At 38.7% G+C, this 57,671-nt stretch carries 31 protein-coding genes (1 of these 31 cut by a window edge); 16 read left to right on the forward strand and 15 right to left on the reverse strand.

Annotation, left to right across the window (positions count from 1 at the left end):
• Positions 1 to 697: 697 nt before the first annotated feature.
• From H5182_RS06725 to H5182_RS06735, 3 genes are all read right to left on the reverse strand, one after another.
• Positions 698 to 3,844: a DEAD/DEAH box helicase gene (locus tag H5182_RS06725; protein WP_182759756.1), complete on the reverse strand. Its 3,147-nt coding sequence runs from the start codon at positions 3,842 to 3,844 to the stop codon at positions 698 to 700.
• A gap of 412 nt (positions 3,845 to 4,256) precedes the next feature.
• Positions 4,257 to 5,219 (reverse strand): transcriptional regulator, encoded by a 963-nt coding sequence (locus H5182_RS06730; protein ID WP_182731207.1) that lies wholly within the window; start codon positions 5,217 to 5,219, stop codon positions 4,257 to 4,259.
• A 15-nt stretch (positions 5,220 to 5,234) separates the two neighbouring features.
• The gene (locus H5182_RS06735; RefSeq protein ID WP_145239012.1) at positions 5,235 to 6,473 is read right to left on the reverse strand and encodes an AAA family ATPase; all 1,239 of its coding nucleotides are present in this window, start codon (positions 6,471 to 6,473) and stop codon (positions 5,235 to 5,237) included.
• Between the two features lie 771 nt (positions 6,474 to 7,244).
• Between H5182_RS06735 and H5182_RS06740 the strand changes: the two genes are divergently transcribed.
• Positions 7,245 to 8,459, forward strand: coding sequence for a replication protein A (locus tag H5182_RS06740; protein WP_145239015.1), 1,215 nt, complete (start codon positions 7,245 to 7,247; stop codon positions 8,457 to 8,459).
• Positions 8,460 to 8,516: 57 nt separating this feature from the next.
• Here the strand turns inward: H5182_RS06740 and H5182_RS06745 are convergent, their stop codons facing one another.
• On the reverse strand, positions 8,517 to 9,392 hold the full coding sequence (locus tag H5182_RS06745; RefSeq protein WP_145239018.1) for a DNA replication terminus site-binding protein: 876 nt from the start codon (positions 9,390 to 9,392) through the stop codon (positions 8,517 to 8,519).
• A 1,279-nt stretch (positions 9,393 to 10,671) separates the two neighbouring features.
• Between H5182_RS06745 and H5182_RS06750 the strand changes: the two genes are divergently transcribed.
• A complete protein-coding gene (locus H5182_RS06750; protein ID WP_145239021.1) occupies positions 10,672 to 12,021 on the forward strand; it encodes a class II 3-deoxy-7-phosphoheptulonate synthase in 1,350 nt (449 codons plus the stop codon).
• A gap of 94 nt (positions 12,022 to 12,115) precedes the next feature.
• On the opposite strand, the gene H5182_RS06755 is transcribed toward H5182_RS06750, so the two are convergent.
• Complete coding sequence (locus H5182_RS06755; protein WP_149980299.1) at positions 12,116 to 12,925, reverse strand: pyruvate, water dikinase regulatory protein; 810 nt, start codon at positions 12,923 to 12,925, stop codon at positions 12,116 to 12,118.
• A 154-nt stretch (positions 12,926 to 13,079) separates the two neighbouring features.
• Between H5182_RS06755 and ppsA the strand changes: the two genes are divergently transcribed.
• Positions 13,080 to 15,455: a phosphoenolpyruvate synthase gene (gene ppsA / locus H5182_RS06760; protein ID WP_182759757.1), complete on the forward strand. Its 2,376-nt coding sequence runs from the start codon at positions 13,080 to 13,082 to the stop codon at positions 15,453 to 15,455.
• Positions 15,456 to 15,532: 77 nt separating this feature from the next.
• On the opposite strand, the gene H5182_RS06765 is transcribed toward ppsA, so the two are convergent.
• Positions 15,533 to 15,742 carry a PGPGW domain-containing protein gene (locus H5182_RS06765; protein ID WP_145239030.1) on the reverse strand — a complete coding sequence of 70 codons (210 nt, stop codon included), beginning with the start codon at positions 15,740 to 15,742 and terminating at the stop codon, positions 15,533 to 15,535.
• A gap of 149 nt (positions 15,743 to 15,891) precedes the next feature.
• Here H5182_RS06765 and H5182_RS06770 point away from each other — a divergent pair, with 149 nt between their 5' ends.
• Positions 15,892 to 18,948 (forward strand): FAD-binding and (Fe-S)-binding domain-containing protein, encoded by a 3,057-nt coding sequence (locus H5182_RS06770; RefSeq protein ID WP_182759758.1) that lies wholly within the window; start codon positions 15,892 to 15,894, stop codon positions 18,946 to 18,948.
• 55 nt (positions 18,949 to 19,003) lie between these two features.
• Here H5182_RS06770 and H5182_RS06775 read toward each other — a convergent pair whose 3' ends face one another.
• The gene (locus tag H5182_RS06775) at positions 19,004 to 20,194 is read right to left on the reverse strand and encodes a sodium:proton antiporter (RefSeq protein WP_182759759.1); all 1,191 of its coding nucleotides are present in this window, start codon (positions 20,192 to 20,194) and stop codon (positions 19,004 to 19,006) included.
• Entirely contained in the window at positions 20,195 to 21,406 is a 1,212-nt protein-coding gene (locus tag H5182_RS06780; protein WP_149980295.1) for a tyrosine-type recombinase/integrase, read from the reverse strand.
• 142 nt (positions 21,407 to 21,548) lie between these two features.
• Between H5182_RS06780 and H5182_RS06785 the strand changes: the two genes are divergently transcribed.
• Complete coding sequence (locus H5182_RS06785) at positions 21,549 to 22,112, forward strand: YSC84-related protein (RefSeq protein WP_145239042.1); 564 nt, start codon at positions 21,549 to 21,551, stop codon at positions 22,110 to 22,112.
• A gap of 483 nt (positions 22,113 to 22,595) precedes the next feature.
• Positions 22,596 to 23,537, forward strand: a complete 942-nt coding sequence (locus tag H5182_RS06790) for a DUF4238 domain-containing protein (protein WP_182759760.1) — start codon at positions 22,596 to 22,598, stop codon at positions 23,535 to 23,537.
• Between the two features lie 133 nt (positions 23,538 to 23,670).
• Here H5182_RS06790 and H5182_RS06795 read toward each other — a convergent pair whose 3' ends face one another.
• Together H5182_RS06795 and H5182_RS06800 are read right to left on the reverse strand one after the other, a co-directional pair.
• A complete protein-coding gene (locus H5182_RS06795; RefSeq protein ID WP_182759761.1) occupies positions 23,671 to 24,717 on the reverse strand; it encodes a patatin-like phospholipase family protein in 1,047 nt (348 codons plus the stop codon).
• A 73-nt stretch (positions 24,718 to 24,790) separates the two neighbouring features.
• A complete protein-coding gene (locus H5182_RS06800) occupies positions 24,791 to 26,197 on the reverse strand; it encodes a sodium:alanine symporter family protein (RefSeq protein ID WP_149980287.1) in 1,407 nt (468 codons plus the stop codon).
• Between the two features lie 296 nt (positions 26,198 to 26,493).
• Between H5182_RS06800 and H5182_RS06805 the strand changes: the two genes are divergently transcribed.
• Both H5182_RS06805 and H5182_RS06810 read left to right on the forward strand, forming a co-directional pair.
• On the forward strand, positions 26,494 to 27,141 hold the full coding sequence (locus H5182_RS06805; RefSeq protein ID WP_259398251.1) for an AraC family transcriptional regulator: 648 nt from the start codon (positions 26,494 to 26,496) through the stop codon (positions 27,139 to 27,141).
• 50 nt (positions 27,142 to 27,191) lie between these two features.
• Positions 27,192 to 28,058: a DMT family transporter gene (locus H5182_RS06810; RefSeq protein ID WP_182757804.1), complete on the forward strand. Its 867-nt coding sequence runs from the start codon at positions 27,192 to 27,194 to the stop codon at positions 28,056 to 28,058.
• Between the two features lie 83 nt (positions 28,059 to 28,141).
• Here the strand turns inward: H5182_RS06810 and H5182_RS06815 are convergent, their stop codons facing one another.
• From H5182_RS06815 to H5182_RS06825, 3 genes are all read right to left on the reverse strand, one after another.
• The gene (locus H5182_RS06815) at positions 28,142 to 29,122 is read right to left on the reverse strand and encodes a patatin family protein (protein WP_145239058.1); all 981 of its coding nucleotides are present in this window, start codon (positions 29,120 to 29,122) and stop codon (positions 28,142 to 28,144) included.
• A 239-nt stretch (positions 29,123 to 29,361) separates the two neighbouring features.
• A complete protein-coding gene (locus H5182_RS06820; RefSeq protein ID WP_182759763.1) occupies positions 29,362 to 30,357 on the reverse strand; it encodes an LLM class flavin-dependent oxidoreductase in 996 nt (331 codons plus the stop codon).
• A 257-nt stretch (positions 30,358 to 30,614) separates the two neighbouring features.
• A complete protein-coding gene (locus H5182_RS06825) occupies positions 30,615 to 31,373 on the reverse strand; it encodes a rhamnogalacturonan acetylesterase (protein ID WP_182759764.1) in 759 nt (252 codons plus the stop codon).
• A gap of 422 nt (positions 31,374 to 31,795) precedes the next feature.
• On the opposite strand from H5182_RS06825, the gene H5182_RS06830 reads away from it, so the two are divergent.
• The 6 genes from H5182_RS06830 (at position 31,796) to H5182_RS06855 (ending at position 44,563) form a co-directional block, all read left to right on the forward strand.
• Complete coding sequence (locus H5182_RS06830) at positions 31,796 to 34,510, forward strand: TonB-dependent receptor (RefSeq protein WP_182759765.1); 2,715 nt, start codon at positions 31,796 to 31,798, stop codon at positions 34,508 to 34,510.
• A 533-nt stretch (positions 34,511 to 35,043) separates the two neighbouring features.
• A complete protein-coding gene (locus H5182_RS06835; protein ID WP_182759766.1) occupies positions 35,044 to 38,067 on the forward strand; it encodes a TonB-dependent receptor in 3,024 nt (1,007 codons plus the stop codon).
• Between the two features lie 241 nt (positions 38,068 to 38,308).
• The gene (locus tag H5182_RS06840) at positions 38,309 to 39,778 is read left to right on the forward strand and encodes a glycoside hydrolase family 28 protein (RefSeq protein ID WP_182735170.1); all 1,470 of its coding nucleotides are present in this window, start codon (positions 38,309 to 38,311) and stop codon (positions 39,776 to 39,778) included.
• A 22-nt stretch (positions 39,779 to 39,800) separates the two neighbouring features.
• Positions 39,801 to 40,424 carry a bifunctional 4-hydroxy-2-oxoglutarate aldolase/2-dehydro-3-deoxy-phosphogluconate aldolase gene (gene eda, locus H5182_RS06845; RefSeq protein WP_182759767.1) on the forward strand — a complete coding sequence of 208 codons (624 nt, stop codon included), beginning with the start codon at positions 39,801 to 39,803 and terminating at the stop codon, positions 40,422 to 40,424.
• Between the two features lie 91 nt (positions 40,425 to 40,515).
• Positions 40,516 to 41,964, forward strand: coding sequence for a glucuronate isomerase (gene uxaC, locus H5182_RS06850; RefSeq protein ID WP_182759768.1), 1,449 nt, complete (start codon positions 40,516 to 40,518; stop codon positions 41,962 to 41,964).
• Positions 41,965 to 42,013: 49 nt separating this feature from the next.
• Positions 42,014 to 44,563: a glycoside hydrolase family 88 protein gene (locus H5182_RS06855; RefSeq protein WP_182759769.1), complete on the forward strand. Its 2,550-nt coding sequence runs from the start codon at positions 42,014 to 42,016 to the stop codon at positions 44,561 to 44,563.
• An 833-nt stretch (positions 44,564 to 45,396) separates the two neighbouring features.
• On the opposite strand, the gene H5182_RS06860 is transcribed toward H5182_RS06855, so the two are convergent.
• Positions 45,397 to 46,824 carry a polysaccharide lyase family 1 protein gene (locus tag H5182_RS06860; protein ID WP_182759770.1) on the reverse strand — a complete coding sequence of 476 codons (1,428 nt, stop codon included), beginning with the start codon at positions 46,822 to 46,824 and terminating at the stop codon, positions 45,397 to 45,399.
• Between the two features lie 200 nt (positions 46,825 to 47,024).
• Here H5182_RS06860 and H5182_RS06865 point away from each other — a divergent pair, with 200 nt between their 5' ends.
• Together H5182_RS06865 and H5182_RS06870 are read left to right on the forward strand one after the other, a co-directional pair.
• Entirely contained in the window at positions 47,025 to 49,994 is a 2,970-nt protein-coding gene (locus H5182_RS06865; RefSeq protein WP_182735175.1) for a TonB-dependent receptor, read from the forward strand.
• An 80-nt stretch (positions 49,995 to 50,074) separates the two neighbouring features.
• Complete coding sequence (locus H5182_RS06870) at positions 50,075 to 56,245, forward strand: pectinesterase family protein (RefSeq protein ID WP_182759771.1); 6,171 nt, start codon at positions 50,075 to 50,077, stop codon at positions 56,243 to 56,245.
• Positions 56,246 to 56,853: 608 nt separating this feature from the next.
• Here the strand turns inward: H5182_RS06870 and H5182_RS06875 are convergent.
• On the reverse strand, positions 56,854 to 57,671 hold the 3' portion of the coding sequence (locus H5182_RS06875) for a LacI family DNA-binding transcriptional regulator (RefSeq protein WP_145239108.1). Its footprint extends 202 nt past the window's final position; only the last 818 of its 1,020 coding nucleotides appear in the window; the start codon falls outside the window, past its right edge; its stop codon occupies positions 56,854 to 56,856.

Below are 57,671 nucleotides of genomic sequence, written 5' to 3' on the forward strand. Positions count from 1 at the left end.
CTAGTAACCAAATAGGGGGAAATCAACATGATGCTTATGTAAACTGCAATTCAACAATAAGCATAAGAGTAGACGCCCTCAAACTACTTTAGTTCAAAAATAAATTTAAATTTATTGAAATAATGAAACGGCTCACAATTGCAGGCATAAAAAAAGCCTGCTCAAAATGGGCTGGCTCAATCATTACTAAAACTAGTAACCAAATAGGGGGAAATCAACATGATGCTTATGTAAACTGCAATTCAACAATAAGCATAAGAGTAGACGCCCTCAAACTACTTTAGTTCAAAAATAAATTTAAATTTATTGAAATAATGCAACGGCTCACAATTGCAGGCATAAAAAAAGCCAGCTCAAAATGGGCTGGCTCAATCATTACTAAAATTAGTAACCAAATAGGGAAATCAACATGATGCTTGCGTAAACTGCAATTCAACAACAAGCAAAAGAGTAGACGCCCTTAAACTACTTTAGTTCAAAATAAATTTAAATTTGTTGAAAATAACTCGTGAACCAAATAGCAGGCATAAAAAAAGCCAGCTCAAAATAGGCTGGCTCAATCATTACTAAAACTAGTAACCAAATAGGGGGAAATCAACAATGATGCTTGTGTAAACTGCAATTCAACAACAAGCAAAGAAGTAGACGCCCTCACGCTAATTTAGTTCAAAATAAATCAGGCTAATTTGAAATAATGCTAACTTTTTATCAAAGAAAGCATTTGTTGTTCGTCAAACTTTGTAAAACTCATTGATTTTTCAGTAAATAATGCATCAACAAGCGCTTGCTTATGTTGTTGCATTTTAAATACTTTTTGCTCAATTGAATTCGCCATTATCAGTTTATAAACAAAAACAGGATTTGTTTGACCGATTCGATAAGCACGATCTGTCGCTTGTTTTTCTACTGCTGGATTCCACCAAGGATCGAAATGGATCACAGTGTCCGCCTGAGTAAGATTAAGCCCTGTACCGCCAGCTTTTAAACTGATCAAAAATACCGACGTTTTACCACTGGTAAATTCTTCGATCACTTTATCGCGATGGCGCGTTTGCCCTGTAAGCAGGCTGTAATTAATCTCTAACGATGCTAGCTGCTGCGCAATAATATCTAATGCAGAAGTAAACTGGCTAAAAATAATAATGTTACGACCTTCGCTTAACATCACTGGTAAATGGCTACTCAACCAGTCAAGTTTTGCACTTCTAGCTGAGGTGTGTTCGTCAATCAAACGCGGGTGACAACATATTTGTCGTAACTTTAATAACGCCTCTAAAAAGGCTAATTTGCTCTTTTGCGCGCCTTGGGAAGCAAACAGGTCGACCATTTTCTCTTCTAGAGAATCAGTAATGCTTTGATAAATATCTTTTTGCTGTGCTTCGAATTCAAACTCTTTGATCAACTCTGTTTTCGGTGGTAGCTCTTGTGCTACTTCAGCTTTAGTTCGACGTAAAATAAAAGGCAAGATCAGTGATTTAAGCTCTTTAGCACGATCACTATCAGCGTCACGCTCAATCGGAGTCTGAAAATGCTGCTTAAAATGAGCCTGTGAACCAAGCAAGGAAGGCATTGCAAAATCTAACAATGATTTCAATTCAAATAAATTGTTTTCAATCGGTGTACCACTTAAACATAAGTTAAATTGAGCATTTAAACGCTTAACTAAACGAGATACTTGCGCACTGTCATTCTTTATATACTGCGCTTCATCAAGGATAATATTCTCGAAATACAACGGTGAGTAGTAAGCGATATCACGCTTGAGTAATGGATAAGTAGTAAGAATGCAATCTGCCTGGGCTAAATGTTGTAATTGCTCAATCCGCGCGCTACCAAATAGGGTCGTCACTTTAATACTACTGGCGAATTTAGCCATTTCATTTTGCCAATTACTTACCAAGCTCGTTGGACAGACAATTAACGTTGGGCCTGCTTGCTCTCGTTGCCGTGCGTTAGCTAAAAATGCAATAACTTGTAAGGTTTTGCCTAATCCCATGTCGTCGGCTAGTATTCCGCCTAACTGATGGCGTTTTAAGAACTGTAGCCACTGAACGCCTTGCTGTTGATACTCGCGAAGCCGCACGCCCGCATTCAAGCCATGTAACACTGTAGTGGCAGTAGTTGGTGCATCTAGCTCAGCTAAATAAGACTCTAAGCTGTCGTCGACTAAGTTAACCGCAAAACAGCTCATCTTTATTAAATGCACTAAAAATGATAAAGGTATAAGTAATTCATCGCGTGTTTTTATAAACTCAAAACGATCTTTAAAATCAGTAAGCGTATCAAAAGCTGGTTTTGTTATTACTCCAAACTGTTTACCATTTGCATAATAATAAAAAAGTTCGCTTTGACGATTAAGTGATTGAAATTCTGAATTATCGTTTGCTAATACGGTGGCAGCTTTAGCGTTTGAGATCATTATTTTACTAACAATTTGATGACCTTTACCACGTTTAACATCCAAGCTGACATTAGTGATTGATTTTTTAATCACTAGTTTTTTATCAGTTACCTTCCAACCACGCTGACGAAGTTTAGGCAAAACCTCGTATTTAAACCAATGCTGATGAATAACTGATTGTTTATTAAAAACAAACTCATTTTGTAAAGCCCCTTTACATAGTTCAAAGCCTAAATTTGTGAGCTCTGTGATAACGGTATTTTCAAGCGATGCATTGAGAATATTTGCTGGTGCTGAGTTTGGAGCGTAATTACCATCTTGATAGTTAAAGGTAAGCGTAAGCTTTAATTGGTTATTGCTATTACTAACATCAATAACCGCGCAAGTATCTGCTACCCGTTTTATTTTTTTACGTTCAGATGATTGGTAATGGGGTATCACACCGTCACCAAAATTTGCAGCTAATTGCTTATAGACACGATCAAAATTAGCTGTATGAATGGCTGGGATCGCTCTGATATGAGCAACTTCTTCACCACTTAGTGGCGTACGTAAACGGCCTATGCGTAGTGACTCTGTATCAAGGTAAGTTGGTGGTGTGGTTTTAAGTAAGAACCAGGATTGTTTACCCGTTAAACTTACATTTAATTGAATAAGATCTTTTTTGTGTGACCACGAAAAACTCAGATCTTCAGCACTATCAGCTTTAATCGACTGACGAGAACGCCCAAAAAACAAACGCTGAGAAGCAATCAACTGCTGTAATGCGTTAAATCCCCATTGCCCTCTAAGCTCTAAATTACCAAGTGCATTTTGAGAACGGATCCAACTGTATAAACGAAAATCAGTTTCGAGTAAATCGGATGGTGTTACAAAACTATTAAGCTGCTGATCAGTAAGGTTTCTACCGAGGGTATACTGATGTTCTGCAGAGAAAGCGGCAATTTTTGGTGTTAAAATAACCCGATTGTTTTCTACATCAAGCACAAATAAAAGTACATTTTTAGCTTGTGCTGACTGGTTTTGCTTAAGTGTTGTTAGCTCTTCAAACCAATCATTCATTATATAGTCTTGGCCGTAATCACCAGAATGATCAATCTTCAGCTTTAACAATACAGCAGCCAAGTGGCGACAGTTAGTTTTGGCATTACATGAACAGTGTCGATCAACTGCAAAACCATTGGCTAACTTCTTTATCTCTATGTGTTGGGTAAAAGTACTGCCTTGATTTCCAAACACCGAGGCATCAATGACAGAGAAATCATGATTATGCTCTAACCAATTAATTTGACCATTTGCTACGTACTCTTTTGCTTTACTGAGCACATGAGGCTTAAACAGCTGTTTAATAAATCGTTCAGATAAAGGAAATTGAGTCGCTTGCTCTTGCTTGATCTCTTCAAAAATAGCGAGTAGGTCATTCTTAGATAAGTTAGCAGACATATTGCTCAGGGCAGTAAAAAATAAAAATAATTTTACCAGTATATGATTTATCGGCGTCGAGCTAAAGCATTAAAATGATTAAAAAGACTGGTTGGAGCTGATAAGTTAGTAAAAAAATGATCTCAATACAAAAACAGCTGAATTTAATAGTTAAACACAACTAACCAACAATAAACCCACAAGTTATAAACATATTGCTAATAATTAAGCGCGTTTACAGATCACATTTTTACTAAGTTATAAAAAAATAGCGGTAAGAATGAAAAATATAGCTAATCAGTTAGTAAAAAAATGATCTATGAGCTCAATAGTAAGGTTTATTGATATTTCAGATCATTATTTTACTAACAAAACACAATTTGGGATCAGAATTTTACTAACAAAAAAAGCCTTTAGATCAGATTTTTATTAACTAGTTAAATGCATTTAATAACTTAGTTAGCTGTTCTAAGCGCTTGTCAGTCATCACTTTATTATCAATTTTGATTGATAAATCACCACTTTTTAAATTACGTTGCAAGCTAATGTAATTATTTTCTAGTAGTGCTTCTCGACGTTGAGTTGACTGTGGCTCAGCGGTAAGCAATTTAGTGATCGCCATTGCACGCTTATCATCACCAATAATCTCATCTAAGCTATTATCGTGTGTCAGATGATTTACTTGCTGATTAAAACTATGCTCATCACGTTCTTTTGCTGCAATCAGTTTTTTAGCTACTTCACGGCCAACATGATTCGCTGTTGGATAAAGGGCAAGTACAGCAGCAGGAAGCTTCTCAAAGGCTTTAATTGCATCAGCAATAGCTGTATGCGATACACCTTCAATGGCGGCTACTTCACGGTAAGAGCCTTTTTTTCCCTGTGCAACTAACTCATCTTTTGTTTGTTGATATGCTTGGCCAAGCTCCCAGAGGCTCGGGGCAATATATTGGTCTGACGATACCGCTAAAATCTTAGCATCTAAATCTGTAAAATCACTCGAACTAAGAACCATGTAGTCAGCATTGCCGATTATACATGCCATACGACGACGTGAGCCGGCTAATACCAACGTTTCATCACCTTTGTCCCAACATAGGGCGGGGTGTTGGTTACGACCATCCTCGGCTATTGCAGGGAGTATATCAGCGACAGACTTTTCATTGAGTAATACTTGAACACGACGATTTTTTGCGTACACCTTGGTGGTACTTTCTATTTCAGCATGCGGGATCACTTTGCAAACGAGTGTGATCTGACGATTAGGATCGCTTGGTGCAGGCATTTTGATCACATCGCCTGCGTTTGCTTGTTCTAGTAATTCATCAAGATTGCTATTACCAATTGAAGTAGCAAAAGGATCTAAGCTGGTGTCATTTTTACGTTTTTTAGCCATTTTTTGTTAACTACCTTACTTAGTTTCATTCAATTGAGATTGTGTTGATTGCCAGTTTGAACGGATCAGCATTTCTAATTCATCAACAACATCTTTTATATTTTCTTGAGCTCTGATCAGTGATTCTCTACTTGCTAAGCTGTCAGATGTTTTTTGATCAAAAATAGTATTGAATGACGAAGAGCTCGCTGTAATTGCCGAGCTGTGGTTAATTGGGTAACTCATTACCTGACGACCAAATGCACTGCGTACATCTTTAACGATGTCACGCTGTGAATGATTGCCTTTTACGTAATTAGTTACTAAAAATTGCATAAAGTCCCAGCCTTCATGACCTAAAGATGCAACGGTATGATAGATCTCGCCTAAACGTTTTAAATATTTGTTATTAGCATCGAAATCAACGGCCTCAGGATGCACCGGGATCAGCATTGCCGTAGATGCCATTAAAGCATTATAAAACATGAAGTTAAGAGATGGAGCTGTATCAATTAAAATGATATCGAATTGATCCTTGACCGGATCAATAACTTTTTCTAATAATTTATGGTAATGACGGGTTTTTTCATAACTTGAACTATCTTTTAGCAACGTTGCAGTTTCATGTTCAAAGTAAAAGTCATCCATACCAGAAGGCAAAATGCGTATATTTGGGATATGCGTAGGCAAAAAAGCATTTGTAACAAGTTGCTGCCAAGTTTCATCTGGATCTAAATCAATGCAATCTCGCATTAAATCACCGACCGTGATCGGTTCAGGTTCACTGGGTGGGAAAAAACTTGATGATGACCCTTGCGGATCTAAATCAATAATACCAATACGGTAACGTTTAATGTTAGTCGTAGCTAGGGCTGCAGCAATATTTACCATACTGGTTGTTTTACCACAGCCGCCTTTTAGAGAGTTGATAACAATAACTTGTAATTTATCGTCAACATTGCGGTGATCTGGCTGAATATCCATTATATCTGCCATAGCAAATATATTTACCAAAGTGTAAGCGTAATGGCCGTTTGCACCGCGTTTGATGTTTAGCTCATCAAAATCACCATTGTCATGGCGGCGTTTTAAGGTACGATTGTTACAGCCTAACAGATCTGCTGCTGCTTTTTGAGTGTAAGTTCGAAGCTCTTTTTCTTCAGATTTTAAGTGGGCACGATAATGCTGAATACGTCCTGCTAATGATTTTTCTGCGACTTCTGCAGTTGCTTTTAAAAGCCGATAGGTGGATAGCGCATTATTATGAATTGACATACTTTATTCCTCAAAGTTAGGTATTAAGTATAATGTCCATTCAATTGACTGTAAACAACTATTTATGACGACATGGCTTTTAATAACAAGACATTTAGAATTAATTTGTAATTTTAAAATTGCTTAGTATAAATAAAGAAGTTTAAAGGTGGTTAAATATATAAGGTAGTAAAGGTTAAGGGCATAAAATACACACCTAAGTTTTTGATATATATAAATAATAGTAAAAAAAGTGGATCAGGTTTATACTTGGTTAAGATCAGATCTTTAGTAACTGACAGATCGTAATTTTACTAACTCTGAATCTGAGACTTAAGTTATGCACAGTTTGAACACAGGTTTACGCACAAAAACCGCTGTTGAGATCAGTTTTTTACTAAGATAATTAAGAACTTATCCACTTACGATCGGGATAAATAGGCTGTTCAATTAGTATAGATCTGATCTGTAGTAGGTATAGATCAGATCTATGCTAACTGATTCGATGATTATCCACAGGCATTAGTAAAAATTAGATTTATGTCGTGTATTTTTGGTTAAAAAACAAAAATAGACGGACAAAAATATGCGTGAGTTAGTAAAATTTAGACTTATAACCGTAGTGTTAGTAAAAAACTGATCTGAAAATCAAGATCATTAAGGTTACTTAGTAAAATAGTGATCTGAACATATATTTTAATCCCAGATCAGTTTTGTACTAACTTAAACATTTAACTTTTTCTGTTTAATGTGTTGTTATTAGCTGTCGCAATAAAATTGGAAATAAGAACAATGAACCGAAAGGTCAACATCTCGGTAGATAACTTACCCGATACATTACGGGGTCAGATCCACGGGGTGGAAAGTGCAATAGATAACGAAAGCCTCGCATTATTTACAGACAATAAAGATGTGCGAGTTTCATTAGAAAATGCAGCGCATGGACTAAGGGCCTATTCGAATACTTTTAATCATTATGATTTGTGGGGACGTTTTGTTCGCTCAGGCCATAAAAAATTACCACTCGAAGAAGCGCCTAAAAAAACCATTATTACTCGAAAAATATCCGAAAAAGTGGATGGCATTTTGTATGATGGTGAAATTAAAATTACTCCAGCGGTAGTAAGTACCCGTAAAGACGGTGAAGATGTTGAATATTTAGTTTGGCCATCAGATCGTGAAGAAAAAGTAGAACGTGCATTAATCCGTTTAGCTTCTAAAGGTAAAATTGTTAAAATCAATTTTAAGTCCGGTATTCAATATGCCGTGGTTTTTTCGATGAACGAATTAGCGCAAGAACTTAAAGCTGTTGGGCAATCAATGCCTTACCCACAAATCAAAGAAGCATTAGAAGCACTGCAAGGTTCTAAGCTATCGTTTAAGTATTCAGCGACAGATACTAAAAATACCAATATTGATGATTCATTTTACGAATCAAATATGAACTTTCTTTCTTCTTTGCACTTTAGTGGTAAAAAAGGGCAGGGCGGTAATGTTAAATGTGTTGCGTGCTTGAATGCGTTTGTCCATAACATGATCGATAACCTTGAATACAAAGGTTACTATTTCAATAGCGCGCAAGAATTAAAGCGCGGATTATCTCGCTGGATGATGTTGCGTCTTTATCATCTTTGGCGCTATGCGGCACCAGGAAAAACATATCATTTTAGATTGTTATCTATCATGGAAAAATATGGCTCAATCTATTCAACTGACGATATCACTGAAAATAAATTAAAAGCATTGCGTCGTGATATGACCACTACGATGAAAGATCTTATCGAAAAAGGTGCTATTTCAGAATATAGCATTACTAATGTTAAAGATGATAAAACTGGCAACATTGTCGATTATACATACGAGATGCATCCTTCAGATCAGTTTTGTGATGAAATACTTACTTTGAATAAGCATAACAAACGTATTGAAATTCAAGGTGGTAAACGCATAGTTGAAAATGCAGTTTTAATCGACGAAGATAAAATTGAAGAAATAGTTAAAGATTAACTTACCGCTTAAGCTTATTCTGACTAAGGCCGCTATATAGCGGCCTTTTTAACATAATTATTTATCAACTTGTTCCAAATATAATCTATCAACAAGAAAATCATACTCTCGTTTACGCGGATGGCTTTGTGGTTTTTGATAATCTGATAACGTACCTAGTTTTACATCCGGTTCAGGGTTTATCAAAATAAAAGGTAGTGCGGCACTAACATGATAACGATTTTGCGCGGTGTATCTCACATTTACTTGTGGGCTAACGCGGGTTGGGCGTCTTATTCGTAACTTATCTTTATCTCCTAAACTAGCGACACGTAATTGTTCTTGAGCAACGAGTGTTTGCCAACTGAGTTGATCTATCATTCTAGGATTGGAATAACCGGCTGATTTTTCGAGCATGGCTAGTGCCATCTTTTTTGTCAGTGTTTTAGTCGCGTGTTTGTGCATCCAGGTAAAACGAACTGAAAAAGGGGAGTTTACTTCAAAATGAATTTTACGGTACGCGGCGAGTGTTATTAAATTTGGTATCGCATTATGAACCGCTTCAAAGCGAGCATCATTATTATCAATGGCTAGAATACATTCTTTAAATGCAGCTTTAGCTTTATTTAATTGTTGAATTCGAGCAACAAGTTGTTTTTGATCCGCATTTTTTATTACCAATAACCCAGGGTGACGTTTTAAAACACGACTACTTAAGCCTGATTTTTTATAGATATCGTTAAATGAATTTAAAATCAACTTTTGGCCCGTAGCACCTGTAATTTTCGTAACATTGATCGATTGAGGGACTATCTTTTCATCGTTACTATCAATATCAGGCAATTGATAATAATCAGCCTTTGAATAATCGCATTGCATTAAATCATCAATAAAGTGATTAGTTAAATCACTAAGTAAATCGAACTGACTGCGAATTTGTACTTTAGTTACCATAAGAACACATCATACAATATAGATGATAATAGTCTACCATAGCCGCAGTTAAACTAAAAACAAAGCAGCGCATAATCACCTGTTTATTTATTGTTTAATTTTACTCGATGCTAAGTATATATTATAAATTAACAAAGTATGATGTGTTCTTTGTTCTTGGTAAGGACCTTATAACGGATAGGTTAATAGTTTTTCTAACTTAAAAGTTCGATCATCTCTAAATAAGTATGTTTAAATATTGCCTTTAAGCTGATGATTAAGTACATCATGTTGCTGCAATTGTATAATCTCCGATGCGATAGAGGTATTTACCTCAAGTATAAGTTGTGTAATTAAAGGGTGAGGACTAACTCTATTGTAGTTTTCAGTTGCCAATGGATACTGGTATATCAATGCAACAATTTACGGGAGCTTATTGATGTGACCAATTCTATAAATTACTCATAGGCATACTATTTCAATTTTGCTTCAGGGGATTATCTAATTTGAAACAGCTTACAAATTATCAGTCGTGCAGTTGCAGTGAGTAAGTTTATGGCTGTGAGCACAAAAATAAACTGCGCTTACAGACTTTATAACCATGAAGCTTAAGTAATCGTCGATATAGTTAAAGAGCTGAACTACAGTGATAACAAGCTGCTAAACCTATCTAGTTTAAGCCAGGCATTATAAAAATGTTGTATGAACGCTGAGAAATAGGCCAATAAGATGTATAGGAGTTGGAGTCAAACCAGCGCTCGAATTTTACAATTACATACTATTGCCTTAATTTAATTGCAGTGTCATTCAGGCTTGAATTGACAACTATCAGTAATTTGAGATACGTGCCAACATGAATCAAACAAGGTAGTTACAAGCAACATCAGACGAACTGAATTTCATTTAATTTAGGTATACCTCTTTATTACTCAGCACCCTTAGCACATATTTTAAACTTCAGCCATTTGATATAAAAAATAATCTAATTTCAACTGTAAAGTTAAGGTTACATAGCATTGCAATTTAAGTATGATGTGTTCTTAATTTCAGTTGTAGAGTAGGCACTTAATTTATTTACTAAGGTCTCGCTGTATTATTTAATTTTATGTTTTATATTAATAAGTTAAACAATACCCTGTGCATATTTTAAAAAATAAAAAGGTGGCAGAACAGTGCAAATCATCAATAATATTTATCTCATAACTAAATAATTGATAATTAGCGAATATAGTCCTTGAACAGGGGCACTGCATACGTTAATTTTCATCTATCAGGTAAATGTAGGAATGAGGAAATTAATATGCAGTCGTGGAACCCAAATAGCTGGAGAGAGCTCCCAATACTTCAGCAGCCACAGTATCCAGATCAAGAAGCGCTGAAAACTGTTGAAGGCCAATTAAAGAGTGCACCGCCACTGGTCTTCGCAGAAGAGACCCGTAGTTTATTTAAACAACTAGAAGACGTTTGTGAAGGCCGTGCCTTCTTACTTCAAGGTGGTGATTGTGCTGAATCATTTAGTGACTTTAATGCCGCTAATATTCGTGACACATTTAAAACAATATTACAGATGGCAGTCGTACTAACTTATGGCGGTAAATGCCCTGTAGTTAAGATTGCGCGCATGGCAGGGCAATATGCTAAACCACGCTCAGCAGATTTAGAAACCATTGATGGGGTATCTTTACCTTCATACCGTGGTGATATCGTAAATAATTTTGAGTTCACTGAACAAGCGCGTATTCCCGATCCACAACGCTTAATGACGGCTTATCATCACAGTGCAGCAACATTAAATTTATTACGCGCATTTGCACAAGGTGGACTTGCAGATTTACATCAGGTAAATCGCTGGAACATGGGTTTTGTTGCCGCAAACCCACTTAAAGAAAAATACCAACAACTTGCGGATAAGATTCAAGATGCGCTTGAGTTTATGGAAGTGTGCGGTATTAACTCAACAATTGCACCAAGCCTTAAAGAGACTGATCTATACACCTCTCATGAAGCGTTATTACTGGGGTATGAAGAAGCGCTTACTCGCCGTGATCATCTATCTGGCGATTGGTATGACTGCTCAGCACATTTTGTTTGGATTGGTGAACGTACTCGCCAACTTGATCATGCACATATCGAATTCTTTAAAGGTATTAAAAATCCAATTGGGGTAAAAGTTGGCCCAGGAATGGATCCTGACGACTTAATTCGTTTAATTGATGCGCTTAATCCAGATAACATCCCAGGGCGCTTAACATTAATTACACGTATGGGTGCTGATGTACTTCCTGAAAAGTTGCCGGCCTTAGTACGTCGCGTTCAACAAGAAGGCCGTAAAGTAATTTGGAGTTCTGATCCAATGCACGGAAATACTGAAAAAGCGACATCAGGGTATAAAACCCGAAGCTTTGACAATATTTTGCGTGAGATCAGCCAGTTCTTCGCAGTTCATAAAGCTGAGGGCTCGTATGCAGGTGGTGTTCATTTAGAAATGACTGGCCAACATGTTACTGAGTGTACTGGTGGTGCTTACGGATTATCTGATGACGATCTAGCACAGCGTTATCGCACACAGTGTGACCCACGTTTAAATGCTGATCAGGTATTAGAACTTGGCTTCTTAGTTGCAGATTTATTAAAAGACGCACGTAAGTAGAGTTAGTCCAAAAAATCAAAAGCCGCATCTGCGGCTTTTTTAATGTCCGATATTATTTTTATACCTTGTGTAACTATAATTAGCTATATTGAAGTTAGTACTTACGTCGCTCAAGGTTAGTATCAGAAATGATCTTAGCGGAAATTTCTTCTACAGAGTGATGGGTCGAATTTAAATACGCCAGCTTATGTTTTTTATACAGCATTTCAACTTCGCGTACTTCGATTCGACATTGCTTAAGTGATGCGTATTTTGAATTAGCCATACGGCGTTGGCGAATATCAGCCAACCTGACTGGATCAATCGTTAAACCAAACAGCTTATGCTTATAGGCTACTAAGCACTGTGGTAAGTTACCCGAATCTAAATCTTCTTCAGTGATAGGGTAATTAGCTGCTTTAATACCATACTGTAGCGCTAAATATAAACTAGTTGGCGTTTTACCACTGCGGCTTACGCCGACCAAAATTATATCGGCTTCAGCATAGTTACTAATATTAGCGCCGTCATCATTAGTAAGCGCATAGTTCACGGCATCAATTCTAAAGTCATAACTTTTTTCATGCATTGAATGAGTACGATGAATTTTAGGCACAGGCGCTACTTTTAGTTCTTGCTCAATTTTCTCACTAAATGTAGTTAAGAAATCATAAGTAACGGCGGTCGATGAGCGAATAATTTCACTTAAATTGTGATTAACAAAAGTAAAAAAAACCAATGGTTTTTCGCCTTCGCGTTGTGCCGTTGCATTGATCAATGCTTTTATTTCGTTCGCTTTTTTTTCAGTTTCAACAAAAGGGATAGTTTTATGATTAAATTCAACGGGAAATAATGACAAAGTGGCGTGGCCAAATACTTCAGAAGTGATAGCTGTACCGTCAGAAATATAAAATGCAGTTCTCATATTAACCTTTTTATTACGTTTAATAGTTAAAATAGCCACCCTACGGTTTACGTAAGGTCTATTGCCAGTGTAGAATGAAGGTGACCTTTTTAGAAGGTTTTCTTTCTTAACTCTCACAGTTATTACTACAATTTGTTTTTTTGGAGAAAGATCCGTGCAAGAATACGTTCTCTGGTATCAAGAGCTTGGTATGCAAGATGTTCCTCGTGTTGGCGGCAAAAATGCCTCACTCGGCGAAATGATTTCTAACCTAGCAAACGCTGGTGTACAAGTCCCAGGTGGTTTTGCTACTACCGCAGACGCATTTAATGAGTTTCTTGAGCAATCAGGACTAAATGCAAAGATCCACGACATTTTAGACACACTGGACGTGGAAGATGTAAATACACTAGCAAAAGTCGGCGCTGATATTCGTCAGTGGATTATCGACACCCCATTCCAACCTAATTTAGACCAAGCCATTCGCGACGCATACAGCCAACTCCACGGCAATGCAGCAGACGATGTTTCATTCGCAGTACGTTCATCAGCAACAGCTGAAGATATGCCTGATGCATCATTCGCAGGTCAACAAGAAACCTTCCTAAATGTACGTGGTATCGACTCAGTAATGGTCGCCATCAAGCATGTGTTCGCATCGCTTTTCAATGACCGTGCCATTTCATACCGTGTTCACCAGGGTTATGATCATCGCGGCGTAGCATTATCTGCGGGTATTCAACGCATGGTACGTTCTGATAAGTCATCGTCTGGCGTTATGTTCAGTATTGATACTGAATCAGGCTTCGAAGATGTCGTGTTTATCACCTCAAGTTATGGTCTAGGTGAAATGGTTGTACAGGGCGCAGTAAACCCTGATGAATTTTATGTTCATAAACCAACACTTGCTAAAGGTAAGCCATCTGTAGTGCGCCGTAATATTGGCTCAAAAGCAATTCAAATGATTTACTCTGCCGATCAAGCGCATGGTAAACAAGTAGAAATCGTAGATGTAGATGCAGCCCTTTCAAATAAATTCTCAATTACCGATGCCGAAGTTCAAGAGCTTGCAAAGCAAGCTGTGATCATCGAAAAACATTATGGCCGCGCGATGGATATCGAGTGGGCAAAAGATGGTAATGACGGCAAGCTATACATTGTACAAGCTCGCCCTGAAACAGTTCGTTCAAACGAAGATACGAATGTTATGGAGCGTTTTCAACTAAATGGCAGCAGTGCTGTTGTCGTTGAAGGACGTGCCATCGGTCATAAAATTGGCTCAGGTGTTGTTCGTGTACTTGATTCGATTAAAGAAATGGATCAAGTTCAACAAGGTGACATTTTAGTAACCGACATGACTGATCCAGATTGGGAACCTATCATGAAACGTGCTGCAGCGATTGTAACTAATCGTGGTGGTCGTACATGTCACGCGGCAATCATTGCCCGTGAGTTAGGTATTCCAGCAGTTGTAGGCTGTGGTAATGCAACTGACCTAATTAAAGCAGGCCAAAAAGTAACCGTATCATGTGCTGAAGGCGACACTGGCTTTATTTATGAAGGTATTTTAGATTTTGAAATCCTCACTTCACGTGTCGATAAAATGCCTGAACTACCAATGAAAATCATGATGAACGTTGGTAACCCAGATCGTGCATTTGATTTTGCACGCTTACCACACTCAGGTGTTGGTCTTGCGCGCGTTGAATTTATTATCAACCGTATGATTGGTGTGCATCCTAAAGCATTGCTAAATTTTGATGCTCAAACAGATGAGTTAAAAGCTGAAATCACACAGATGATTGCAGGTTATGAATCACCGGTTGAATTCTATATTGCTAAATTAGTTGAAGGTATTTCGACCTTAGGCTGTGCATTTGCACCAGAGCGTGTAATTGTTCGTATGTCTGATTTTAAATCAAATGAATATGCTAACTTAGTTGGCGGACAACAATACGAGCCTGAAGAAGAAAACCCAATGATTGGTTTCCGTGGCGCAGCACGTTATATTTCGGAAGATTTCCGTGACTGTTTCGCACTAGAGTGTGAAGCAATCAAACGTGTTCGTAACGACATGGATATGGCCAACATTGAAATCATGATCCCATTCGTACGTACACTTGAAGAAGGTAAACGTGTTATTGAATTACTTGAAGAGCATGGCCTTAAACGTGGCGAAAATGGCTTAAAAGTAATCATGATGTGTGAACTTCCATCAAATGCATTACTTGCTGATGAATTTTTAGAACATTTTGATGGCTTTTCAATCGGTTCAAACGATTTAACGCAACTTACACTTGGTTTAGACCGTGACTCAGGATTAATTGCCCATTTATTTGATGAGCGTAACCCTGCAATCAAAAAACTACTTTCTATGGCAATTCAAACTGCCAAAGCAAAAGGAAAGTATGTTGGTATTTGTGGTCAAGGTCCATCAGATCATGAAGACTTTGCTGCGTGGTTAGTAGAGCAGGGCATTGATTCTGTTTCACTAAACCCAGATACAGTACTTGAAACTTGGTTATACCTTGCTAAAAAATTAGCAAAATAATCGTTAAAGTATAAAAAATGCCAGCGTTATTGCTGGCATTTTTGTTTACTCAATATGTTATAGCCTATTTATAACTTTTATCGGGCTAACTTCTTATCTAAGAACGCGCAAGATTTTGTCAGCGCTTTTTGGCAAATTGCTAAATAATGGCGTGCTTTAGGGTAATAAAAAGAGAAACACATAAGCCCTGCAATAAAAAAGATCAAAGAAGGGCCTGGTACAATAGCAAAAAATAATCCCAGCAACATAAATAAACTGCCGACTAAAACTAATACACATTTTTTCATTTCAATTCCCTCGCAATTAAGCATCTACTATGAGTATAAGTAATCACAGTCTTTTTACGATAAAAAGAGTGTTACAAACTGTAAAATCTTCAATTTCTATTGCTCTTTAGCATGATATAATCGAACAAATGCCTTAATTTACTACCGTCATGATAGCAACTATTAGCCAACAAGATGCCGCGACCGATTTAGTCGCAAGTTACTTAAAAACTATAATTAAACAAGGGTTTACTGGCGACACTGATGCAAGTTATGCCACTCGTATAACTGCATCAACTGATAACAGTATTTACCAGCAGTTACCGCAAAGTGTTATTTTTCCTAAAACTGAAAAAGATATTCAAATTGCTCTGCAAACTGCTGCACAAGACCCTTATCTATCGCTGACTTTTGGACCTCGCGGCGGTGGTACAGGCACCAACGGTCAATCATTAACTCCCGGGATCGTAGTCGATTTATCACGTTATATGCGAGAAATCCTCGAAATTAATCCTGAAGAAGGTTGGGTTAGAGTGCAAACGGGCGTGATTAAAGATCAACTAAATGATTTTTTACGCCCTTATGGATTTTTCTTTGCACCTGATTTATCAACGAGTAATCGCGCAACAATCGGCGGAATGGTTAATACCGATGCATCAGGACAAGGCTCACTGGTGTATGGTAAAACTAGCGATCATGTTTTAGGACTTACCACTTATTTAGTCGATGGCACACAAATGTCAACGACACCAATAGACATTGATAAAGCCAAACTAATTGCCGAACAAAACACTACAATCGGTAAACTGTACGCAACAGTGCTTGATATTTGTTTGTCTGAGCGGGATGCAATTTTAGCCAAGTTTCCACGTTTAAATCGCTTTTTAACCGGATATGACCTAGAACATGTGCTAAGTGATGACTTACAAACTTTTGATATGAGTAGGCTAATAACTGGCTCAGAAGGTTCGCTTGGTATTGTTACTGAGGCTAAATTAAACATCACACCTATTGCTGAATTCAAAACTTTAATCAACATCAAGTATGATAGCTTTGATTCGGCACTGCGGCATTCACCATTTTTGGTCGATGCTCGTGCTACCTCAGTTGAAACCGTTGACAGCAAAGTTTTAAATCTTGCACGTGAAGATATAATTTGGCATTCAGTATCGGACTTAATAACCGATGTGCCAAATAAAGATATGCAAGGGCTTAACATGGTTGAGTTTAATGCTGTATCGCCTGATGACATAAAAGACAAAGTTGAGTCGCTATGTGCATTACTCGATGATTGCGTTGCACAACAAAAAAACGGCGTAATTGGTTATCAACTTACCAGCAGTAAGACTGATATTTTAAAAATTTATGCCATGCGTAAAAAATCAGTTGGCTTGTTGGGTAATGTTAAAGGCGCACAAAAACCTTTGGCGTTTGCTGAAGACACCGCCGTACCACCTGAGAATCTTGCAGATTATATTGTTGAATTTAGAGCTTTGCTCGATAGCCATAATTTACAATATGGCATGTTTGGTCATGTTGATGCCGGTGTATTACATGTTAGACCGGCACTTGATATGTGTGATCCCGAACAAGAAAAATTACTGCGAGTGATCTCTGATGAAGTTGTTAAACTCACAGCTAAATACGGTGGTTTAATGTGGGGCGAGCACGGCAAAGGGTATAGAAGTGAATATGGCCCTGAGTTTTTTGGTGAGCATTTATTTAAGCAATTACGACTTATAAAATCAGCTTTTGATCCTAACAATAGGATTAATCCCGGAAAAATATGTACTCCGATTGAAAGTAAGGACTCACTAGTTAGTGTTGACGGTCAAAAGCGTGCGTGGTTCGACAGACAAATTTCGGTTGATGTTAAAACTAGTTTTAATAATGCAATGACATGCAATGGCAATGGTATTTGCTTTAACTATGATGAAAACTCTCCTATGTGCCCATCATATAAAGTAACCGGTGATCGTCGTAATTCACCTAAAGGTCGCGCAAGTTTAATGCGTGAATGGTTACGATTACAAGAAGCAAAAGAGATTGATTTAATTGAGGTTGAAAAAGAACTTAATAAAGGTAAAGTGATCACCTGGTGGGAACGTTTTCAACATAGCCGCGATAAAAAGAAAGGCGTGTATGATTTTTCTCATGAAGTTAAAGCCTCAATGGATGAGTGTTTAGCGTGTAAAGCATGTACCACAGCGTGCCCAATAAAAGTTGATGTACCGACTTTTAGATCACGTTTTTTAAATTATTATCACAGTTACTACGCGCGCCCACTTAAAGATTATCTAGTCGGTAATATTGAAGCCAGTGCACCATTAATGGCCAAATTTTCAAATGTAATAAACCCAATTGTAAAAACTAAATTGGTCAGCTCATTAATAAAAAAATCTGTTGGCTATGTTGATACACCCGTGCTTAGTTCACCACGTTTAACAAAACGGATTAATAAAACACACGAATTTAATTTTGCACAACTTTCAGGCTTATCTCCCGAGCAACAAAGTGAGTATGTACTAATTGTGCAAGATCCGTTTACCAGTTTTTATGAAGCTGAGCTGGTAGAAAGTTTTATAAAAATAATTTCCGCACTAGGTAAGAAGCCAATACTGTTACCGTTTAAGCCAAATGGAAAACCGCAACACGTTAAAGGTTTTTTAAATGAATTTAAGATCACAGCAAAAAATGCAGCAACATTTTTAAATTCATTATCTGAAATAAATGCACCACTTGTAGGTTTAGATGCATCATTAGTAATGTGTTATCGGGATGAATATAATTCTATTTTAGGTGATGAACGTGGTGAATTTGAAGTGCTACTTGCTCATGAATGGTTAGCAACACAATCTTTTAAATCATTAGCTAACAAAGTTGATAGCAATATAACATTTACGTTATTAAGTCATTGTACTGAAACAACCGCTTTACCAAAAGCGGCGAATGTATGGCAAACAATTTTTACTGACTTAGGCCTAAAACTTAATACAACAGCAACAGGGTGTTGCGGTATGGCAGGTACATATGGCCATGAAGCGCAAAACCAGAAAAACTCTCGAGCATTATATGAAATGAGTTGGCAAGGTGTTGTAGAGAAAAATAAACCTGAGCAATTATTAGCAACCGGTTTTTCTTGTCGTAGCCAAGTTAAACGCTATGAAAAATTCAAACCAAAACACCCAATAGAACTACTAGCAGATAAGCTAAGCAATAACATTTAATATAAAAATGCCGCACGCTTTTAAAAAGGAATGCGGCATTTTTTATATCGTTTTTTTATTTTAAATAACTATCAGCAATAGGCTTGGTGCTCATACCATGAATAAAAACACTAAATAAAATAGTTGTCATAGCAATCGTAGCTATAAGGTATTTATTTTCGATGCCGCTATCGATCACCATTAAAGTAAATACAATAGATGCTAAGCCTCTCGGGCCAAACCAAGCAAAAGTAAAACGTTCTTTCATTTTTAATTTAGTAAATTGTAATGACAACATCACAGGGATAATTCGAATAAGCGTTGTACTCAGTAGTGCAAATACAGTAAGTGCCCATGATAATTCTGGCAAAACTAAATAGCTGCATACAAAACCAAATAAACACCAGATCAACAAACCAGTAAAGTCAGCGATGTGTTCACTATCTTCAACGAGTTTTAAGCGTAAAGCCTGATCGGTAAATCTATCAAAAATTAATCCAGCAACAAACACCGCAATAAAACCACTGCTATGCAAACTTTGTGCGATTGAAAAAATGGCCATTGCCATACCAACCACTAAAAATGGGCTACTATTATTTGAAAAATAATGACGTTGCATGGCAAATTTAATCGCGGGAATGATCAATCCCATTGCAGCAACTGCAACCAGAATAGCCACACCTAATTCACGCGCAAAAACAATGACCGTATCAAAAACCGAAAATGTAGATGCAGGCTCTTTTGCTAACAACATCAAGACTAAAAATATTGGCACACATAAACCATCGTTTAAACCACTTTCAGTATTGATCCCTTCACGAATTTTTTCAGGCACCGCGCTGCTATTTAATAATCCTTTACTAAGCGCTGCATCTGTCGGCGTTAATATTATTGCAACTAGTGCAGCTTGAATAAGTGTCAGCTGGGTAAACATTAAACTCGCAATAATAATTCCAGCAAACAAGGTAAGTGGTAAAGCAATAAAAAGTAATAGGCTAGGGTATTGAAAGCTGTGTTTTAAAACCATCAGTTTGGTTTTTGCCGCATCAGTAAATAAAAATATGCTCAGTGTTAATTCTATTAAAGGTAATAAGTGATCTAAGTCTCTGGTTAAATATGCCGTTTTACTTGGTAGCATAAACCCGATCAACGCACCGATAATAACAAAAAACATAGGTCCGGTAATTTCAGCTCGCTCTAATTGATGCATAGATAATGAATAAATTAAAAAGGCTAAACCCACTGCAGCTAATACAACATATTCCATTTAGATTTTCCTTTTAAGTCCAGATTTTGCTCGTTCTTTGATATTTGTCTGAATATATATTTGATCGGTGGTGGCAATTTTTGCATGTCCTAAATCTTCTGATAAATGTTTTAAAGGGCGAGTTTGTGCATCATGCGTAGCACCAGTATGTCTGAGCCAATGCGCTGTTGCCGATTCTAGTTGCTCGGCATCATCAGTAAAGCCATCATCAAGTAAAGATTGTTTGGCTAAATCAAAACTTTGTTGAACTAAGCGACGAATTTGTCGAACGGTCATTCCGCCTTGACCACGAATTTTATGCACCAATGGATCAGATTCATCAACGCGGGGCAGGGCTGGTAAACCTCGGTACAACCTATAACGTTTTAAATAAGTTACAAAATCTTCACTGAGTGTGACATCACGTAATTTATTTCCTTTACCCATAATTCTTAAAAACCAAAAGCCATCATTATCTTGCCAAAAATGAGACATAACAGGCGACCATTGTGGTCGCTCTGATAGTTCAGAGATCCGTAAATAAAGACCTTTTAAACACGCTAAGGTAAATAAATTTCTTTCAAGATCAGGTTGTTGCTCACACTTATCACGTGTGACACCAAATACATATTCCCATTGAATATCACTCAAGGTATCAGGAATTTTTATTTGTGATTGCACAACTAAATAAGGGCTATTCTTTTTTACAACCGGTACAAAGTTAGCAAAGGTTTTTTCTTCTAAAATAGCAAACTTGTAAAATACATTTAAAGCAGTAAACATGGCCGCTAATGTTTGTTGGCTAGCAATAGATTCTTTGAGCATAAAAGGGCGCCAATTTTCGTTTAATCTACGGATCCCTTGCTCATCTTTATAGCGCCATTGCACTGAAGTCATCGCCCAGCTTTTATCGGGTTCGACCATAAAATCGACATAGGCTTCTATGTCTTCACGTTTTAATTCAAATACTGATTTTTCTGCGACTAACCAAGACCATAGGTAAAAGCGTTCGAGTTCGTTCCGAAAACGATTATATGTCGCTTCTGATTTTCGGCCATAAACATATAAAAATTGATACAAAAATACTAATTCTTGCTTAGATTCAGCGACAGTCAAGCCAACTTGCTGTATAAAGGTGGCAAGTTCTGGGTATTCTGATTGCATTGTATCATCTTCAAGATGGGCAATTTGATACCGTAATTGTTTTAATGTATCGACCAAAGCAACAAGCATAATATAGTTATTTCTAATAAAATAAAGTAGTTACAGTTTAACCTTAAAGTCCGATACTGTCTAGTATTGGACTTAGTGAATAATTATATTGTTAAGCTAATCAGATAATACCAAGGCAATGTTGCTGGTTTAAGGAAGGCATATGAAAAAGTTAATAGTTTTAAGTTTAGTTGCACTTACATTAGTCCTGTCTGGTTGTGCTACAACAGGTAGTGCTTCTCCAACTGAAAAGCGTAATCTAGTGCAAAATATGCGAGCAGATACACTCAGTAAATTATACAAAGAAAAACCAGATGTTAAAGAGCAAATTAAAAATGCCGCTGGTTATGCAGTATTTGATAATGCTAATGTCAATGTAGTTTTAGCCAGCTTTGGTGGCGGTTATGGTGTGGTTAAAAATAATTTGACGGGTAAATCAACTTATATGAATATGGGTGAAGCTGGTTTAGGACTTGGTTTAGGTGTTAAAGACTTTAACGTTGTAATGGTTTTTCATAATCAAGCTGCGTTAAATCGTTTTATTGAAAATGGTTGGGCCTTCGGTGGCAATGCCGATGCAGCGGCAAAATACCAAGATAAAGGCGGTGCACTTGTTGCCGAAGCCATTGCAGATCAAGTAACTGTTTATTCATTAACCGAAAATGGCCTTGCATTACAAGCCGTACTAAAAGGCACTAAATTCTGGGTAGATTCTGAGCTAAATTAAGACCTCAAAACCCTTCTAAAAGTGGGCTAGTTCGTATGATTACGCCCACTTTAATTTATTTCAGCCTATTTAACATAACGTAATTTATGGGCTATCAGCTATCAGCTATCAGCTATAAGCCAAAAATAACTTATAGCTTAAATTTTTCAATTAGTTTTAATTCAAATTTTTTATAGCTATACTTTTATCAAACGCGTCAGCTAAAGCAAATTTAAATAATTTATCTAGGCTATTTTTTCCTACTCGCCCATGGGCAGATTATAGAATTTGATATCACGACAACAAAATGACTACGCCTTGGGGTATAGTAAAACCATCTCATTTACAGTTAGTACACCGATATAAATGTTCTGCTAAGAAATCAGAGCAAATGTACCAAAACCTCAAAAGACAGACATCTACACAAGATAAGTATTTATTTGAATTACAGAACCAATTACTAGATATTGTTGGTGATATTTCAGAAAAGACAGGAAGTTAATTTTGCTAGAATCTAAAAAATTAGTACCCAAAAAAAATCATCATTTTGTTTGGCGGCGTTATCTAGAAAATTCGCAGGTTGATAATAAATTAGCTTACTTTGCTACTAAAAAACATATTGCAGCAACTGAAACCGCGCTTGGAGTAGCTAAGCAAGATTTTTTTTATAAATTGGAACATATTGAAAATTATGAAGATCTATATATTAAGATCATTCTTAAGTTTATATCTGATTCTAATTACGAGATAAACCTTCATTACTACAATTCGTTTAAAGCTGCTTTAAAACAATCCGATAGTGTTAATAACTGGAAAATTAACCTTTTAGAGAATTATCATTCTAAAATAGAGGGTAAAATGCTTAAAGTTTTGCCTCAACTAAGTAATGGTGATTTTAATATCCTTGAAAACTCAGATTACTTTAAAGATTTTATGAATTTTCTTGGTCATCAGGCAACTAGGACTAAGGATTTAAAAGATAGTAGTTTTTCTAAGTTAAATTTGTGGCCTAGATTTTCTTTAAATGAGAATTTTAGAAATGAAAAAGATATTGACATTCTATTGAGTGTATTTAGAAAACACTGGTGGTTTTTTAGTTTTGTCTTTGGGCAAAATTACGCTCTTAATCTCTTAACAAATTGTAATATCGATATTCATATCCCATTAATTAACTCTTCAGACATTTCATTTATTACTTCTGATTCACCAGTAGTAAGTCTTAAAAGTATTACTGGTAATGGTAAAGATCTCTATTTTCCAATCTCACCAAAGTTTGGGTATGTAATCTTACGTGATATAAACACTAAATTTTTTAATGAGTTATGTACAACAGAAGATGTAAAATTATTTAACTCATTAATTGTTCAAAATTCACATCAAACTTATTTTGCAGATTCAGAATCTTCTATAAATGAATACAGAAAGTTATTTATGAAAACTCACTAGTGTCATTATATCTTATTGCTAACATTGTAAATAATTGATAAAAAGGGCTTTCGCCCTTTCCTTTAATATTACGTACGATAATTTATGGATTATTAACTACGACTCATAAAACTACATTACTTGATAGATTAGATCATTCAATTATTTTCAGCTCAACATTTTCGCTATTGAGTTTTTTATCAAAATCATCGGCTAGTTTTTCAGTCTCGCTAAATACTGTTCGCCAATATTTTATACGTGTATCCGCATCGAGATCTGTAAAGTCGCTTCTATCGGGGATTTTCCCGTAAGGTAAGCTGGCGATGAATTTTTTAGAGGGAGTGATCATTACCACGTTATCGTAATTTTTAGCGGCGACTTTACGTTTTAAACTTTTATCAAACCACCCTGCTTTTGGATCTGAATTGAAATGTGGATATAGAATAAGTCCAGGATTGTTAATTTTAAAATCAAAGTGGTAATCAACAATACCACCATCGCGATACATGCCTGCAGGCGCGCCGGCAATATTTTTTATACCTTGCATTACTAGCGGTATTGATCCCGATGCCAGTAAGGCATCTTTTAAATTTGTTTGTGTGAGTGCGATATTTTGAGTTTTAAAATTGTAGCTGTCAGTAATACTTAAATTACTATTCGGTGCGCCAAAAATAAAACGCTCATATTGCCCGCCTAATAATTTACGATTAACGCGATTAAACAGATAACTTTTTGATAAACCCAAAAGCTGTATTAATTTATGTTCACTGGCAATTAACCCGTTAGATTTTGCGACGATAAAATGCGCTTTAAATACCGGGTTATTTATAATTTCGGTGACACCGTTATCGCCAAACACATCTTCGAGTAGTGCGCGGGCTTTAGTGGTAATTTCATTAGGAGTGGGTTTATTACTAGAATATCGGGTTTGCGAATACGATTTTGCTAAGCGTTCAATGGCCGCAACGGGATCGTTTTGTGAAAAACATGCAGATCTGAATGCTCCAGCCGATGATCCAATTAAATTGAGTTGCGATGATCGGTTTTTAAAAAACTCACCAAAAATATACTTATCTAAACCAAATAAAGTAAACCATTTAGGGCCACCGGATGCACCTAAGAAGGCATTAAAAAGGTCGGGTTTAAAACCTTGTTCTGTAATTATTTTTGCCGCAGTTTTACCTGCATATATATCAATCATAAAAATACTTAATCATTTTCAACAACCAGCAAGGTGAATACTTATGCAAAAAACCTCACAGCAATAGTCATGTTTAGTGCCAAATACCCTGCTCGGTTTTACCTTGAATGAGCACATTTTTTGCATTAAATTCAGGCTCAATACCTTCAGCTCGTTGCCTATTATAATCGTCTGTGACATTTAAAATAGTCGGGGTGAGCAGTATTATGGCAATTACATTGACAACTGTCATCAAGCCAAGAGCAATATCGGCTAAATCCCATACTTCTTTTAATGTGGCAGACGCCCCCCACATCATCATTGATAGATATAAAAATGTGTAAATACCGCGCCCTACTTTATTATCGAGCTTAAATAAATGTAGGTTACTTTCGGCGTAAGCGTAATTAGCCACTACCGAGGTAAAGGCAAATAAAGTAATGGCTGCTGCTACAAAGTACACTCCCCCTTGTGCTAAATGTGCGGTCATTGCCGCTTGTGTTAAGCGAATGCCTGCCATCTCACCACTGATATCAATATCAGCAAGTAAGATAATCACAGCGGTACAACTACACAACACGATAGTATCAAAAAACACCCCAAGCATTTGAATATACCCTTGCGTTACTGGGTGATTTGGAATTGGGCTGGCACTTGCTGAAGCATGCGGTACACTGCCTGCGCCTGCCTCGTTCGAATACAAGCCGCGTTGAATACCGTTTTTGATTGCCGCGCCCATTGCGCCTGCACCGGCTTCTTGTAGCCCAAAAGCAGATAAGAATATATCCTTCAACATAGCAGGTACTTGGGTGAAGTTAATCAAGGTAATAATCACAGCTGCCAGTACAAATACAATGCCCATCACCGGCACTACTCGCTCAGCAAAGCGGGCAATAGCTTTAAAGCCACCGAGTATAATAGAGCCTGCAAGCAGGGTTATGACTATGCCTGAATATAAGGTTGGAATTTCAAAAGCGAAATTAAGCGCATCAGTAATGGTGTTGGTTTGCATCGCGCTAAAAGTAAAGCCATAGCCTAAGAACAAACACAACGCAAACGCGATAGCGAGACTACGGCTGCCTATTCCTTGTTGAATATAATAAGCGGGGCCACCTCTAAATTCGCCTTGGCTATCGCGTACTTTATACACTTGGCCAAGTACGCTTTCTGCAAAACCGGTCGCCATGCCCAGTATGGCAATCACCCACATCCAAAATATGGCGCCACTGCCTCCTAATGATATCGCAACAGCAACACCTGCTAAATTACCAGTTCCAACCCGCGCACTTAATCCGGTGCACAGTGCTTGAAACGAACTAATGTCGTTTTTATTGCATTTGCTACTGCCTTTGAGAAGGCTGAACATGTGTTTAAATTTAAAAATTTGAATCAGTTTTAAGCGTACTGAAAACCAAATACCTGTAAACAGTAAAATGTAGATCAGTATTTGTCCTTCACCCCAAAGCAGGTTATTTATACTGCCTACGATTAAATCAAACATGTTTGCCCTTGTTATTATTTTTCAACACGAAATAGAATACATATGCTGAATTTAAGAATATTTAGTTGGCAATACTTTATCGTGCTGTTATAAATTAGCAAGTATTGAGTGTATTAAAATAACAAAAAGTTATTTACAACACCCTACAACTCCCTTCATGATTGTTTGTCAGTAGCAATTATTAAATTTAATAGATGAATAGCTTATCGATTCGATACTACACACGAAAAATCCACAGCCACCAGCACCACTATCACCAACTTGTTTTACCACTTTGTGGCTATATAGAACTTGAAATGAATAATTTCGCGGCGCCTGTTGGTGTTGGTCAATGTGTTGTGATCCCTAAAAATACTCTACATGCGTTTAAATCAGATGAAAATGCACGTTTTATAGTGGCCGATTTATTAGAGCTCCCAAATAACTTAACGACGATGAATGCCCCCTGTTTCAGTATTGACGATAAATTAATGAGCTATCTAAGTTTTACCCAAAAGCAGTTGCAAGGTGTAACTAACATAGATGAAGCAGCGTTATGTTTTAATTTATTTTTGGTGTTACTCAGGCAACAAACTACCAATGCGACTATTGATCCGCGGATAAATAACGTTTTGTTATTAATAAAAAAAGATTTATCGATAGACTATACATTGAATGATATGGCAGCGGTTGCATGTTTAAGTGTTACTCAATTCAAAGCGGTTTTTAAGCAATGTATGCACACCAGCCCGGTTAAACATCACACGCAATTAAGAATGGAACATGCGCGTTCCTTACTTTGTTACTCTGATTTACCTATAGCAGTAATTGGTGAACAGGTTGGTTATAACGACCCATCAGCTTTTAGTCGAGCCTTCACTTGCTACTTCAAACAATCCCCCACGAGACTTAAAAAAGCAGCTTTAACGTCAACAATATCGCCTTTTAAGCACAGTGTTAGATAGTAAAATTGATAAACTACCTTTATCAATTAATTTTTAATAAAATGTTTGCTATGTCTACAATTTTCGGCGTATTAGCTATTTTTTTATGGGGTGCATTAGCATTGTTAGGTAATTTAACTAAAGCATTACCGGCTTTTCAATTACTATTTATGTGCTTCTTTGTGTCGTTCTTATTGCTGTTTATTAAACGGCTTGTTACCAAGCAGCCTTTGTTAACTCTGCCTACACTTGGTAAGGCGCAAACAATTATTGGCATAGTTGGCTTATTTGGTTTTCATTTTTGTTATTTTATGGCACTTAAATATGCACCATTGATCGAAATTAGCCTGATTGTATATTTATGGCCATTGTTATTGGGTGTTTTTGTCGCGCGATCTGAAAACAAAATAAATGCGATTATAGGCGGGCTGGTTGGTTTTATAGGGATCGTGTTTTTAATTAGTGATGGCAGTGGTTTTACTATCAATAGCCAGTACTTTTTAGGCTACCTATTTGCTGCGAGTTGTGCGCTATTATGGTCGAGTTATTCATTGTTCATGACTCGCTTTGATAATCACGTTGATGATATTGGTTGGCTTTCTCTTTATGTAGCTATTTTGGCCTTATTGGCACATATATATTTTGAACAAACAGTCACACGTTTTTCATTAACGCAGACTGTAGGTATTTTTTTGTTAGGGTTAGGACCTGTCGGTGGCGCATTTTACTTATGGGACATCGCTTTAAAAAGAGGTAATAAAACGTTACTCGCCTCTTTGAGTTTTTTAACACCGCTACTATCTACCGTGTTACTGGTTATGGCTCAACAAATACATTTTTCATGGTCAGTTTTAATTGCATTGGCATTTGTTTTAATTGGCGCAGCGATCAGTAATTATAAATGCAGGCCTCGGGTCGTTAATGCGAGCCATTTATGACTCGCTTATTAATTACAAACTAACAACACATGATACTTATCCAACTCACATACAACTGATAGGAATAAATTCATTAATACCAATTAGTTAGCCACAGCAACAGGGTGGGTATTGTTTGCTGGGTATTGCTCAGTAAAATAGTTATTACCTGCCAATAAACCTAATTTATAATCACGACGTAGATCATTGGTTGAACTACCAAGTAATTTGCTCGAAAGCTTTTGGTTTGCAAAAATTTGTATTATTTCTACATCTTTCGGAGGATTGGCAATAAATGCTAACTCATCCTCATACGCTTGTTCGTGTTGTAATAAGTAATCTAAGGTTTTTGGGCAATATCCTGATGCACAAACAAACGCTTTTAACTTGTTTACCCATGCCGATTGCGCTTGAAAGTCTTGATCAACTGTGCGGATCACCACAATTTTACGTGCACCACGATTGTAGGCTTCGCGCACTGGTAGTGGCGCAGCAAGGCCACCATCTAGGTAAAAGTCTGACTCAGCGTGTACGTCGGTTTTATCTATTTCATTAGCAGCTAATGCATTTAACCATGGCGTGAGTTTTACACCTTGTTTATATAAAAATGGCAGTGCACTTGACGCTTTCAATAGATCTCGCCATTGCTGGCCTTCACCGGTTGGTGATAAAAAATAAGGTTTTCGATCACGGGCATTAGTGGCGGTAATAAGTAACTCTCGTTCACCCAAACTTGCTTTTGCAGTTTTAAAATCAAGTGCTCTGTTAACTTCGGTAGTTTTATCAAAGTACCAGTCTAAGTCGACTATATGTTTACCAACTAAACCACGGCCTAATTGAAAAAATCGTTTGTGACGCGAAAGCCCTCTGATTAAGCGTTTGGCATACCCTTTTTGGCGAGCTAAATAGCTAGTAAGGTTTTGTGAACCTGCTGAAGTACCAATAAATAAATCGAATGGGTCATATTCATGTTCAAGCCATGCATCGAGTACACCTGCGGTGAAGATCCCTCGTTGCCCACCACCTTCCGCGATCAATGCTGTTTTATCGAAAGTATTTGTGATTTTGGGGTCTTGAGGTTTCAAAATATGCCTTCCTTTGTAATTACTTTATTGGTTTATACCTTCATTTTAATGTGTTTAAATCAAACGTTAAAATTGATTATATAAATCGAATTGATTATAAAAACAGAACGCAAGCTTAAATAAGATTAGTGCTGTGTTTTGCACTTTTAAGTAGAGTTCAGAAACTAGTAAACATTGTGTATTAGCTAGTTTCTGTATTGTAACGGGGGTTAAGTGTACCTTAGCTTAATTTTCAGTGGTTATGCTTTTATTGACCGTAAAATCTCCAACGCGTGATGACGGTCGCTACTTTGGTAAAGATCATTGGTAAAAATGAACTCATCGACACCAAGCTCTTTGACTATCATATTTAGCTTATGAGCAATGGTCACTGGACTCCCTACCACAGATAATCCTAAAAAGTTTTCAACCTGAGCCTGCTCTTGCTCATTCCATAATCCAGCCATGCTTTTAACGGGAGCTTTTAGCCATAAAGGATCACCACGTAATAGTGCTAAGATACGCTGTTTTGACGTGGTTGCTAAAAACTGTGCATGTTCATCGCTATCTGCTGCAACTATCGGTAAGCCAAGCATTACATACGGTTTGTCTAACACATCAGAAGGTTGAAATTCACGGCGATATAAAGCGATTGCATCATAAACAAAACGCGGTGCAAAGTGGCCAGCAAACACATAAGGGAGGCCTTTTTTAGCAGCTAGTTGCGCACTGTATAAACTGGAACCAAGTAACCAAATAGGTACATTGGTATTCTCGCCAGGAATAGCGCGAACAGGGTGACTACCATCGTAAGGGCCTAATAAAGTTTGCAGTTCAGTGACTTCATCGGCAAAGTTTTCAGCGCGTCGTTCATCTCGGCGCAGAGCACGACTGGTTATATGATCGCTACCTGGAGCGCGACCTAAACCTAAATCAATACGCCCAGGGTATAAACTCTCTAACGTGCCGTATTGCTCTGCAACAATCAGTGGCGGGTGATTTGGTAACATAACGCCACCAGCACCTACTCGTATAGTTTTAGTTTGCCCTGCTATGTGGCCAATTAATACAGAAGTTGCCGCGCAGACAATTCCCGGCATATTATGATGTTCAGCCATCCAAAATCGGTTAAAACCGAGTTCATCAGCTTTTTGTGCATAAGCGACACTATTTGCAAGAGTACTTGAGACGGTGGCATCTTCTTTCATTGGGCTAAGCTCAAGTAAAGAAAACGGTATTGCAGATAACCCAGACATGCGTACTCCTCATTGCCTTTAATAAGTGATAAAGATAGTCAAAATAATTTAACCATCATTACATTAATGGGTCTGCTGGGTGGTTAATTCAATCATTGATTTTAACTACTCAATTGATCCTGTCGATTAAGCTAAGTGCAGAGTGATTATTGCATTAAATGCACTTACACTCATTCAATGCAATTACAATACACTAAATAAACTACACACGTTATTAGCTGTATCAAACATAACAATATGATTTATAAATATTATTTTTATTTTAAATGTTTTGGATCAGGTATGCGTAATTGTTTAACGAGTGGGTGATTTATTTTTTTCATTTCTATTAATACTAATTGAGCAACTTCTCGAGCACCGAGTTCATTGAAATGGGTATTGTCTTCTACGCCCATAGGGTAATTTGGATGCAAGTTAGGTGCTATATGCATAAAACGTAAGCGTGAGTTGATCCCACCAAGCTTTTGAAAATACTGTTGGGTCACTCGTTCCATGTCAATAAAATCGACCTCAGTCTGTTTAGCTACATCTCTTACTATATCAGCGTAAATAGGATGGCTGTCTTTGATCTGACCTTTTTCATCAAAATTACGACGCGTTACCGGAGTCATCAGTAATGGCTGTGCCTGCTTTGCTCTTACTTCAGCAATAAAATTAACTAGGTTTTGCTTATATTGCTCTGGTGTAGTGTAACGGTCCACTTTGTGTTTTGACTGATCGTTATGACCAAATTGAATGATCACAAAATCACCTTTATTAAGTTCATTTATAATCCCTGCCCACAAGCCTTCACTGATAAAGGTGCGTGTACTACGACCATTTTTAGCACGATTTTTAACGTCGATGCTGTCATTAAAAAAGATACTAAAGGGCATTCCCCAACCTGTTTCAGGGTAATCCTTCACTTCTTTAATTGACATGGTTGAATCCCCTGCCATAAAAAGCTGAACTTTAGTAGTTGCTGACATACTTGAAAAACTCATCATGATAAATATTGCTGCAATTAATTTTCCCATTCTACTCGCTCTTTGTCGTTTTTAAAAAATCAGTTTAGCTCGTAATAAAATTATTTTTTGTAGTTTAGTGAAAAATAATTTTATTAAAATGTAGTTCCAGTTATAAACATACCACCAACTGCCACCGGTGGCAAATAACAAGTTAAATCATAGTGCTGAATAAAATTGAACCAGTCCTTAATGTACTTTTACTGCAAAAAAAATGTAAATAAACCATGAAAAATGTAATTTATTAGGTTTGACAATACGCTTTTTTAGATATAGCTTGACCTCTATGCCACCGGTAGCATTTGTATTTAGCTGATATTGCTATCGATTCAAATCATAGTTTTATGACATTTAATCATAGACTTATATTTGACTGGCTAAATAAAGTAATAAAAATAAAAGCTCAAATCAACAGCATAAAAAAGGAACACACAATGAAGACTGCAAATAAGTTCGTTCTCAAGCCACTTAACTGCATTGTTAGTGCCTTACTACTGGGCACAACATCGTATGCAATCGCAGCCGATGAACAGCCACAAACAGATACTAAAGCCCAAAATGACATTGAGTTAATTCAAGTAACTGGATTTAGATCATCATTAAATAAATCGTTAGCAACTAAACGTTTTGAAGTAAATACCACTGAATCTATCGCGGCTGAAGATATTGGTAAATTCCCTGATCTGAATATCGCCGAATCATTACAACGTATTCCTGGGGTAGCTATTTCTCGTGAAGGTGGTGAAGGACGGCAAATTACCTTACGTGGTTTAGGTCCTGCATTTACACGTACTACCTTAAACGGTATGGAAGTACCTGCTAGTACCGACGGCACCGACTCTGGTGGCGGCGTAAATGGTGGCCGTGCATTTGACTTTAATATATTTGCATCCGAACTATTTAATCGTGTTGATATCCAAAAAACGCCCACGGCCGCAACTGAAGAAGGTGGTATAGCCGGGACTGTTGATATGTATTCTGCACGTCCGTTTGACACAACAGGCTTTCATGTTGCAGCGTCTGCGCAAGCCGGTTATAACGACCTCACTGAAGAAGTCGACCCACGGATGGTATTTATGATCAGCAACACATTTGCTGATGATACAATCGGGGTTTTATTCTCTGTCGCAAAATCTGAACGCACCGTGCGCCAAGAAGGCTTTGGTACAGTACGCTGGACCACCCCCGTACTTGATGGTGGCGGTATCTATGCTGACACCTCTAATACTGAAGTTATTGGCACACCCAATACAGGGGACTGTGAGTTCGAAGGTCAAACAGTCGATGCTGTGAACTGCTTATATACGCCTCGCCTGCCTCGCCCTGATTTTTTCGGTAATGAACAAGACCGTTTAGGCTTTACCGGTTCATTACAATATGCTCCTAACGATGATCTGGTCCTTACACTAGATACATTAAATTCAACTCTTGATAATGACCGTACTATGTACAACTTTTTCGAGATGTTTAGAAACACATTCAGCGAAATTACTCCTGAATCGATTACCATTGCTGACAATGGAAAACAGATCCAAGCAGCGACATTTAACGGCGTTAAATCTCGAGTAGAAAGTCGTCAGCAGATTTCAAAAACAAAATTTAAACAATACGTATTCTCAGCTAAATATCACTTATCTGATTACCTTCGATTAGACGCTATGGTGGGCACTGCTGAATCGGATGCTCGCTCTGAACAGTATCGTTATAACATGACCAATAACACACCTCATAGAGTATCGATGGATTTTGGCACCAGCAATAATACCGCTGTGATGAATTACGATTACGATACTCTGGATGCCAACTCCTTTGATTTAGCTGATGGGCGCTTACGTGCAACCGATGTACTACGAGAAAATGACACCGCTAAAATTGATTTATCATACGAGATGGATATGATGAATATCAAAGGCGGTATTGCCTATAACGACAGAACGGTTAGTTACGATGAATCACAAATAAACGGTTTTCCTGATCAAGATTCTGCAGCTGGATTTTCTCAGCTAATGCCCTACGATGATTTTGGCACCGGTTATGACGGTACGTTATCACCCTTTATAGTGGCTGATTTTGATGCAATAAATTCACAGCTTTTAGTAAAAGAGTGGGTGCCACGCAGTGCGCAGAGCTGGAAAGTTGAAGAAGAAACAATGGCTGCCTACATCGAAACAAATTTTGAGTATGAAATTTCAAGTATGCTGCTCAGAACTAATGCAGGTGTTCGCTATGTAAAAACTGAGACCACATCAACAGGTTTTATTCAAACTGATGCGGTATCAATCGACAATAGCTATGACAATATTTTACCAGTGCTAAATTTAGCCCTTGATGCAACCGATGATGTGATTGTAAGGCTGGGTTTATCTAAAACCATGACCCGCCCGAGTTTGAGTTCACTTAATCCTGGTAATCCATCGTTTTCATATTTAAACGGCACTGTTAGTGCGGGTAACCCATTCTTAGACCCATTTACCTCTACCAATACAGACTTTGGTGTTGAATGGTACTTTGCAGAAGAATCGCTATTAGCAGCAACCGCGTTTTACAAAGACATTGGCTCTTTTATAAAAAGTGATAGTGAAGAAAAACTAGTCGATCCTGCTTATTTACCCTTCATTGATAATGATCCGCAATATGATCCATCAAGTGCACTCGATCCTAGAACTACTCCTTACACACATTTCGTCCCTGTAAATGGTCAAGGAACTGTGATCAAAGGGCTTGAACTTATTTATCAGCAACCTTTTTCATTCCTACCTGGGTTGTTAAAAAATATGGGGTTAGTGTCTAACTATACGTATGTCTCTGCAGGTGAAATTACGGGTCTTTCTAAAAATTCTTATAACTTTACCCTGTATTATGAAGAAGAAAACTATGGTGCTCGTGCTTCAGTAAATAAACGCGACAATTACATCACTGATTACACGGGAAACAATGGTAATGCTGAAGAAGCGACATCTGGTCCAACACATTTTGACCTATCAGCCTTTTATAATATTAATGAAAATGTCACCGTAACATTTGAAGCAATTAACCTTACCGACGAGTATGAACGCCTTTATACAACGGGTGATGGCAGTTTAGATTTACCACGTGAATATAATCATACCGGCCGACAGTTCTTTTTAGGAATACGCTACAACTTATAAAGCAATGTTTAAACTTTAAATTCCCCTAAAGTAAACAGCTTAATTAACATGTTAATTAAGCTGTTTTTCTATGCGCACAATACCGACAACTCAATGTTAATTGCCTTTCTTAATTGATAATCATAAATTAATCACATACTAACAATAATACCTTATGTTGTAATTATACGACTAAAGTAGCGCATCAGTTATTTATAATTAAAACGAAGTGCAGCCGATGGCTAATAATCAGTTAAACCACAGTGCTTATAAATAATGTTGCACTTAAATGGTATTCGCACGCCATTGAAAATGTAAATTAAAGATGAATGATGTTATGTTTTTCGTTTGACATCACATCAATAACATTATACTTTCCACCCATGCCACCGGTAGCAAAAATAATTAATCAATACTTCGCTACATACTTTCTCGTTGTTTTTCCCATTATGGATTATGAGGTTAGGTGTAATAAGAATCAGAACAAGTACATGACAAACACACTCTTTCAAGTCATGTTAACTTAATAACAATAAGTAGAACGTGGAACCACTATGACAACCAGCACACACAATTTTAAACTTAGTAAGTTAATGACCAATTTAATACTCAGTGGCGCATTGACCAGTGGCTTAGCATATGCAGCGCCTCAAGATGAAGCTGTTGCTGATGATCAACTTGAAGTGATCGAAGTAAAAGGTTTTCGCGGTAGTATCAATGCCGCTTTAATGTCTAAGCGTGAAGCCGTTGGTACACGTGAGACTATCATTGCTGAAGATATTGGTAAATTTCCTGACTTAAATGTTGCTGACTCACTTTCGCGTGTACCTGGTATCTCTATTGAAGAGGATGCAGGTGAAGGTCGTCAAATTACCATTCGTGGTCTAGGTTCTCGTTACGTTAAAACCACAATTAATGGCATGGAGTCCGCATCTGCTGGTGCTGCAACAGACGCTGCGGGTGGTTCTAATACATCTCGTGCATTTGATTTTAACGTATTCGCATCTGAACTGTTTACCCAAATAGATATTAATAAAACCGTTTCTGCTGAACTTGAAGACGGTGGCATCTCAGGCAATGTTAACTTACAAACGGCGCGTCCATTTCAATATGATGGATTTAAAGGCGCTTACAATGTCAATGCTCGTTATAGTGATGTTGATGAGGATGTATCGCCTCGTGCTTCTTTTATGCTAAGTAATAACTGGGATAATAAGTTTGGTGTACTTGCCTCTATTGCATACTCTGATGGCACAGTACAAAGTGAAGGTTCATCAACTGGACGTTGGACTGTAAACAACCCCAGTTTTGTCGAAGATGGTTTACCTGTTGGTCAAGGTGGCTCAAATTATCTTACCGTAGCACCTAAAACATTACTGATGCCTAACGGGAATTACACCAATGAAAATTTAGATGGATTATATTTACCGCGTATTCCTCGCTATTCATTGTATTCAAAACAACAAAAACGTCTTGGTGCAACAATTGCTTTTCAATATGCGCCTACTGATGATCTCTCATTCAACTTAGATGTGTTGCATGCAAGCTTGGATAATGATTCTGAAGAATATCACTACGAAGTATTATTACGAGATCAAAAAAATATCGTTCCTGAAAACATTTATGTAGATAATAATAACACTATAGTCGCTGGTGCATATTCAAACGCCATTATCCGTTCAGAAACACGCAAAGATACATCTGAATCAGCATTTGACCAAGTTAGCTTTACTGGAAATTGGTTTATTAACGATCGTTTTAAAATGAACTTCCTAATTGGCCAGGGTAAATCAGATTTAGACATTCCGAATATGACCACCTTTGCCCTAGATAGTAATCAATCTACCGTGGCCTATAGTTTTGATAGTAATATAGACCCTTTATCATTAATTAATAACCCGGGCGGACAAGCGATTGGTAGCGGTGAGTTAAACACCACTATGCCGTCATTTGCATTTGCTGCAGGTCAGGCACCTGGCGGTAATTATAGTAAAGATGAAATAGCATCGGTGATGACAGATCCAAGTAATTACACCGCTGGTTTAGTGCGTAACCGCTCTCAAACGATTGAAAGTGAAAATAAAACTATTAGAGTTGATTTTACATACGAGATTAACGATGAATACACAGTTAAGTTTGGTGTTGGTCAGCGTAGTTTTGAAACAGAACAACACTATAATTTAAATAACTGGAAAGACATCAATAAAGATACAAATAAAACATCAGGCGCAATAGCAGAAGAGCGTGTTATATCGCTAGATGCAGCCCAAATTGATGGCAGCTTGTTTAATACCACTTTAGATAAACAAGGTGTAAGTTTTGGTAACAACGCTTCAATTCCTGGTTCATCAACGCTTAACAGTAGTACTTGGTTAGCACCTGATTATAATGCCATGTTCAACGCCTTTGCTGGGGCAGACTTTTTTCAAGCCAAAGAAGATTTTAGACGCACTTATTATATTAAAGAAGAAGTTGCTACAGCATTTGTCCAGTTAGATTTCAGAAACTACATATTTGATAAAGAGCTACGTGGTAATGTTGGTGTACGTTATGTTGATAACAAAAACACCAGTCGTATCGTAAATTTAGATCATATTTACAAAGATGGTTTCACTGCGGGACGTGGCGACGGTGCAAACTATGCTGCAGGTTATGGCTGGCGTGAATCAGTAAGTGAAGGTGATGAATGGCTACCGTCTTTTAACCTTGCTTACGATATTACAGAGGACTTAGTCGGTCGCTTTAGTTATTCACACGCAATTACTCGCCCAAAATTATCTGATTTACGCTCTTCAATCAGTATTAATACGCCGAGTATTGATGATCCATCAGCGACAATTAAGATGGGTGCAGGCCCGTCACTCAAGCCTTATAAAGCGAAACAATACGATCTAGGTTTGGAATGGTATTTTGCTGAAGAGTCACTGCTTGCAACATCACTGTTTTATAAAAATATTTCGGGTTTAACAAAAGCAAGTTCTGAGCAGGTTTTATCACAAACCGAACTTGATAGACTTGGTATCGACCTTGGCGACACAGATCCTAGCACTGTAACTTGGCAAGTATCGCAACTTGTCAATACCGATGCTGAAGGCATGTGGGGCGCAGAATTTATTTATCAACAGCCTTTTACCTTCTTACCTGAACCATTTAATGCCTTAGGTTTACAAACTAACTACACCTATATTGATTATACACGTGATATAGAAGACCCATTTTACGGCACGCAACTTAACTTAGTAGAAGAAGAAACATCAAAGAACACATACAACATAACCTTGTACTATCAAGTAGACGATTGGTCGGCTCGTTTTTCTTATAACTACCGAAGTGGCTATAACAAACAATATTTAGACGAATATAAAGATGAATCAACCTTTGTGCGTGGTTATGATGCAAAGGCGAAGCTTAATTTCTCTGCCCGCTACAAGTTAACAGAGAAAATGAGTGTTTCATTTGAAGCCGTTAATTTAACAGATGAAAAACAAGATATGTGGAATGATATTTACACGCCACGCCCTTATGAAAATCTGTCATCAGGTCGCCAGTTTTTAGTGGGTGTAAGGGGCACTTTCTAAACTTAATCAACACATAGCCTCGTTAACTGAGGCTATGTCTGCAATATAATACTCTCCCCCGTGCATAATCGATGATTTTTACTATCGATTATTTTATTAGTCACTAATTTTAAATAACTTTTTCAAAAACAATAAGTCTTTGAAAATTTAAACTTTGTAGTAAAATCACATTGCCACCGGTGGCAATAACTGCTAATGTTAACCTATTATAATAATTCCAATTTCAGCAGCAGGATACAAAATGAATAATCAACGACGGTATTTTCTTAAAGCATTGGCTTCTAGCACGTTGGTAACAGCAACCTTAGTTGGCTGTAAGTCAGCCCCTTTGCTCAATGTTTTTGACGCACCAATTAGCGCTGACGATTGGCAAATGGCTGCACAAATCAAATCAGCGATTGTAGTACCGACCTTCCCTGCTAAACAATTTAATATTAAAGACTTTGGTGCAAAAGAAAATGGCCAACATGATTGCACACTGGCCATTAAAAACGCCATTGAAGCCTGTCACGCACAAGGAGGTGGTCAGGTCTATATTCCAGATGGTACCTACCTCACTGGTGCGATTCATTTATTATCAAACGTTAACTTGCACCTCAGTGATAACGCAATAGTGAGCTTTAGCACTGATCCCACTCATTACTTACCAGAAGTATTTACTCGCTGGGAAGGCTTAGAAATGATGGGCTACTCACCACTTATTTATGCTTATGAGCAAGAAAATATTGCCATCACAGGTAAAGGCACACTGCAAGGAAATGGCGATAACCAAACCTGGTGGCCTTGGAAAGGACCACATAAGGAAGGTCATTGGGATTTAATTAAAGATAGCCAAGGTAAAGTATTGCACCAGCGTGAAGCACGTGATCAGTTGATGGTTGATGCCGAAGCCGGTGTGCCTGTCAGCCAACGTATATACAGTACTGGTGCCTATTTACGCCCTCCTTTTATTCAACCGTATAAATGTAAAAATATTTTAATCGAAGGCGTAACGATTAAAAACTCACCGTTTTGGTTAGTGAACCCGGTTTTATGCCAAAGTGTTACGGTTGATAACGTGAATTTTTCAAGCCATGGCCCTAATTCAGACGGCTGTGATCCAGAAAGTTGTGACCACGTGCACATTAAAAACTGTGTATTTGATACCGGTGATGATTGCATCGCGATCAAATCGGGCCGAAATGCTGATGGTCGCCGTGTTGGGGTAGCATCGCAAAACATTGTTATTGAAAACTGCCATATGAAAGAAGGCCATGGTGGTGTTGTGATCGGCAGTGAGATATCTGGCGGTGTAAATAATGTCTTTGTGCAAAACTGCACCATGGACAGCCCCCACCTAGAGCGTGCTATTCGTATCAAAACTAACTCAGTACGTGGCGGTTTAATCGAACATATTCGCATACGTAATATCGAAGTTGGCACAGTTAAAAATGCTGTTGTGATCAACTTTTTTTATGAAGAAGGCGATGCGGGACAGTTCGACCCAACAGTGCGGGATATTCAAATAGAAAACTTACATTGTAAAAATGTGTTGAGTAAGGCTTTTTACCTCAATGGCTTTGCACGCGCACCAATGAACGATATCCATTTTATCGACTGTCATTTTGACCAAGTGGGTGATGATTCTATTGTTGCTAATGTGAATAACATGAGCTTAACCAATGTCACTTTAAACAAACAGCCTTTAACTATGGCTCAATTACAAAAATAATAAGTATTAATAGGAAAATTGTATGACCGTGTTTTCAACATTATTAGGCAACCAACCTATATTGCCTATCATCCAAGCAAACAGTAGCGAAGAAGGTGTGGCTATTGCCACTGCCATGCACAAGGCTGGCATTCATTTAGTTGAAGTTGTGTTGCGCACGCCAGCGTCACTTGATGCATTAGTCGCCATCAAAAAAGCACTACCCGATTTATGCGTTGGTGCCGGCACGATTACCGATCAAGCATTACTTGCAAAAAGTCTTGCCGCCGGCAGTGATTTTATTGTCACACCGGCCGTATCACCGCGATTATTAGATGCACTTACACAATCTTCTGTGCCCGTTGTGCCGGGTGTTTCAAACACCGCCGATATTTTACTTGCAAAAGAGTATGGCTTTACTGAGCAAAAGCTATTCCCAGCTTCTTTGTGTGGTGGTGAGCAGTTTTTAAAAGCAGTAAGCAGCGTATTTGCTGATATTCGCTTTTGCCCAACAGGTGGCATTAATGAACAAAACTTTAAAGACTATTTAGCACTTAATAATGTGATGGCTGTGGGTGGAACTTGGGTTGCACAATCACAATGGGTACAAAGTAAAGACTATGAAAAAATCACGCAAGCCTGCCTTCAGGTACTAAATAACAATTAATTTACATATTGACTGCCACGTGCTGTCAGTGTAATTTACCTTTACATGCCACCGGTGGCAAATAACAAGCAGAACAGTTAAGGAATCTTCCATGTCTGGCAATATTGAACCTTTAGAATTGCACCCAGATCGTTTGTTTTCGAGCGATCCTACCGTTGTTGCAATCGCTAGAAAGTTATACGAATCAATTAAAGACTTACCGATTGTTAGTCCGCACGGTCACACTGATCCTCGTTGGTTTAATGAAAATGAAAACTTTGGCAATGCTACTGAGCTATTTATAAAACCCGATCACTACGTATTTAGAATGCTTTATAGTCAGGGGATCCCAATGACTGATTTAGGCGTGCCAGAGCATGGGCTGCAAGGCGATATGGCACGTTCAAAAGCAGCTGCTCCTGAAAAAGTATGGCAAATCTTTGCTGATAACTATCACCTGTATGCAGGTACGCCAAGTGGCTATTGGTTAGATGCGGTATTTAGTGATGTGTTTGGTTTTACAGAAAAACTTTGCTCTGAAAATGGTCAGCACTATTATCAAAAAATTACAGCTGCGTTAGCAACACCCGAGTTCAAGCCTCATGCACTGATGGACCGCTTTAATATTGAACTAATTGCCACAACAGAGGGTGCACTTGATCAGCTCCCGCACCACCGCGCAATTGCAGGCTCTGCAATGGCAAAACGTGTTATCACTACCTTTAGACCTGATGATGTTGTTGATGCAAGCCGCGAAGATTTTATCGACAACGTAATTAAACTCGGTGAAATCACAGACCAAGATACAACAACTTGGCAAGGTTACTTAGCGGCCATTCAAATTCGCCGAGATTACTTTCGCATTGAAGGTCGTGCAACAGCAACTGATCATGGTCACCCTACTGCACTTACTGCGGATTTATCACTAAGTGAATGTGAAGCATTATTTGCCAAATGCCTTACAGGTCAGGCTTCAGAGCAAGAGCAAGAGTTATTCCGAGGGCAAATGCTCACTGAACTTGCCGGTATGAGTATTAAAGATGGCTTAGTGATGCAAATTCACCCCGGTGCACATCGTAATCATAACCAAGCGGTGTTTGATCAATTTGGCCGTGATAAAGGCTGTGATATCCCAAGCCAAACTGAATACGTTAACGCACTCAAACCACTCTTGAGCAAATACGGAAATCACCCAGATCTTAAAATCATCTTATTTACTTTGGATGAAACAACCTACAGTCGTGAGCTTGCGCCACTAGCTGGTCACTACCCTAGCCTTAAATTAGGCCCTGCGTGGTGGTTTCATGACAGCCCTGCCGGTATGCTTCGTTTTAGACAGCAAACAACAGAAACAGCTGGTTTTTATAACACGGTTGGCTTTAATGATGACACCCGCGCATTTTTATCAATTCCAGCTCGTCATGATGTCGCACGCCGCGTTGATTGTCGCTATTTAGCAGAGCTTGTAGCAAATCATCAAATTAGCGACAGTACTGCACAGACTCTGGCTTATCAACTAACCTATGGGCTAGTGAAAAAAGCATACAATCTCGATAAATAACAATAATAGAGCCACTTAATTTAAGTGGCTCAACCATTGAGGACAGACAATGACTTTCAAAACATCACTGCTATCAAAACGCGTTATGATAGGAACAGTTCTAAGCTCAAGCCTATTATTGGGTGCCTGCCAAGAACATGCAGATCTTAAAACACCACTGCAAGCGAGTGAAACTAACTCCATTGGTAGCGCATTAGTTGCTAAAGTGGACATTGTTAATCCATCTTCATTTAAACGCCCTGATGAGCCTATCTATCTTAGCTACTACGATTTAGGTCTGAGCCAAGCATCTGCGTTAACAATAAAAACGGCGCAGCAAGTATTACCTAGCCAAGCAGTAGATATTGATTCAGACGGTGAACTTGACGGTATATATTTTATTGTCGATTTAAATGATAAGCCTGTTGAAGTCACTATTACACAGCAGAGTAAACATCCAATCACAGTAGAAACCAAGCGCGTTCAAGCTGATCTTGCTCACAAAGAAGGTGGCCAATGGCAACCACATTCTCGCCCGCCAAAACACCAAATTGGCACAGGCAAAAAAGAATATGTTGGCGGTGAATTTAAAAATGTTGAAGAACTTTCCCCACCAGATTATTACACCGATCATTCAAACTGGATCCGTTATGAAGGCCCAGGTATTGAGTCGGATAAAGTAGGCTATCGCTTTTACTTAGATTGGCGTAATGGCTTTGATATTTTTGGCAAGTTAACCACTAAACCAGTGTTACATACCGTTGGCCTTGATGGATATGATTCGTATCATGACAAACAAGACTGGGGAATGGATATACTTAAAGTGGGCAATTCATTAGGCGCTGGCGGCTTTGGTTTAATGGGCTCTAATGATGAATTAGAACATGTATCTGATGTTAGCAAACGTACAGCACGTATCCTTGAAAATGGTGATCTACGTGCCAGTATCCAAATTGAGTATCAAGGCTGGAAAAATAGTTATCAACAACAAAACCTTATCGCTAACATTAGTATGCACGGCGGCTCACGCTTAGCACATGTTTCACTTGCAACAGATAAAGACTTGTCTAATTTAGTCGCCGGTGTTGTTAAGCATCATGATACTGAGCTTATTCAAGGTGATCTGGATGCAATGAGTAATTATGGCTACAGCTATATTGCCAGTTGGGGCAATCAGAGTTTAGATAAATCAGCTTTAGGGATGGCGGTATTTTTTAAAAAAGGTGATGTTATTGATGTACGCCAAGACAAAAATAACTACCTTGCAGTACTAAAACCTAAAGGGCAAAGTACACAGCATGTAGATTACTATTTTGCCTCAGTGTGGCAGCCTGAAAGTGGTATTAACGATAAAGAAAGCTTTATTGAGTACCTGAATCAACAAGCTGAAAGATTGACAATTAAACCTCGTATTACTTTGCATACCACAGTAACAGCAAAACAAACAACGCAGCGACTGAGTAAGGAGTCAGCACTCGAGTGGGCTAGTGCCCTTGCCGATTCAGAACTACAAAGAAAAACACTGGGTTACCATGCTGGTGGCTGGGATGTGAACCGTAAACGCAGCCCAAAGTTTGAATACGATATTATTGGCTTACAACCGTATGCCTATTATCAATTAGGACTGGCAACGGATGAGCAAACATATAAAAATGTGATTGCCCAAGTTACTGGCAGCTTTATTGATCAACAAGGCAAAATCACCGCCTATAAACAAAGCAATTTTAATATCGATAATATTCCACCTGGTCGCAACCTTATCCAGCTATACCAAGATACCAAGCAACAAAACTACTTAACGGCTGCAAAAGCGTTACGAGCGCAGTTACAGTTACAGCCACGTATATCACAAGGCGCATTTTGGCACAAAAACAAATATCAACATCAAGTGTGGCTTGATGGCGTTTATATGGGTATGCCATTTTTAGCCCAGTATGCCAGCTTATTTGAAACGGGCCACCAGCAACAAGAAACTTTTGCTGAAGTGGTAAATGAATTTAAGCTTACGCGTGAAGCGCTTCGCGATCCAAAAACTGGACTGTACTATCACGGATGGGATGAATCAAAACAGCAAGCATGGGCTGATAAACAAACCGGCGTTTCGGCAGAGTTTTGGGGCCGTGGTATGGGGTGGCTCGCTATGGCAGTGGTTGATGTACTCGATTACATTCCAGCAAAAAACACAGAGCAACGCGATACCTTACTCGCCATAGTAAAAGAGTTAGCCACGGATATAGCCAAAGTTCAAAATACTGATACCGGCACATGGTGGCAAGTTTTAGACAAACCAACGGCTTTGGGCAACTACCAAGAATCTACTGCAACAGCAATGTTCGCTTATTTTTATGCCAAAGCGCTTAATAACGGTTATATCGATGCTGATTATCAAGACACGGCGCTTGCAGCTTATCAAGGTTTACTTAACCAATTTACATTAGTCCATAACGATGGCACGGTGAGTATGACAAACCAATGCTATGTTGCAGGACTTGGCTTTGGCCGTGATGGTAGTTTTCACTATTACATGAGCGAACCGATCAGTAAAAATGATCCTAAAGGAAATGGTCCCTTCATTCTAGCAAGCCTTGAAATAGCTAAGCTTCTAGCTGGTAACAACTAAACAGCCTCTGATAAGTTAGCCAGTAAACAAAGTACATTGGACTTTGTTTACTGGCTAAAACTCGCTTTCCCTTCAACCACATCAGCACAGTAAGCTCATAATGATTTATGATGCGTATAATAAAAACACCGCAAATAAAAACATTTTTTATCAGCTGCTTATTTTGTTCAATAATGGATGGGTCTGCGCAAAATAATAACAACTCACTGAGCTATGCAGTACAAATGGCTAGTTCTGAGATGCTCTGTAACCTTCAGGCGTACACCACCTATTGGCGCGATTAACCGCGATGGGACTACACTACCCATTGCTTAGTGTTACTGTCATTCGTGAAGCTCTATCTGCGCCAACCAGAGCAACGCTATTAGTCTACAGGCGGGATTGTTGATAGCAACGACAATGACTCGAAGCGAATTAATGTCCAAGCGCTTATAATATTGATGGGTTAAGTGATTTCACTTCAGCTAGCAAGAGGTGGGGGGACCGTTATGAAACTATCCCACAACGTTAGCGCTGTGCATCACCTATTTCCTATATTGATAACAACGCGTTTGCGACACTTTTCATTAATAGCTCAGTACCACGCTCTCGAGCAGGCCGAAACAGCGCAATACAAAAGTTAGAGGAATTACAAATAACCAGCCAAGTTTATCAATTCAAAGGCGCGCAGCATTCATTTTGGTTATTCCAGCCGTGGTTAACACCAACGACTGCCGTTATTGATGACTTTTTAACAGCACAATTCGCTAACAGTCGTTGAACACTATTGAAGTTATAATCGAAAGCCACGATGACTTAACAGATCTGTTAAAGTCAAAGTGGTTTTTGCTTTATTATTCGCTAAGTGAATTTAAGTACTGCTGTAAAACATGCTCTTTAGTGGCATTTTTCAATTGCGGCTGATGTTGTTTTAGCCAGTTATCATCCACACCATCTTGATCGGCATCTGTGATTGCTGTAAAGCCTATAAATTGTTTTTCATAAGCATCCCAACTACCTATTAATTCAAACTCGTGGTCTATTAGACCGTTTTTCTTGATGGGCACAGCGTCTATTAATTGTTGATAAACTAAGTTATCAACACTATCAATAAATCGGCCATTGGCATTTTTGCTTGCACCAATGTCTTGTGCTTTGGTGGCAGTATAAAATGCTTGCTCTGCACTAATATAGGCCAACGATTCTTGCACAGCAGATGTAATAATTACTTTATCGCTTAACCAAGGGCTCTTTGTATCACTCTTTGTGCGCTTTGCTTTGACTGCTTTACGGTAGTTTACACCTAAGTAGTTATGCTCACTCAGTTGTGGATTGTTCTCAAGTACATTACCCATAATATACGCCTGATTTTCTTTTATCTCAGGGGAGTACCAAATATCCGCAAACTGCATGATCTTACTTGCTTTGCCTGGCTTATAGTAATTATTGATCAGGTTAAAACGACCATTTTCTGAGCCATACACATTGTTATGTCCCCAGTTAAAAATAATATTATTAATTATTTCAACAAACTCTTCATTTTGTGCGTATGGTGATTTAAGTCTATGCCCGTTGATCCTTGGTGTTCTGCTGGCATGATTAGCGAGTATATTATTAATGAAACTTGCATTTGCTCCGCCCCAAATACCACCATAACCATGATCTCCTTTAGGGTGAATTGAATGGCTTAAACTGTGCGAAATCATTGAGTTTTGTAGTGTGAAATTGCGGTTATTATAAAAACTTGCAGTTTCATCAACCGACCAACTTAATGAACAGTGGTCAATTATCACCGTATCACTATTTCGTACTGACAAAGAGTCATCTGCGTAACCAAATGTACCTAAACGAAAGCGCATATAGCGAATAATCACGTTAGTACTGGACGACACAATCACAGGTGCACCAATAAGGGTAATACCTCCAGGCGAGCTTTGTCCTGCAATGGTGATATTGCCGTGTGAAATTTTAAGTTCGTCTACCAGCTTTATCACTCCTGACACCGCAAAAACAATGGTTCTAGGATGCTTTTGCTCTACCGCATAGCGTAACGTACCCTCAATTGGTTTATCAGCTTGATCTGCTAAGCTTGTGACAATATAAAGCTCACCGCCCTTTCCTCCGGTTGCATATTTTCCGAAACCTTGCGCAGAAGGAAATGCTAAATTAGCATTTATTTGTTCAGCAGATAATTTAGCTGAAATAGAAATAGTAAACACAAAAATCATACACATGTAAGCTATGTGCAGATATTTTGAGTGATTATTTTGCAATAATTGCATAATGGTCCTTTAAAATTGCTTTTACACTTTAGGGTTTAAATAAAAAAATACACATGTTGATGGCTAATAAATTGACAACATTATTAATACAGTGTTAACTTCATGTTATTCCATTTTGCCACCGGTGGCAAGTTGGGATTTAAATCAACGGGAATCGCATAACTTGCACACACAATTAAAAGCCTGAAAAAGGAATAAAAATGAAGAGCATGAGATTAAGCGCGATCGCTGCGGCATTACTGGTAGCAATGCCAATTTATGCACAAACGGCCGATCCTGCACAGCCAAAGGTTGAAAATAATACACAAAAAACCACAACCAATGCTGAACAAGAACCAACCAAATCAGCACAAATTGTTGAAGACGATATAGAAATAATAGCTGTAACGGGTGTTTACCAAGCTGATTTAAAAGCACGCGCTATGGAACGTGACAGCAAAGCGTTTAGCTCTGTGATTGCCACCGATGACATGGGTAACTTTGTTGACCAAAATGTTGCTGAGTCACTGCGTCGGATCCCGGGTGTCACTTTAGAGCGCAGTGAAGGTGAAGGTAAATATATTGCAGTTCGGGGCTTAGGTCCTAAATTCGTTTCGGTAAGTATGAATGGTGCTGAGCTTTCCGGTGCAGGCGATGATCGTAAGATTGGTCTTGATGGCATCACCAGTGATTCTCTGGGTGCCATTGAAGTTTTTAAAACTCTCACACCCGATATGAACCTTAACTCTATTGGTGGCTCAGTTAATGTCAGAGCCATATCAGCTTATGACCGAGGTAAAAACACCTTAAAAATGAAGCTGCAAGATTCATACAGTGAACTCAGAGAAGAACACTCGCCGAAGTTTAGCCTTGATGGCACACAGTTATTTTTAGATGACAAAATCGGTGTTGGTTTTGCGCTTTCTTATGAAGATAGAAAAACTCAAGTAGATGAAGTACGCCATCATAGCACCCGTGAATTAAACTTCTTACAAGGTGGGATTGGTCTAAGTGAAGAGCAACTTAGCAATGCACCAGAAATATTAATTCCGGCACAACTAGAAAATCGCCGAGAAATCGCCGATAGAAAACGCTCCACCGCAACCCTCAATTTTGAATTTAAACCCTCAGAAGACAGTTTTTATTACTTACGTGGTAATTACTCTAATTACACTGATGGGGATATTGCACAACGTGAGTTTTACAACTTTTATAATGGCGATGAGGCCGATGAAGTTATCTATGTGAATGCAGAAACAAAAGAGTTTGCTCTGTCAGATGTGGATGTCTTCAACCAGTACTTTATTCAAGAAGGTGAAACCACTACGACTAATTTCAGTGTTGGTGGTGAAAACTATATCGCTGATTCATGGCGTGTCGATTATGAATTTGCTTACTCTAAAACTGAAGATAAATCAGTCGGGGATCGACGAGCCCAATTTCGTGAACGCGAAAATATCGTCTATGGTAAAGGCAGCAGAGACAACATTATCGCTAAAGTATTGACCCCTGCAGAAGCAGCAGCTCTGGGCGGGTTTGCCCTTAAAGATGACGAAGATGTATTTGCTGGTGAAGCCGATGGTGATATCAGCGATTTATCAAATATGGAATACGATAATCTGTTTATGGAAGACAGTACCCGTACAGATGAAATTACTAGCCTGAAGTTAAACTTACAAAAAGATTTTGATTACCAATACCTTAACTTTATTAAAGTTGGCGGTACTTATAATGAACGAGAGCATTACAATAATAAAGATCGCTGGAGTTATACCGTTAATAGCGCCGATTGCGGTGGCGACCAAACCTGTATGGATGTCGCAACATCAAATATCACTGATTATAATTACGCGGTGCCAGCAGGTGGTTTATTTACCTATCCATTTGTAAGCCAACAGGATGTTGAATACATTGTAAATTCTACAAAAATAACACGCGAAAGTGCCACCGGTGGCGAAGAGTCAATTGACAGTACCAAAGAAGATTACACGCTTACTGAAGACACTTATGCAGCTTTTATCATGGCTGAAATGCCACTTTCTGAGCAACTAACCGTGATCACCGGTGTACGCTATGCGCATACTGAGTTTTCTTCAACTGGTTTTATGTCGCTTGAAAACGATGACTGGGATTTTGGCAATGACAAAATGCTTGATTTAGCAATCCCATTACCTGAATCGTCAATTACCTATAGTGAGTTTTTCCCGAGTATTCATGTTCGCTATGAGCCTAGCGATCAAATTTTGGTACGTACTTCATTATGGACCAGTTACACCCGCCCTTCTTTTAAACAAGCTCGTGGTTTTGCTAAGTTTGATGACGACATAAGCTTATGCGATCCAACAACGAACGAATGTTACAGTTCGCCAGATGGGCAGAGCGCCATTGAACTTCAAGGTTATATTTTAGGACCCGATAACGCAGTACAAGTTGGTAATCCTAATCTAGTAGCTATGACATCTGACAACTTTGATGCATCATTTGGCTGGTATCCATCAAAAGAGTTATTTATGGAAGCAGCAGTATTTTACAAAAATATCGATAACTTCATCGTCGATGTCACCGGTATTCAAATGGGGATAGACGAATTACCACTGACTTTACCAGTTAATCAAGTGTCTGATTTTGCAATTCCACAAGATCTTGTTCTCAATCAGGTCGATATCACTTTAAACGGCGATAAAGCAACTGTTTATGGTATTGAATTGAGTTACAACCAGTTCTTTGAGAATGGTTTATTTTGGCAAAGTAATATGACATTTGTAAAAAGTGAAGCTGAGCTCGATGCCACTATTCGTCAAGATAAAATGCCACTGCCTGGTCAGGCTGACGTTACCGGTAATATTGCCGTGGGCTGGGAAGATGAGTCATTCTCGTTACGCCTAATTAGTAATTACCGCTCTGATATTCTTGAAGAAGTTGGCTCTTGCCCTGTGTCAGCGAATAAAGCCGATAGTCATACTTGCAAAACATGGGCTGATATTTACCAAGACGACATAATGACTTTTGATATAAAAGTAAAATACGACTTTTCAAAAAGCCTCAGCGTGTACTTTGATGCAATTAACCTAACCGACGAATCAGATCTACGTTACTTCACCGGTAATGAGCAATCTGGTGGCGAGATCCTCTACCAGCGTGAAGATTATGGCCGCACATTCCAGTTAGGTATGAATTATAAATTTTATTAACAATCAATGAAGTAATAAAAATCGTTAATTTCACACACAATTAACGCGTAGAAGACACGCTTTCATCCTTGGAGGGATGCATGAATAATACAATAAAAATACCATCATGTTTGCTGATCACCGCGATTTTGGCAGGCTGCGGTGAAGAAAGTTCTATTAATATAAAAGAAGCCCCGTTACCCGCTATCCAAGGGGTGTTTGTTGACAGCCCTGTTGCTGGTTTAACTTATAATAGCCCATCGGTTACTAATGGCGTAACCACAGCTGAAGGACAGTTTGATTACTTTAGGGGGGAAGCCGTCGTGTTTTCCATTGGTGAGCTTACCTTCCCCACGGTTGCCGCAGCAAATGTGCTTACCCCACTTGCTTTATTTTCAACAGATACCGTGTTTCACCCCGCTGTTATAAATAGCTTACGTTTATTGCAGTCACTCGATGTTGATGGCGATCCAAGTAATGGGATCACCATTAGCGCGCAAGCTGCGCAGGCAGCGCAGATGACGCTTAGTGAAGGACAAACAGTTACTGATTATTTTAGTAGCGACGAGTTTGAGGCGAACGTAAATGCATGGCTCGCTGATGCAGGCTCGGCTAACACAGCGTTAGTGCCTACTGATCAGGCCATTGTGCACTTTGTTGATTTTATTTTTAAGCAATACAACAGCACACAACCTTTAGCATTTAATACTGCCGATTTTAGCGGAACATTGTATAACCCGTTAGTACAAGGCAGTGAGGCAAGTATTACACAGTTGATATTCACGCCCGTTGATGAAGCAAACCTTAGTGGAACATTCAGCCAAGTAGTGGATGGTAACAAAACAGTAACAGGCAATTATTCGTTTTTATTCGGTAACCGTGTACTTGCACTGACCTCAGTTGAGGGCGAGTCTGCTACCACTGAGTATATAATCTCTCGTTCGCATAATACGGTTAATAACACCTACAGTGTTTGTGCCACCAGCGATGCAAGCGCACTGGCAACACTGGTGCTTACTTGTGATAGTAATGATGATGCTAAAAACAATATTTTAGTGTTCTCCGAACAACAAGCTCAAGAAGAGTTAGTTAAACTCAATGATTTAGCACAGCAAGCTGGTTTAGCCTTAATTGAAGAGTTTGATACTGACACTGAAACATTTTTCTCATCGAGCTATAAAAGCTTATCGGATGAGCAAGGCAGCGGCCCGTTATATTTTAAAAGTGGCGGTAGTGCAAAAATTGACGATGTAGCAGGCCACCTAATTCTAGAAGGCGACCGTATTACAATCGGTAATACTCTGCCCGGCAAAGAATCAACAGCGACTGATAGCTCAGGTGTGGGGATTTATAATTTAAGCGAAGGGTTTACCATTAGCTTTGATGTTATTTCTCATAATAGTGCCGGTGGATTATCGCTGTATGTTGATAATAATACTGCCAGTCAAAGTAATTCAGTGCATGGTGGTGCTTCAAAGTTTTATGGTAAAGATATAAACGAAACCAACACCCCTGCAGGTAAAAAGTTCTCTTATACGTACATTCCAGGTGAAGATGTAAATACCGGCCCAGATCTAACTAATATCGATGCCCGTGGTATTTTAAATCCTGAGATTAAAAATTCATATTTCCAAATACGCACTGATTCAGCGGCAATGATTGTCATTGATAACTTAACCATTGAAACAGTTGCTACAGATGTGCCAGATGTTGAACCGCCAGTTGAGCCACCTGTTGAACCACCTGTTCAAGGTGAGATCCCAACAATAGAATTACCAATTATCACTGACTTTACCGCACTTACTGCGGATATTTTCTCTGTTGATCATCAAAAAGTTATTGATGCTAACGGCGATGAAATCCCCATGTTTAGCAAAACAGGCGGCTCAGTCACTGTGATTGATACTGGATTAGAACTCAATGGAGGACGTTTCACATTAGGTAACACCACACCAGGTATTGAAACAGCAGCAACGGATACCACCACCAGTGGAGCACTGGATTTGTCTCGTCCTTATCAAGTGGTGATGGATATTGTCAGTGTAAGTGACCCTGAAGGTGATAATAAATTCCAAATTTATGTGGATAACAACTCATCAAGCAGTTCTAAATCAATCCATGGTAATGACTCACGTTTTTATAATGAATTGATCAACTCGCTTACCCCTGGTCAAACTTTAACAGTACCCGGAAAGCTTGCGACTAAAAATTCATTTTTACAGTTACGTACCGAAACTGGCGGCACTGTGGTTATCAATAACCTCAGAGTTGAGTATGTTAAAGATCCATCTGTATTTAGCTGCACGGATGCACCTGAACTGTATTTTTGTGATGACTTTGCCAATGGTGATTTAAATAATTGGCAAATTTTAGCCAAGCCAGATAACACTGAAGCCCCAATGGGTGAGTTTGATGTACTCGACATTATGGGTAATAACATGATGCGATACACCGCAGGCGGTGCTGGTGGCGAGCTAATTTTAGCCACTGAAGAAGCTATGGCAAACGTACCTGCGACAGGTAACTACTTTGTTGAAGCGAAAATTCGCCCACGTCAGAACTCTACAACGGCCAATAAGCAGATCTTTCTGATGGCACGCTATTTAAATGCCGGTAATTGGTACGCCGGTGGCTTAAATGTGCAAAACTCATCAAGCAGTACGCAAGTGGAAGTTGCCGTTAGTAGCGAAGGATCAATTTCGCGTCCGGTGCAAACAAAATCACCAATCTTACTCGGTGAAAAAGGCGCTACAGAAGATGGCGTTTGGTACACCACTCGCTTTGAAATGATTGATGACCAACTTACCGTGTACTTAGATGGTGAGAAAATGGGCTCTGCGACTGATACCAGCTATACAGCGCGTGGCTTAATTGGTGTGTTTACGAATAATCGTTCGTTTGAAATTGATGATGTAAAAGTGGGCGACCCTAGCATCAAGCCAATTCAGTTAACCCTTGATTACAAAGAGCCTAATTGGGACACAAGTACCAGTATGGATCCATTGTTGATCAACGTTACAGCAATTAAAAACGACGGTATCACAGCCGACACCTACACGGTCACTTCAAGCAATGAAGCAGTGGTGAGCGTTGCAATCGATGGAAATGCGATCACCCTTACACCGATTGCTGCAGGCGATGCAACGGTCACATTTGTATCGGATTCAGACCCAAGTATTACGCGTACTATTAAAGTCTCTGTTGCAGAAGGCTTTGTTATGCCAACCGCTGACTATGGTGATTTAACAGATAAAGTGATGCCAGCGATTGCTAGCGATAGCCAATTTGTTGATACCCAGTTATCGATTACTTTTGATAACGCCCCTACGTTTGGTAGTTTAGGTGAAATACGTATTTATAAACAAAACGACAACACCCTTGTTGATACCCTCAAAGTTGGTAAAAATGTCGATGTGATTGGTTACACAGGCCAAGATAGATTGCGCTCTGTGTACTACTACCCGCTCACGATTGAAGGCAATACCTTAACCATTAAACCGCATAATAATGTGCTTGAATATGGCCATACTTATCGTGTTGTCATTGGTGATGACGTGGTACTAGGCGCACAACTAAACGGTGCTGATTTTATTGGCCTCGGTGATAATAGCCAATGGACGTTCACCACTAAAGTGACAACGCCGGCAAGCAATCAACTACTGGTTGATGATGACGGTGTAGCTGACTTTAGAACCGTGCAAGGTGCACTTAACTTTGCAATGGCAAGCCTTGCTAAAGATGAGCAAACTATCATTTCAGTCAAAGATGGGATCTACAACGAACTGCTGTTCTTACGTAATAAAAATAACGTAACAATACAAGGGCAAAGCCAAGACAATACCATTATTCAGTACGAAAACTACGAAACACTCAATGGTGGCTCAGGTGGCAGTGCGCCTATAGGTTCTGGCACACCGGGCGGCGGTCGTGGTGTATTCTTAGTTGAAGGTGCGGATATGTTAGTGATCAACAACCTAACATTGAAAAACACCCACTTGCGTAACAATGTTGATTCAAACCAAGCTGAAACTATTTACTTTAATAGTAATGGTCGTTTAGTGGCTAATAATGCCAGCTTTATTAGCGAACAAGATACCCTATTACTTAAAGGTTACACATGGTTTTACAATAGCTTAGTTGCAGGTAATGTTGACTTTATTTGGGGCTACCCGGTCACTGCATTATTTGAAGACAGTGAAATTCGCACCATTGGTGACTCCAAAGATGGAGATCCAACTAAAGACTCATCAGGTGGTTATGTGTTACAAGCCCGCGTACCTGTGCAAACAGATCCTGGCTTTATCTTCTTAAATAACCGCTTTACTCATGGCCCAGGACCAATTGGCAATGATGTGTTAGATAATTCAACCTATATTGCACGCAGTGGTGGCAGTGACACATATTTTGATAATGTTACTCTTATCAATAATAAATTTGATACTCACATTGCAACCTCAGGTTGGGCTGTGCAAGGAGTTAACAGTCAACCTGCACCAAATCCAGAAATTGCAACGGCTACCAGTGGCTGGCGCGAGTATGGCAGCATGGATTTAGCAGGTAATACCCTTGATTTAAGTGCCCGTGTTGGCGGTTACATTATGCAAGACAGCGACGTAGTTAACTTACTTGAGCGTAACGCTATTTTTGCAAGCTTTAATGATGGCCAAGGTTGGACACCTGAACCACTAGCTATCCCAATCTTGCCAGATGAGCCAATTGCAGTAACACCGGTGAATAATAGTCTGGGTTTTGCTGGTTATAATTTTAACCTAACCGGTGGCGAAGGTGGAACAGTAGTGACCGTTGATAATGGCACAGCGCTTAAATCGGCTTTAGCACAAGCAAAATCATCAGGTGTTCCAGTGACTATTTATGTCGATGGTGTCATTACTGATGCAAACAGTGGCGGCGATAATTCTTCTATCGAAATTAAAGATATGGATAATATCTCAATCATTGGTGTGGCAGATCGTGGTGAGCTAAGTGGTATCGGCATTGCTATTCGTCGTGCTAATAACATCATTATCCAAAACTTAAAAATCCATGAAGTACTTACCGGCGGTAAAGATGGTATTTCGATTGAAGGTGATGAAAATAAACCTACCGCGAATATCTGGATTGATCATAACGAACTATATTCATCGTTAAATGTTGATCAAGATTATTATGATGGTTTAATCGATTCTAAATCGGGTGCTGAAAACATTACCATTTCATATAACTATATTCACGATAGCTGGAAAACGTCACTCCATGGTCACAGTGATGATGACTCGAGCAGCAACAAGAATCGTCATATTACCTTTCACCATAACCGCTTTGAAAACATCATATCGCGTGTTCCGTTGTTTAGATTTGGTCAAGGTCATCTCTTCAACAACTATTATAACAATATCACCTCTAGCGCGATTAACTCACGAATGGGCGCAGAGCTACATATTGAGAATAACTACTTTGAGCATACTAAAAATCCTGTGGTCTCTTTTTACTCAAAAGTAATTGGTTATTGGAATACCTCGGGTAACTACCTAGGTGAAGGTGTTACTTGGGGTGATGTGGCTGACGGCGATGTGGCTGCAGAGGTTACTGCTACTGGTATGACACCCACCAGCTCATACCAAGCACCTTATGAGTATAAGTTAACACCAGTAATGGATGTTAAAGCGCATGTTATTGCCCATGCCGGTATTGGTAAAACGGATCAAAGCGATTTAGACATCCCTGACATTGCAGCGCCAAGTGAGCCACCTGTGCAAGAGCCGCTTGGGTTACCCTTTACTGAAAATTTTGCTGCAGCGAATACGGACGAGTTTTTTAGTAATAGTTACCGCGACTTATCGGGCTTAGCTGGATCTGGTACGCCGCTGTTCCATCGTGTAACAGGCGCTATTGATGTATCAGCAGGCCAATTAACCATGACAGGGGCACGCATTAGTATAGCGAATACTACCCCTGCGGTTAGTACAACCTCAGCAGATGCAAGCACCACGGGGTTACTTGATTTAAGTAACAGTTATCAAGTGAGCTTTCAAGTCGCGGCTGTAGCAGGCAATACAGCAAAAAGCTTCCAAATATATGTAGATAACAACACCTCTGGTAGCGCTAATTCAATCCACGGTGGTTCATCGAAGTTCTACTCAGTACAACTTCAAGACTTAGTCCCAGGTCAAACGTACACCGTCGATGGATTGGTAGCCACAGCTACCTCATTCATCACTCTCAGAACGGAAAGTGAAGCAACTATCACATTGGATGAAATAACCATCCAATAGTTGTAATGAGAGCAGCCAAGCGCTGCTTTCACACAATTTGATAGTTACCAATACCCTTGCCCCGCACAGCAAGGGTATTTTTTTATCCATATCATTCCTTTCTCTTTGCGCAACAAAATCTTCAAGTTAATAATTCACAAAGAGATTAACAGGCGCTGCGGTTAAAGAGCGAGGGCATGAAGTTAACGTTATTAAATTGAGTTAGTAATTTTCAAGTACGACTGCATAGATGCAGGAGGTAGAGCAATGCAGGAGCAATTGCCAAGAACACCCTATCAAAATTCCTGCCTTGTTATCACTGTATTTATCTGTCGCTATAAATGGTCAGTAACTTAATACGATTGATATCAGCCGGGGCTTACAGCGCTCAAAATGTTCCAGATATTAAAAACGGGCGCTATGCATTTTATCCTTTAGGCAGCATATCGGCCGTTTCGTTTAACACCGATATTTCATGCTATTTTATCAAAGGTGCTCCTCAGATTTAATTAACTCATGAATTAAATCAAAAAAGTATTATTGGATTACGGATAGAAGTAAGCGCTCTACTGTCAGTAAGGCGCTTTGAATGTCTGTAACAAAAATATTATGAGGGGGGTTAATCGGTACTATTTAGCGCATCTGTTGGTAGATTCACGCTTCACTAAGTAAGGAGTGACTACGTCATCTAATTTAATTTTTTCACTTTGTGTCGATTGGCTTTTATTGATGAGTTTTTGTACCGCTAAACATGCCATGTTTTGTACAGGTCTTCGAATAGTCGTTAGCGATGGAATGATCCGTGAAGCCAAAATATTATCATCAAAACCTGCTACTGATAGCTGTTCTGGTACTTTGATATTTAAATTACTGGCAACCCGTAATACCCCCGCCGCCATTTCGTCGTTGTTAGCAACAATGGCCGTTGGTCTTGGTTCAGTGCTTAACAACGTCATAGCGCATTCTATACCACTTTCGTAACTATTTTTGCCTTCAATAATACGATTTCCAGGCAGTTGCACATTACATTGTTGCAGTTCAGCTAAAAAGCCGGCTAAGCGTTCAATTGAAGAACGATAAACCTGCGGTCCAGAAATAAAACCAATGTCTTTATGGCCAAGTTCAACCAAGTAGCTGGCCATTTCTTTCATTGCTGCGCGTTCGTCTGAGACCACAATGTTATCAGCATCATCTAAATCTACCGATGCTAAGCGCACATAAGGACAACCTGCTTCACGAATTGCTGCAGCTAACTCTTTGTTTTCAGATACTGGCGGTAAAATAATCACGCCATCAAGTTTAGAGCGAGAGATAAATGACAGGCAATCGTCAATAAATTCAGCACTTTTAGAGTAACTAGGATGAACAACCAATTCATAGCCAAGTTCAGAGCAGACGCTTAATGCACCTCGTTGCACCTGATCAATATACAATGCATCGGGGTTAT

The organism is Pseudoalteromonas sp. SG44-17 (assembly GCF_014164235.1).
In the GTDB taxonomy this organism is placed as follows: domain Bacteria; phylum Pseudomonadota; class Gammaproteobacteria; order Enterobacterales; family Alteromonadaceae; genus Pseudoalteromonas; species Pseudoalteromonas rhizosphaerae.

Coding starts and splice junctions, on each gene's coding strand:
- H5182_RS06725 (WP_182759756.1), bottom strand. CDS start 3,844: ATGTCTGCTAACTTATCTAAGAATGACCTACTCGCTATTTTTGAAGAG.
- H5182_RS06730 (WP_182731207.1), bottom strand. CDS start 5,219: ATGGCTAAAAAACGTAAAAATGACACCAGCTTAGATCCTTTTGCTACT.
- H5182_RS06735 (WP_145239012.1), bottom strand. CDS start 6,473: ATGTCAATTCATAATAATGCGCTATCCACCTATCGGCTTTTAAAAGCA.
- H5182_RS06740 (WP_145239015.1), top strand. CDS start 7,245: ATGAACCGAAAGGTCAACATCTCGGTAGATAACTTACCCGATACATTA.
- H5182_RS06745 (WP_145239018.1), bottom strand. CDS start 9,392: ATGGTAACTAAAGTACAAATTCGCAGTCAGTTCGATTTACTTAGTGAT.
- H5182_RS06750 (WP_145239021.1), top strand. CDS start 10,672: ATGCAGTCGTGGAACCCAAATAGCTGGAGAGAGCTCCCAATACTTCAG.
- H5182_RS06755 (WP_149980299.1), bottom strand. CDS start 12,925: ATGAGAACTGCATTTTATATTTCTGACGGTACAGCTATCACTTCTGAA.
- H5182_RS06765 (WP_145239030.1), bottom strand. CDS start 15,742: ATGAAAAAATGTGTATTAGTTTTAGTCGGCAGTTTATTTATGTTGCTG.
- H5182_RS06770 (WP_182759758.1), top strand. CDS start 15,892: ATGATAGCAACTATTAGCCAACAAGATGCCGCGACCGATTTAGTCGCA.
- H5182_RS06775 (WP_182759759.1), bottom strand. CDS start 20,194: ATGGAATATGTTGTATTAGCTGCAGTGGGTTTAGCCTTTTTAATTTAT.
- H5182_RS06780 (WP_149980295.1), bottom strand. CDS start 21,406: ATGCTTGTTGCTTTGGTCGATACATTAAAACAATTACGGTATCAAATT.
- H5182_RS06785 (WP_145239042.1), top strand. CDS start 21,549: ATGAAAAAGTTAATAGTTTTAAGTTTAGTTGCACTTACATTAGTCCTG.
- H5182_RS06795 (WP_182759761.1), bottom strand. CDS start 24,717: ATGATTGATATATATGCAGGTAAAACTGCGGCAAAAATAATTACAGAA.
- H5182_RS06800 (WP_149980287.1), bottom strand. CDS start 26,197: ATGTTTGATTTAATCGTAGGCAGTATAAATAACCTGCTTTGGGGTGAA.
- H5182_RS06805 (WP_259398251.1), top strand. CDS start 26,494: ATGAATAATTTCGCGGCGCCTGTTGGTGTTGGTCAATGTGTTGTGATC.
- H5182_RS06810 (WP_182757804.1), top strand. CDS start 27,192: ATGTCTACAATTTTCGGCGTATTAGCTATTTTTTTATGGGGTGCATTA.
- H5182_RS06820 (WP_182759763.1), bottom strand. CDS start 30,357: ATGTCTGGGTTATCTGCAATACCGTTTTCTTTACTTGAGCTTAGCCCA.
- H5182_RS06825 (WP_182759764.1), bottom strand. CDS start 31,373: ATGGGAAAATTAATTGCAGCAATATTTATCATGATGAGTTTTTCAAGT.
- H5182_RS06830 (WP_182759765.1), top strand. CDS start 31,796: ATGAAGACTGCAAATAAGTTCGTTCTCAAGCCACTTAACTGCATTGTT.
- H5182_RS06835 (WP_182759766.1), top strand. CDS start 35,044: ATGACAACCAGCACACACAATTTTAAACTTAGTAAGTTAATGACCAAT.
- H5182_RS06840 (WP_182735170.1), top strand. CDS start 38,309: ATGAATAATCAACGACGGTATTTTCTTAAAGCATTGGCTTCTAGCACG.
- eda (WP_182759767.1), top strand. CDS start 39,801: ATGACCGTGTTTTCAACATTATTAGGCAACCAACCTATATTGCCTATC.
- uxaC (WP_182759768.1), top strand. CDS start 40,516: ATGTCTGGCAATATTGAACCTTTAGAATTGCACCCAGATCGTTTGTTT.
- H5182_RS06855 (WP_182759769.1), top strand. CDS start 42,014: ATGACTTTCAAAACATCACTGCTATCAAAACGCGTTATGATAGGAACA.
- H5182_RS06860 (WP_182759770.1), bottom strand. CDS start 46,824: ATGCAATTATTGCAAAATAATCACTCAAAATATCTGCACATAGCTTAC.
- H5182_RS06865 (WP_182735175.1), top strand. CDS start 47,025: ATGAAGAGCATGAGATTAAGCGCGATCGCTGCGGCATTACTGGTAGCA.
- H5182_RS06870 (WP_182759771.1), top strand. CDS start 50,075: ATGAATAATACAATAAAAATACCATCATGTTTGCTGATCACCGCGATT.